Annotated in this window: 46 protein-coding genes and 1 pseudogene (1 of these 47 running past the window's edge); 34 read left to right on the plus strand and 13 right to left on the minus strand. The window is 53.2% G+C overall.

Annotated elements, in window-relative coordinates; genetic code table 11:
- Positions 1–248: 248 nt before the first annotated feature.
- The 5 genes from purL (at position 249) to glnB (ending at position 8,722) form a co-directional block, all read left to right on the plus strand.
- Complete coding sequence (gene purL, locus E0D98_RS01220) at positions 249–4,136, plus strand: phosphoribosylformylglycinamidine synthase (RefSeq protein WP_000970130.1); 3,888 nt, start codon at positions 249–251, stop codon at positions 4,134–4,136.
- A 557-nt stretch (positions 4,137–4,693) separates the two neighbouring features.
- Positions 4,694–6,121 (plus strand): two component system sensor histidine kinase QseE/GlrK, encoded by a 1,428-nt coding sequence (gene qseE / locus E0D98_RS01225; protein ID WP_001297612.1) that lies wholly within the window; start codon positions 4,694–4,696, stop codon positions 6,119–6,121.
- Between the two features lie 164 nt (positions 6,122–6,285).
- Complete coding sequence (gene qseG, locus E0D98_RS01230; RefSeq protein WP_001345753.1) at positions 6,286–6,999, plus strand: two-component system QseEF-associated lipoprotein QseG; 714 nt, start codon at positions 6,286–6,288, stop codon at positions 6,997–6,999.
- Complete coding sequence (gene glrR / locus E0D98_RS01235) at positions 6,989–8,323, plus strand: two-component system response regulator GlrR (protein ID WP_001298983.1); 1,335 nt, start codon at positions 6,989–6,991, stop codon at positions 8,321–8,323. Before qseG ends, glrR begins: the two co-directional genes overlap by 11 nt.
- Positions 8,324–8,383: 60 nt before the next feature.
- Complete coding sequence (glnB, locus tag E0D98_RS01240) at positions 8,384–8,722, plus strand: nitrogen regulatory protein P-II (RefSeq protein WP_000717694.1); 339 nt, start codon at positions 8,384–8,386, stop codon at positions 8,720–8,722.
- Positions 8,723–8,766: 44 nt separating this feature from the next.
- Here glnB and hmpA read toward each other — a convergent pair whose 3' ends face one another.
- On the minus strand, positions 8,767–9,957 hold the full coding sequence (gene hmpA / locus E0D98_RS01245) for an NO-inducible flavohemoprotein (protein ID WP_000883122.1): 1,191 nt from the start codon (positions 9,955–9,957) through the stop codon (positions 8,767–8,769).
- Positions 9,958–10,284: 327 nt separating this feature from the next.
- On the opposite strand from hmpA, the gene glyA reads away from it, so the two are divergent.
- Positions 10,285–11,538 (plus strand): serine hydroxymethyltransferase, encoded by a 1,254-nt coding sequence (glyA, locus tag E0D98_RS01250; protein WP_000919159.1) that lies wholly within the window; start codon positions 10,285–10,287, stop codon positions 11,536–11,538.
- 63 nt (positions 11,539–11,601) lie between these two features.
- Here glyA and E0D98_RS01255 read toward each other — a convergent pair whose 3' ends face one another.
- A complete protein-coding gene (locus tag E0D98_RS01255; RefSeq protein ID WP_001298982.1) occupies positions 11,602–12,795 on the minus strand; it encodes an ROK family protein in 1,194 nt (397 codons plus the stop codon).
- 117 nt (positions 12,796–12,912) lie between these two features.
- On the opposite strand from E0D98_RS01255, the gene E0D98_RS01260 reads away from it, so the two are divergent.
- The 6 genes from E0D98_RS01260 (at position 12,913) to E0D98_RS01285 (ending at position 21,842) form a co-directional block, all read left to right on the plus strand.
- Positions 12,913–16,194: a DUF5107 domain-containing protein gene (locus E0D98_RS01260; RefSeq protein ID WP_001351417.1), complete on the plus strand. Its 3,282-nt coding sequence runs from the start codon at positions 12,913–12,915 to the stop codon at positions 16,192–16,194.
- Positions 16,195–16,290: 96 nt separating this feature from the next.
- The gene (locus E0D98_RS01265; protein WP_001142420.1) at positions 16,291–17,274 is read left to right on the plus strand and encodes a substrate-binding domain-containing protein; all 984 of its coding nucleotides are present in this window, start codon (positions 16,291–16,293) and stop codon (positions 17,272–17,274) included.
- 22 nt (positions 17,275–17,296) lie between these two features.
- The gene (locus E0D98_RS01270; protein WP_000493471.1) at positions 17,297–18,808 is read left to right on the plus strand and encodes a sugar ABC transporter ATP-binding protein; all 1,512 of its coding nucleotides are present in this window, start codon (positions 17,297–17,299) and stop codon (positions 18,806–18,808) included.
- 24 nt (positions 18,809–18,832) lie between these two features.
- Positions 18,833–19,831: an ABC transporter permease gene (locus E0D98_RS01275; RefSeq protein WP_001276691.1), complete on the plus strand. Its 999-nt coding sequence runs from the start codon at positions 18,833–18,835 to the stop codon at positions 19,829–19,831.
- 32 nt (positions 19,832–19,863) lie between these two features.
- On the plus strand, positions 19,864–20,958 hold the full coding sequence (locus E0D98_RS01280) for a zinc-binding dehydrogenase (protein ID WP_000700809.1): 1,095 nt from the start codon (positions 19,864–19,866) through the stop codon (positions 20,956–20,958).
- A gap of 11 nt (positions 20,959–20,969) precedes the next feature.
- Entirely contained in the window at positions 20,970–21,842 is an 873-nt protein-coding gene (locus tag E0D98_RS01285; RefSeq protein ID WP_000158495.1) for an aldose 1-epimerase, read from the plus strand.
- A 47-nt stretch (positions 21,843–21,889) separates the two neighbouring features.
- Here the strand turns inward: E0D98_RS01285 and E0D98_RS01290 are convergent, their stop codons facing one another.
- From E0D98_RS01290 to hcaE, 6 genes are all read right to left on the minus strand, one after another.
- Positions 21,890–22,312: a DoxX family protein gene (locus E0D98_RS01290; RefSeq protein ID WP_001087249.1), complete on the minus strand. Its 423-nt coding sequence runs from the start codon at positions 22,310–22,312 to the stop codon at positions 21,890–21,892.
- 96 nt (positions 22,313–22,408) lie between these two features.
- Positions 22,409–23,611: a phenylpropionate dioxygenase ferredoxin reductase subunit gene (hcaD, locus tag E0D98_RS01295; RefSeq protein ID WP_000660754.1), complete on the minus strand. Its 1,203-nt coding sequence runs from the start codon at positions 23,609–23,611 to the stop codon at positions 22,409–22,411.
- Positions 23,612–23,620: 9 nt separating this feature from the next.
- Positions 23,621–24,433, minus strand: a complete 813-nt coding sequence (gene hcaB / locus E0D98_RS01300; RefSeq protein WP_050877160.1) for a 3-phenylpropionate-dihydrodiol/cinnamic acid-dihydrodiol dehydrogenase — start codon at positions 24,431–24,433, stop codon at positions 23,621–23,623.
- Complete coding sequence (locus E0D98_RS01305) at positions 24,430–24,750, minus strand: bifunctional 3-phenylpropionate/cinnamic acid dioxygenase ferredoxin subunit (protein WP_001080102.1); 321 nt, start codon at positions 24,748–24,750, stop codon at positions 24,430–24,432. Before E0D98_RS01305 ends, hcaB begins: the two co-directional genes overlap by 4 nt.
- Entirely contained in the window at positions 24,750–25,268 is a 519-nt protein-coding gene (hcaF, locus tag E0D98_RS01310; protein ID WP_001276088.1) for a 3-phenylpropionate/cinnamic acid dioxygenase subunit beta, read from the minus strand. Before hcaF ends, E0D98_RS01305 begins: the two co-directional genes overlap by 1 nt.
- The gene (hcaE, locus tag E0D98_RS01315; protein WP_000211165.1) at positions 25,265–26,626 is read right to left on the minus strand and encodes a 3-phenylpropionate/cinnamic acid dioxygenase subunit alpha; all 1,362 of its coding nucleotides are present in this window, start codon (positions 26,624–26,626) and stop codon (positions 25,265–25,267) included. The genes hcaF and hcaE overlap by 4 nt, the downstream gene beginning before the upstream one ends.
- A gap of 135 nt (positions 26,627–26,761) precedes the next feature.
- Here hcaE and hcaR point away from each other — a divergent pair, with 135 nt between their 5' ends.
- Together hcaR and E0D98_RS01325 are read left to right on the plus strand one after the other, a co-directional pair.
- The gene (gene hcaR / locus E0D98_RS01320; RefSeq protein WP_000423257.1) at positions 26,762–27,652 is read left to right on the plus strand and encodes a DNA-binding transcriptional regulator HcaR; all 891 of its coding nucleotides are present in this window, start codon (positions 26,762–26,764) and stop codon (positions 27,650–27,652) included.
- A 159-nt stretch (positions 27,653–27,811) separates the two neighbouring features.
- Positions 27,812–28,951: a 3-phenylpropionate MFS transporter gene (locus tag E0D98_RS01325; RefSeq protein WP_000244193.1), complete on the plus strand. Its 1,140-nt coding sequence runs from the start codon at positions 27,812–27,814 to the stop codon at positions 28,949–28,951.
- Here E0D98_RS01325 and csiE read toward each other — a convergent pair.
- From csiE to suhB, 3 genes are all read right to left on the minus strand, one after another.
- Positions 28,943–30,223 (minus strand): stationary phase inducible protein CsiE, encoded by a 1,281-nt coding sequence (gene csiE / locus E0D98_RS01330; RefSeq protein ID WP_000983004.1) that lies wholly within the window; start codon positions 30,221–30,223, stop codon positions 28,943–28,945. The genes E0D98_RS01325 and csiE overlap by 9 nt on opposite strands.
- A 190-nt stretch (positions 30,224–30,413) precedes the next feature.
- On the minus strand, positions 30,414–31,268 hold the full coding sequence (locus tag E0D98_RS01335; RefSeq protein WP_001299515.1) for an alpha/beta hydrolase: 855 nt from the start codon (positions 31,266–31,268) through the stop codon (positions 30,414–30,416).
- Between the two features lie 144 nt (positions 31,269–31,412).
- Positions 31,413–32,216, minus strand: coding sequence for an inositol-1-monophosphatase (gene suhB, locus E0D98_RS01340; protein ID WP_000553451.1), 804 nt, complete (start codon positions 32,214–32,216; stop codon positions 31,413–31,415).
- Positions 32,217–32,334: 118 nt separating this feature from the next.
- Between suhB and trmJ the strand changes: the two genes are divergently transcribed.
- From trmJ to sseB, 11 genes are all read left to right on the plus strand, one after another.
- Positions 32,335–33,072, plus strand: coding sequence for a tRNA (cytosine(32)/uridine(32)-2'-O)-methyltransferase TrmJ (gene trmJ, locus E0D98_RS01345; RefSeq protein WP_000940018.1), 738 nt, complete (start codon positions 32,335–32,337; stop codon positions 33,070–33,072).
- Between the two features lie 300 nt (positions 33,073–33,372).
- Positions 33,373–33,861: a Fe-S cluster assembly transcriptional regulator IscR gene (gene iscR, locus E0D98_RS01350; protein WP_001241356.1), complete on the plus strand. Its 489-nt coding sequence runs from the start codon at positions 33,373–33,375 to the stop codon at positions 33,859–33,861.
- Between the two features lie 111 nt (positions 33,862–33,972).
- A complete protein-coding gene (gene iscS / locus E0D98_RS01355) occupies positions 33,973–35,187 on the plus strand; it encodes a cysteine desulfurase (protein WP_001295373.1) in 1,215 nt (404 codons plus the stop codon).
- A gap of 27 nt (positions 35,188–35,214) precedes the next feature.
- Complete coding sequence (gene iscU / locus E0D98_RS01360) at positions 35,215–35,601, plus strand: Fe-S cluster assembly scaffold IscU (protein WP_000331707.1); 387 nt, start codon at positions 35,215–35,217, stop codon at positions 35,599–35,601.
- 16 nt (positions 35,602–35,617) lie between these two features.
- Positions 35,618–35,941, plus strand: a complete 324-nt coding sequence (gene iscA / locus E0D98_RS01365; RefSeq protein ID WP_000028953.1) for an iron-sulfur cluster assembly protein IscA — start codon at positions 35,618–35,620, stop codon at positions 35,939–35,941.
- Positions 35,942–36,036: 95 nt separating this feature from the next.
- The gene (hscB, locus tag E0D98_RS01370; protein WP_000384411.1) at positions 36,037–36,552 is read left to right on the plus strand and encodes a co-chaperone HscB; all 516 of its coding nucleotides are present in this window, start codon (positions 36,037–36,039) and stop codon (positions 36,550–36,552) included.
- A gap of 16 nt (positions 36,553–36,568) precedes the next feature.
- Positions 36,569–38,419: a Fe-S protein assembly chaperone HscA gene (hscA, locus tag E0D98_RS01375; protein ID WP_001196613.1), complete on the plus strand. Its 1,851-nt coding sequence runs from the start codon at positions 36,569–36,571 to the stop codon at positions 38,417–38,419.
- Position 38,420: 1 nt separating this feature from the next.
- Positions 38,421–38,756: an ISC system 2Fe-2S type ferredoxin gene (fdx, locus tag E0D98_RS01380; RefSeq protein ID WP_001124469.1), complete on the plus strand. Its 336-nt coding sequence runs from the start codon at positions 38,421–38,423 to the stop codon at positions 38,754–38,756.
- An 11-nt stretch (positions 38,757–38,767) separates the two neighbouring features.
- Complete coding sequence (gene iscX, locus E0D98_RS01385) at positions 38,768–38,968, plus strand: Fe-S cluster assembly protein IscX (RefSeq protein ID WP_000523616.1); 201 nt, start codon at positions 38,768–38,770, stop codon at positions 38,966–38,968.
- 177 nt (positions 38,969–39,145) lie between these two features.
- Positions 39,146–40,429, plus strand: coding sequence for an aminopeptidase PepB (pepB, locus tag E0D98_RS01390; protein WP_047086726.1), 1,284 nt, complete (start codon positions 39,146–39,148; stop codon positions 40,427–40,429).
- 141 nt (positions 40,430–40,570) lie between these two features.
- Positions 40,571–41,347, plus strand: coding sequence for an enhanced serine sensitivity protein SseB (gene sseB / locus E0D98_RS01395; RefSeq protein ID WP_050877159.1), 777 nt, complete (start codon positions 40,571–40,573; stop codon positions 41,345–41,347).
- 31 nt (positions 41,348–41,378) lie between these two features.
- On the opposite strand, the gene timP is transcribed toward sseB, so the two are convergent.
- Both timP and sseA read right to left on the minus strand, forming a co-directional pair.
- A complete protein-coding gene (timP, locus tag E0D98_RS28390; protein WP_001385884.1) occupies positions 41,379–41,504 on the minus strand; it encodes a small toxic inner membrane protein TimP in 126 nt (41 codons plus the stop codon).
- 335 nt (positions 41,505–41,839) lie between these two features.
- A complete protein-coding gene (gene sseA, locus E0D98_RS01400; protein ID WP_000108620.1) occupies positions 41,840–42,685 on the minus strand; it encodes a 3-mercaptopyruvate sulfurtransferase in 846 nt (281 codons plus the stop codon).
- A gap of 206 nt (positions 42,686–42,891) precedes the next feature.
- On the opposite strand from sseA, the pseudogene yfhM reads away from it, so the two are divergent.
- The 9 genes and pseudogenes from yfhM to bamB form a co-directional block, all read left to right on the plus strand.
- Positions 42,892–47,849, plus strand: a pseudogene (gene yfhM, locus E0D98_RS01405) (alpha2-macroglobulin).
- Positions 47,850–50,162 (plus strand): peptidoglycan glycosyltransferase PbpC, encoded by a 2,313-nt coding sequence (gene pbpC / locus E0D98_RS01410; protein WP_001137677.1) that lies wholly within the window; start codon positions 47,850–47,852, stop codon positions 50,160–50,162.
- 148 nt (positions 50,163–50,310) lie between these two features.
- A complete protein-coding gene (gene ndk / locus E0D98_RS01415; protein WP_000963837.1) occupies positions 50,311–50,742 on the plus strand; it encodes a nucleoside-diphosphate kinase in 432 nt (143 codons plus the stop codon).
- 149 nt (positions 50,743–50,891) lie between these two features.
- Positions 50,892–52,046, plus strand: a complete 1,155-nt coding sequence (locus tag E0D98_RS01420; RefSeq protein WP_000003317.1) for a bifunctional tRNA (adenosine(37)-C2)-methyltransferase TrmG/ribosomal RNA large subunit methyltransferase RlmN — start codon at positions 50,892–50,894, stop codon at positions 52,044–52,046.
- 284 nt (positions 52,047–52,330) lie between these two features.
- Positions 52,331–53,344, plus strand: coding sequence for a cytoskeleton protein RodZ (gene rodZ / locus E0D98_RS01425; RefSeq protein WP_001090850.1), 1,014 nt, complete (start codon positions 52,331–52,333; stop codon positions 53,342–53,344).
- 26 nt (positions 53,345–53,370) lie between these two features.
- Entirely contained in the window at positions 53,371–54,489 is a 1,119-nt protein-coding gene (gene ispG, locus E0D98_RS01430) for a flavodoxin-dependent (E)-4-hydroxy-3-methylbut-2-enyl-diphosphate synthase (protein WP_050877158.1), read from the plus strand.
- A 110-nt stretch (positions 54,490–54,599) separates the two neighbouring features.
- Positions 54,600–55,874 (plus strand): histidine--tRNA ligase, encoded by a 1,275-nt coding sequence (gene hisS, locus E0D98_RS01435; protein WP_001107167.1) that lies wholly within the window; start codon positions 54,600–54,602, stop codon positions 55,872–55,874.
- Between the two features lie 17 nt (positions 55,875–55,891).
- Positions 55,892–56,512 carry an ancillary SecYEG translocon subunit YfgM gene (yfgM, locus tag E0D98_RS01440; protein WP_000409204.1) on the plus strand — a complete coding sequence of 207 codons (621 nt, stop codon included), beginning with the start codon at positions 55,892–55,894 and terminating at the stop codon, positions 56,510–56,512.
- A 10-nt stretch (positions 56,513–56,522) separates the two neighbouring features.
- A protein-coding gene (bamB, locus tag E0D98_RS01445) for an outer membrane protein assembly factor BamB (RefSeq protein WP_001177043.1) crosses the window boundary here: on the plus strand, positions 56,523–57,671 show its 5' portion. The gene runs 30 nt beyond the window's last position; only the first 1,149 of its 1,179 coding nucleotides appear in the window; it begins with the start codon at positions 56,523–56,525; its stop codon lies off the right edge, out of view.

The following is a 57,671-nucleotide window of genomic DNA, read 5'->3' on the forward strand; positions in this document are numbered from 1 at the left end:
TCTCTGTGTCGTGCGCGTCCCAGCTTGAAAAAACGTAATAATAGTGAAAGGTTTACTCATAAATGAGCGGCATTTTGCGTAAACCTGCGCCAGATGGCAACTTATTACAGCCATTGGCGGCACGCGTTGCTAATTCACGATGGTGATTTTATTTCCACGCAAACGGTTTCGTCAGCGCATCAGATTCTTTATAATGACGCCCGTTTCCCCCCCTTGGGTACACCGAAAGCTTAGAAGACGAGAGACTTATGATGGAAATTCTGCGTGGTTCGCCTGCACTGTCGGCATTCCGAATCAACAAACTGCTGGCACGTTTTCAGGCTGCCAGGCTCCCGGTTCACAATATTTACGCCGAGTATGTCCATTTTGCTGACCTCAATGCGCCGTTAAACGATGATGAGCACGCACAACTTGAACGCCTGCTGAAATATGGTCCGGCACTCGCCAGCCACGCCCCGCAAGGCAAACTCCTGCTGGTGACCCCGCGTCCTGGCACCATCTCTCCCTGGTCTTCGAAAGCGACCGATATTGCCCATAACTGCGGGCTACAACAGGTAAACCGCCTTGAGCGCGGCGTTGCTTACTATATAGAAGCCGGTACGCTGACCAATGAACAATGGCAGCAGGTTACCGCTGAACTGCACGACCGCATGATGGAAACGGTCTTTTTTGATTTAGATGATGCAGAGCAGTTGTTTGCCCACCATCAACCGACTCCGGTCACAAGCGTTGATTTGCTGGGGCAGGGCCGTCAGGCGCTGATCGACGCTAACCTGCGTCTTGGCCTGGCTCTGGCGGAAGATGAAATTGACTATCTGCAGGATGCTTTCACAAAGCTTGGTCGTAACCCGAACGACATCGAGCTGTATATGTTCGCTCAGGCGAACTCTGAGCACTGCCGCCACAAAATTTTTAACGCCGACTGGATTATCGACGGTGAACAACAGCCGAAATCGCTGTTCAGGATGATCAAAAATACTTTCGAAACCACGCCAGATCACGTTCTCTCTGCTTATAAAGATAACGCCGCCGTAATGGAAGGTTCTGAAGTGGGCCGCTACTTTGCTGACCACGAAACGGGCCGCTACGATTTCCATCAGGAACCGGCGCATATTCTGATGAAAGTCGAAACTCACAACCACCCGACGGCGATTTCTCCGTGGCCGGGCGCGGCGACCGGTTCCGGCGGTGAAATCCGCGATGAAGGTGCCACCGGGCGCGGCGCGAAGCCGAAAGCGGGTTTGGTTGGTTTCTCCGTTTCCAACCTGCGAATTCCTGGCTTCGAACAGCCGTGGGAAGAAGATTTCGGTAAGCCTGAGCGCATTGTCACCGCGCTGGACATCATGACCGAAGGCCCGCTGGGCGGTGCGGCGTTTAACAACGAATTTGGTCGTCCGGCACTGAACGGCTACTTCCGTACTTATGAAGAAAAAGTGAACAGCCACAACGGCGAAGAGCTGCGCGGTTATCACAAACCGATCATGCTGGCGGGCGGGATCGGCAACATTCGTGCCGATCACGTACAAAAAGGCGAGATCAACGTTGGTGCGAAACTGGTCGTTCTCGGCGGCCCGGCGATGAACATCGGTCTTGGCGGCGGCGCGGCGTCTTCTATGGCGTCTGGTCAGTCTGATGCCGACCTCGACTTTGCTTCTGTTCAGCGCGACAACCCGGAGATGGAGCGTCGCTGCCAGGAAGTGATCGACCGTTGCTGGCAGCTTGGTGATGCTAACCCAATTCTGTTTATCCACGACGTCGGCGCAGGCGGTCTTTCTAACGCGATGCCGGAACTGGTGAGCGACGGCGGACGCGGCGGTAAATTCGAACTGCGCGATATTCTGAACGACGAACCGGGCATGAGCCCGCTGGAAATCTGGTGTAACGAATCCCAGGAACGCTACGTGCTGGCGGTTGCTGCCGATCAGTTACCGCTGTTTGACGAACTGTGTAAGCGTGAACGCGCGCCCTACGCGGTGATTGGTGAAGCGACCGAAGAACTGCATCTTTCTCTGCACGATCGTCATTTTGATAATCAGCCGATCGATCTGCCGCTGGACGTCCTGCTTGGTAAAACGCCGAAGATGACCCGCGATGTACAAACGCTGAAAGCGAAGGGCGATGCGCTGGTCCGTGAAGGGATCACCATTGCAGACGCGGTGAAACGCGTACTGCATCTGCCGACCGTGGCGGAGAAAACTTTCCTGGTGACCATCGGTGACCGCAGCGTAACCGGCATGGTGGCGCGCGATCAGATGGTGGGGCCGTGGCAGGTGCCGGTCGCTAACTGCGCGGTCACTACCGCCAGCCTCGACAGCTACTACGGTGAAGCGATGGCGATTGGCGAGCGTGCGCCGGTTGCGCTGCTGGATTTCGCCGCCTCTGCCCGTCTGGCGGTCGGTGAAGCGTTAACCAATATTGCCGCAACACAGATTGGTGATATCAAACGCATTAAACTTTCCGCCAACTGGATGGCGGCGGCAGGCCACCCTGGTGAAGATGCGGGCCTGTATGAAGCCGTTAAAGCCGTGGGTGAAGAGCTTTGTCCGGCGCTGGGTCTTACGATCCCGGTGGGTAAAGACTCTATGTCGATGAAAACCCGCTGGCAGGAAGGTAACGAAGAGCGCGAAATGACGTCGCCGCTGTCGCTGGTGATTTCCGCATTTGCCCGCGTGGAAGATGTACGTCACACCATCACGCCGCAGCTTTCTACCGAAGATAACGCACTGCTGCTGATTGATTTGGGCAAAGGCAATAACGCGCTGGGCGCAACGGCGCTGGCGCAGGTTTATCGTCAGCTTGGCGACAAACCGGCAGATGTACGCGACGTCGCGCAACTGAAAGGCTTCTATGACGCGATTCAGGCGCTGGTTGCACAGCGTAAGCTGCTGGCGTATCACGACCGCTCTGATGGCGGTCTGCTGGTAACGCTGGCGGAAATGGCCTTTGCTGGTCATTGTGGCATTGACGCGGATATCGCCACTCTGGGTGACGATCGCCTGGCGGCGTTGTTTAACGAAGAACTGGGTGCGGTGATTCAGGTTCGTGCCGCTGACCGTGAAGCGGTCGAGTCCGTACTGGCACAGCATGGGCTTGCTGATTGTGTCCATTATGTTGGGCAGGCGGTTTCCGGTGACCGTTTTGTGATTACCGCCAACGGGCAGACTGTATTCAGCGAAAGCCGCACTACGTTGCGTGTCTGGTGGGCAGAAACTACCTGGCAGATGCAGCGCCTGCGTGACAACCCGGAGTGTGCCGATCAGGAGCATCAGGCGAAATCTAACGATGCCGATCCTGGCCTGAATGTAAAACTGTCGTTCGATATCAACGAAGATGTGGCAGCACCGTATATTGCCACTGGCGCACGTCCGAAAGTTGCTGTGCTGCGTGAGCAGGGCGTGAACTCGCATGTTGAAATGGCGGCAGCTTTCCACCGTGCAGGCTTTGATGCTATCGACGTGCATATGAGTGACCTGCTGACCGGACGCACGGGCCTGGAAGATTTCCACGCCCTGGTCGCGTGCGGTGGTTTCTCCTACGGTGATGTGCTGGGTGCCGGTGAAGGTTGGGCGAAGTCAATCCTGTTCAATGACCGTGTACGCGATGAGTTTGCAACCTTCTTCCACCGTCCGCAAACGCTGGCGCTGGGGGTATGTAACGGTTGCCAGATGATGTCTAATCTGCGTGAACTGATCCCAGGTAGTGAGTTGTGGCCACGTTTTGTGCGCAATACCTCCGATCGCTTTGAAGCGCGTTTCAGCCTGGTTGAAGTAACCCAAAGCCCGTCTCTGCTGTTGCAGGGGATGGTGGGCTCGCAAATGCCGATTGCTGTCTCTCATGGTGAAGGGCGCGTGGAAGTGCGTGATGCGGCGCATCTGGCGGCACTGGAAAGCAAAGTGCTGGTGGCACTGCGCTATGTCGATAACTTCGGCAAAGTCACTGAAACCTACCCGGCTAACCCGAACGGTTCACCGAACGGTATTACGGCAGTCACGACTGAAAGTGGTCGAGTCACCATTATGATGCCGCACCCGGAACGTGTTTTCCGTACTGTCAGCAACTCCTGGCATCCGGAAAACTGGGGCGAGGATGGCCCATGGATGCGCATTTTCCGCAATGCGCGTAAGCAGTTGGGGTAATTCATCAGTTCATTGGTTTTGCAGCCCGGATGCGGCATTAAGCACCAACCACTATCATAAGCTCCCAACTCCGGGAGCTTTTTTGTGTCTGTAAATCACGACAATGGGTGGTTTACCGTGTCGCTTTCTGGCGACACTTAAATGATTGATTTTATTGTAATCTAATAAGTTTATCTTAAGTTGTCTCTTTTTAGCGACACAGTGGCTGATTTACATTCAAATAGCGAAGAAGCCATAAATCCCTCAAAGCAACGTATAATCAGTACGTTACCAAACTATTTTCTTTATTGGCACAGTTACTGCATAATAGTAAGCAGTGGCTCATTCACCGACTTATGTCAGCCCCTTCGGGACGTGCTACATAAAATTCGAATGACGCACAACAAGGTGCCTGCCGTCCAACTTCTGATATCAGCGTAGCTATATCAACCATCGGGCGAAACGTCGAGTTAGGCACCGCCTTATTCCATAACAAAGCCGGGTAATTCCCGGCTTTGTTGTATCTGAACTTCCCCTCGGTTAGCATCAGGCTATTCGCGTCTGACGAGAGTAACACCTTGAAACGCTGGCCCGTTTTTCCCCGCTCATTACGACAACTGGTAATGCTGGCATTTTTGCTAATTCTGCTGCCCTTGTTGGTGCTGGCATGGCAAGCCTGGCAAAGCCTGAATGCGCTTAGCGATCAGGCGGCGCTGGTTAACCGCACCACGCTTATTGACGCCCGGCGCAGTGAAGCGATGACCAACGCGGCGCTGGAGATGGAGCGTAGCTACCGTCAGTATTGCGTGCTGGACGACCCTACGCTTGCGAAGGTTTATCAAAGCCAGCGCAAGCGTTACAGCGAAATGCTCGATGCCCACGCAGGCGTACTGCCAGACGATAAACTTTACCAGGCATTGCGTCAGGATTTGAACAATCTGGCCCAACTTCAGTGTAACAACAGTGGTCCCGATGCTGCCGCCGCCGCGCGTCTTGAAGCCTTTGCCAGTGCCAATACCGAAATGGTGCAGGCCACGCGCACAGTGGTGTTCTCTCGTGGGCAGCAACTTCAGCGTGAAATCGCCGAACGTGGGCAATATTTTGGTTGGCAATCGCTGGTGCTATTTCTGGTGAGTCTGGTGATGGTGCTACTTTTCACGCGGATGATTATCGGGCCGGTGAAAAATATCGAGCGCATGATCAACCGTCTGGGGGAAGGGCGTTCTCTGGGCAATAGCGTTTCGTTCAGTGGACCGAGCGAGTTACGCTCGGTTGGGCAACGTATTCTTTGGTTAAGTGAGCGCCTGTCATGGCTGGAATCCCAACGCCATCAATTTTTAAGACATTTATCTCATGAATTAAAAACGCCACTGGCGAGTATGCGCGAGGGCACTGAATTACTGGCTGACCAGGTTGTCGGGCCGCTTACGCCAGAGCAAAAAGAGGTGGTGAGCATTCTTGATAGCAGCAGCCGCAATTTGCAAAAACTGATCGAACAACTGCTTGATTACAACCGTAAACAGGCGGACAGTGCGGTGGAACTGGAGAATGTTGAGTTAGCACCGCTGGTGGAGACAGTAGTTTCTGCTCATAGCCTGCCCGCACGGGCTAAAATGATGCATACCGACGTCGATCTCAAAGCAACAGCTTGCCTGGCGGAGCCAATGCTGCTGATGAGCGTACTGGATAATCTTTACTCCAATGCGGTGCACTACGGGGCTGAATCCGGTAACATTTGCCTTCGCAGCAGCTTACATGGTGCACGGGTTTATATTGATGTCATCAATACAGGCACACCCATTCCGCAAGAGGAACGCGCCATGATCTTCGAACCCTTTTTTCAAGGAAGCCACCAGCGAAAAGGGGCGGTGAAGGGCAGCGGTCTGGGATTAAGCATTGCCAGGGATTGTATTCGCCGTATGCAAGGGGAACTGTATCTGGTCGACGAGAGCGGGCAAGACGTTTGTTTCCGCATTGAATTGCCGTCGTCGAAAAACACGAAATAATGCTAACAGCCTATCCCATCAGGCTATTTTATTTGCCAGTTCGGCCCCGGGCAGTGCTCGAAATCCTCACGTACGACGTGTACGCTCCGGTTTCTCCGCGCTGTCCATGTCCAAACTGCCTGCAATAATTACGCCCACTGGGATAGGCATTAAGTCTGGTGAATATGCGACACATTTTTCAACGATTAATGCCCCGACGGCTGTGGCTGGCAGGGCTGCCATGTCTGGCATTGCTGGGTTGCGTGCAGAGTCACAATAAGCCAGCCATTGATACGCCAGCAGAAGAAAAAATTCCGGTTTATCAACTGGCTGACTATCTTTCTACTGAATGTAGCGACATCTGGGCGCTGCAAGGTAAATCAACCGAAACCAATCCGCTTTACTGGCTGCGGGCGATGGATTGTGCTGATCGTTTAATGCCTGCGCAGTCACGTCAGCAAGCTCGCCAATATGACGACGGCAGCTGGCAAAATACCTTTAAACAAGGGATTTTGCTCGCCGACGCCAAAATTACGCCGTATGAGCGCCGCCAGCTGGTCGCGCGCATTGATGCGCTAAGTACCGAGATCCCGGCACAGGTTCGCCCTCTGTATCAACTCTGGCGCGACGGTCAGGCGCTGCAACTGCAACTGGCGGAAGAGCGCCAACGCTACGGCAAGCTCCAGCAGGCCAGCGACAGCGAGCTGGATACATTGCGCCAGCAACATCACGTTCTACAGCAGCAACTGGAACTCACCACCCGCAAGCTGGAAAACCTGACTGATATTGAACGCCAGCTCTCGACCCGCAAACCGGCTGGAAATTTCTCGCCGGATACGCCGCACGAGGGTGAAAAGCCCGCGCCATCCACCCATGAGGTCACTCCTGATGAGCCATAAACCTGCGCATTTATTATTGGTCGATGACGATCCGGGATTGCTGAAACTGCTTGGCCTGCGCCTGACCAGCGAAGGCTACAGCGTGGTCACGGCGGAAAGTGGCGCTGAAGGATTACGGGTACTGAATCGCGAAAAAGTAGATTTAGTCATCAGCGACCTGCGGATGGATGAAATGGACGGTATGCAGCTGTTTGCTGAAATTCAGAAAGTGCAGCCGGGAATGCCAGTAATTATTCTTACCGCGCATGGTTCTATTCCCGATGCCGTTGCTGCAACACAGCAGGGCGTGTTCAGTTTCCTCACCAAGCCTGTCGATAAAGATGCGCTATATCAGGCAATTGACGATGCGCTGGAACAATCCGCGCCAGCCACCGATGAACGCTGGCGCGAGGCGATTGTCACCCGCAGCCCGCTGATGCTGCGTTTGCTGGAACAGGCGCGGCTGGTGGCGCAATCAGACGTTAGCGTTTTGATTAACGGCCAGAGCGGCACCGGGAAAGAGATTTTCGCCCAGGCTATCCACAACGCCAGCCCGCGCAATAGCAAACCATTTATTGCTATTAACTGTGGCGCATTGCCCGAGCAATTGCTGGAGTCGGAGCTGTTTGGTCATGCGCGTGGCGCGTTTACTGGCGCTGTCAGCAATCGCGAAGGTTTATTCCAGGCGGCGGAAGGCGGTACGCTATTTCTCGATGAGATTGGCGATATGCCCGCACCGTTGCAGGTCAAACTGCTGCGCGTGTTGCAGGAGCGTAAAGTGCGCCCGCTGGGCAGTAACCGCGATATTGATATCGACGTGCGGATTATTTCCGCCACTCACCGCGACCTGCCAAAAGCGATGGCGCGCGGGGAATTCCGTGAAGACCTCTATTACCGCCTCAACGTTGTCAGCCTGAAAATTCCGGCTCTGGCAGAGCGCACAGAAGACATTCCGCTTCTGGCAAATCACCTGTTGCGCCAGGCGGCAGAGCGACATAAACCGTTTGTCCGCGCGTTCTCCACTGATGCGATGAAACGCCTGATGACCGCTAGCTGGCCGGGTAATGTGCGCCAGTTGGTCAACGTGATTGAACAGTGCGTGGCGCTGACCTCATCTCCGGTTATTAGCGATGCATTAGTAGAGCAGGCGCTGGAGGGTGAAAATACGGCGCTGCCAACCTTTGTTGAGGCACGTAATCAGTTTGAACTCAACTATTTGCGTAAGCTGCTGCAAATCACCAAAGGCAACGTCACACACGCGGCGAGAATGGCGGGGCGCAACCGGACAGAATTTTATAAACTGCTTTCCCGACACGAGCTGGATGCAAACGATTTCAAGGAATGAATTGGCGTTATGTGTTACGTTTAGCAGATCAAAAGACAGGCGACCTTTTCAAGGAATAGCATGAAAAAGATTGATGCGATTATTAAACCCTTCAAGCTGGACGATGTTCGCGAAGCACTGGCTGAAGTCGGCATTACCGGCATGACGGTCACTGAGGTGAAAGGTTTTGGCCGCCAGAAAGGCCATACCGAGCTGTACCGCGGCGCGGAGTATATGGTGGATTTTCTGCCGAAAGTGAAAATTGAGATTGTCGTACCGGACGACATTGTCGATACCTGTGTTGATACCATTATTCGCACGGCGCAAACCGGCAAAATCGGTGACGGTAAAATCTTCGTCTTCGACGTGGCACGGGTCATTCGCATCCGTACCGGTGAAGAGGACGACGCGGCAATTTAAACCGCGTCAAGGGTTGCCGGATGTTTCCATCCGGCAACATCAAATTACAGCACCTTATGCGGGCCAAAGCATTCGTAATGAATGTTTTCCTGCTTCACGCCCAGATCCACTAACTGTTTCGCGGTAAACTGCATGAAGCCAACCGGGCCGCAGAGATAGAACTGCATTGTCGGATCGCTGAACGCACCTTCCAGTTTGCTCAAATCCATCAGACCTTCGCTATCAAACTGACCTTTAGCGCGATCGGCTTCGCTCGGCTGACGATACCAGGTGTGCGCGGTAAAGCGCGGCAGTGACTGCCCCAGTTCCTTAACTTCATCAGCAAAGGCGTGAACATCGCCATTTTCTGCCGCATGGAACCAGTTCACTTGTGCTGTGTGGCCTGCTTTTGCCAGCGTGTCGAGCATTGCCAGCATTGGCGTTTGACCAACACCGGCAGAGATTAACGTCACTGGTGTGTCATCTGCGACAGCCATAAAGAAATCACCTGCCGGAGCGACCAGTTTCACGACATCGCCAACATTGGCGTGATTGTGCAACCAGTTGGATACCTGCCCACCCTCTTCGCGTTTCACCGCAATACGATAGCCTTTGCCATCCGGTTTGCGAGTCAAAGAGTACTGACGAATTTCCTGATGCGGGAAACCTTCCGGCTTCAGCCAGACGCCGAGATATTGCCCCGGACGGTATTCTGCCACTGCGCCACCGTCGACCGGCTCCAGTTCGAAGCTGGTGATAAGCGCGCTGCGCGGTGTTTTAGCCACAATGCGGAAATCGCGAGTACCTTCCCAACCACCGGCTTTGCTGGCGTTTTCGTTATAGATTTCCGCCTCGCGATTGATAAATACATTAGCCAGTACACCATAGGCTTTACCCCACGCGTCCAGCACTTCCTGGCCCGGGCTGAACATTTCGTCCAGCGTCGCCAACAGGTGTTCGCCGACGATGTTGTACTGTTCCGGTTTGATCTGGAAACTGGTGTGCTTCTGCGCGATTTTTTCTACCGCTGGCAGCAGCGCAGGCAGGTTTTCAATATTACTGGCGTAGGCGGCAATAGCGTTAAACAGGGCTTCACGTTGATCGCCATTACGCTGGTTACTCATGTTAAAAATTTCTTTGAGTTCTGGGTTATGAGTAAACATACGGTCGTAGAAATGGGCGGTTAACTTTGGCCCCGTTTCCACCAGTAAAGGGATGGTGGCTTTTACTGTAGCGATGGTTTGAGCGTCAAGCATATGGTCTTCCTTTTTTTGCATCTTAATTGATGTATCTCAAATGCATCTTATAAAAAATAGCCCTGCAATGTAAATGGTTCTTTGGTGTTTTTCAGAAAGAATGTGATGAAGTGAAAAATTTGCATCACAAACCTGAAAAGAAATCCGTTTCCGGTTGCAAGCTCTTTATTCTCCAAAGCCTTGTGTAGCCTGAAGGTAATCGTTTGCGTAAATTCCTTTGTCAAGACCTGTTATCGCACAATGATTCGGTTATACTGTTCGCCGTTGTCCAACAGGACCGCCTATAAAGGCCAAAAATTTTATTGTTAGCTGAGTCAGGAGATGCGGATGTTAAAGCGTGAAATGAACATTGCCGATTATGATGCCGAACTGTGGCAGGCTATGGAGCAGGAAAAAGTACGTCAGGAAGAGCACATCGAACTGATCGCCTCCGAAAACTACACCAGCCCGCGCGTAATGCAGGCGCAGGGTTCTCAGCTGACCAACAAATATGCTGAAGGTTATCCGGGCAAACGCTACTACGGCGGTTGCGAGTATGTTGATATCGTTGAACAACTGGCGATCGATCGTGCGAAAGAACTGTTCGGCGCTGACTACGCTAACGTCCAGCCGCACTCCGGCTCCCAGGCTAACTTTGCGGTCTACACCGCGCTGCTGGAACCAGGTGATACCGTTCTGGGTATGAACCTGGCGCATGGCGGTCACCTGACTCACGGTTCTCCGGTTAACTTCTCCGGTAAACTGTACAACATCGTTCCTTACGGTATCGATGCTACCGGTCATATCGACTACGCCGATCTGGAAAAACAAGCCAAAGAACACAAGCCGAAAATGATTATCGGTGGTTTCTCTGCATATTCCGGCGTGGTGGACTGGGCGAAAATGCGTGAAATCGCTGACAGCATCGGTGCTTACCTGTTCGTTGATATGGCGCACGTTGCGGGCCTGGTTGCTGCTGGCGTCTACCCGAACCCGGTTCCTCATGCTCACGTTGTTACTACCACCACTCACAAAACCCTGGCGGGTCCGCGCGGCGGCCTGATCCTGGCGAAAGGTGGTAGCGAAGAGCTGTACAAAAAACTGAACTCTGCCGTTTTCCCTGGTGGTCAGGGCGGTCCGTTGATGCACGTAATCGCCGGTAAAGCGGTTGCTCTGAAAGAAGCGATGGAGCCTGAGTTCAAAACTTACCAGCAGCAGGTCGCTAAAAACGCTAAAGCGATGGTAGAAGTGTTCCTGGAACGCGGCTACAAAGTGGTTTCCGGCGGTACTGATAACCATCTGTTCCTGGTTGATCTGGTCGATAAAAACCTGACCGGTAAAGAAGCAGACGCCGCTCTGGGCCGTGCTAACATCACCGTCAACAAAAACAGCGTACCGAACGATCCGAAGAGCCCGTTTGTGACCTCCGGTATTCGCGTGGGTACTCCGGCAATTACGCGTCGCGGCTTCAAAGAAGCAGAAGCGAAAGAACTGGCTGGCTGGATGTGTGACGTGCTGGACAGCATCAATGATGAAGCCGTTATCGAGCGCATCAAAGGTAAAGTTCTCGACATCTGCGCACGTTACCCGGTTTACGCATAAGCGAAACGGTTAATCTGTTGAAAAAAGGCTTCCTTCGGGAAGCCTTTCTACGTTATCGCGCCATCAAATCTGTCGTAACTGCGCCTCAACATACAAATAGCCAATTCCCAGCACCTGTTGTGCGCGGCTTAATTGCCCAAAGCCAATTTGCGTCGCTTTCACGCTCGGTCCTTCGTCGCGGTCGAACGGGTTAAATCCTGTCTGGCGAATAATAGTATTAAGCCAGTTCTCACCAAAGGCACAACTGCGACCGTACAACCAAATCTGATTAATATTGAGGATGTTGAGGAAGTTATACAGACTCAAACCAATGGCATTGGCAGAGCGATCAACCCAGCTGGTGATCCACGGTTCTCCACTCTGCCAGGCAGCGATTAACTGCGCGGTTGTCAGTTTTTCAGGATCAAGCTGAGTATTAACCGGTTGTGATTTTAGCCATACCCGCGCCTGTTTTTTTAATGCACTTAACGAGGCGACGGTTTCCAGGCAGCCGTAACGTCCACAGTCGCAGACGACGCCATCCGGATTAACGATGGTGTGACCAATCTGTCCGCTACCATACAAACTGCCGCGATAAATTTGCTCGTTAATCACGAACGACGAGCCAATGCCGTAATCAACGTTGATCACGCAGAAATCCCGTTCCTGCGAATTATTTTGCCATTTCTCCGCCAGCGCCAGCATCACGCAGTCATTATCGACCATCACCCGAATGCCCAGCTTCTCTTCCAGCAGATACTTCACCTCAACCGGCGTTGTCCACGGCGCTTGCGGCATGGTTTGCGATACGCCGGTCACCGGATCAACCTGCCCGTGGATTGCCAGCGCCAGATTGATGGTGCGGCCCGGCCACAGTTTGCGATGACGATGCCAGCATTTTTCGATTTCGGACAGCAGCGCCTGCGGCGTCGGTGCATCAATCTGTAAATACTCAAATTCACCTTTCGGACTTAAACAAGCATTAGCAACCTGACACTCAATACTGGTGGGCGTTACGTTCAGGCACAGCGTCCAGTCACCTTCCGGCGCAATCAGCCATGTACCGCTACTATGCCCGCGCGTCTGGCTTTCATCGTCAATATTCACCACCCGTTTTTCGCTTTCCAGTTCCTGCAAAATATTACTGACTGCCGGAATCGAAATTTGCGCCAGCCGGGCCAGCGTTGATTTATTGGCGCGCTTTTGCCGGTACAGCAGTTCCAGAATCACGCATTTGTTATGGTGGCGAATCTGTTGATTGTTAATGCAGGCTCTCATCTTCACTAAACCTTGTTTAGTTAATTGCGTGATTATTCCGCGAAAACATTGCCAGATTGTTCAATACACTGCCACAAATCTTTTAATTCAGTATGTCTTGTTAATATTGAGGGCACCATGACTCCAGTAAAAGTGTGGCAAGAGCGCGTTGAGATCCCGACCTATGAAACCGGGCCGCAGGATATACATCCCATGTTCCTGGAAAATCGCGTTTATCAGGGATCGTCCGGCGCGGTTTATCCCTACGGCGTGACCGATACGCTGAGCGAGCAGAAAACTCTGAAATCCTGGCAGGCGGTGTGGCTGGAAAACGACTACATCAAAGTGATGATCCTGCCGGAACTGGGCGGTCGTGTGCATCGCGCGTGGGATAAAGTGAAACAGCGCGATTTTGTTTATCACAATGAAGTCATTAAACCTGCGCTGGTGGGGCTGCTGGGGCCGTGGATTTCCGGTGGGATTGAGTTTAACTGGCCGCAACATCATCGCCCGACCACCTTTATGCCCGTTGATTTCACCCTCGAAGCCCATGAAGACGGTGCACAGACGGTGTGGGTAGGCGAAACGGAGCCGATGCATGGTTTACAGGTGATGACAGGTTTCACCCTGCGCCCTGACCGGGCGGCGCTGGAAATCGCCAGCCGCGTCTATAACGGTAACGCCACGCCGCGTCATTTCTTGTGGTGGGCCAACCCGGCAGTGAAAGGGGGGGAAGGGCATCAGAGCGTCTTCCCACCGGATGTGACTGCGGTGTTTGATCACGGCAAACGGGCCGTCTCCGCTTTCCCCATCGCCACCGGCACTTACTACAAAGTGGACTACTCCGCCGGAGTGGACATTTCTCGCTATAAAAATGTGCCCGTTCCAACCTCATATATGGCTGAAAAATCACAGTACGATTTTGTTGGCGCGTGGTGTCACGATGAAGATGGCGGTTTGCTACACGTTGCCAACCACCATATCGCGCCAGGTAAAAAACAGTGGAGCTGGGGACACAGTGAATTCGGCCAGGCGTGGGACAAGAGTCTGACCGACAATAACGGCCCGTATATCGAACTGATGACCGGTATTTTTGCCGATAACCAGCCTGATTTTACCTGGCTTGATGCTTACGAAGAGAAGCGTTTTGAGCAGTATTTCCTGCCTTATCATTCTTTGGGCATGGTGCAAAATGCCTCCCGCGATGCGGTGATAAAACTCCAGCGTAGTGAGCGGGGGATTGAGTGGGGGCTGTATGCCATCTCTCCGTTGAACGGATACCGCCTGGCGATCCGCGAAATCGGCAAATGCAACGCGTTACTTGATGATGCCGTGGCACTGATGCCTGCGACCGCCATCCAGGGCGTGTTGCACGGTATCAATCCTGAAAGGTTGACCATTGAGCTCTCCGATGCCGACGGCAATATTGTCCTGAGTTATCAGGAACATCAGCCGCAAGAGTTGCCGTTGCCGGACGTCGCCAAAGCGCCACTCGCAGCACAAGACATTACCAGTACAGATGAAGCCTGGTTTATCGGTCAGCATCTGGAGCAATATCATCACGCCAGCCGTTCACCGTTCGATTACTACCTGCGCGGCGTGGTGCTGGATCCGCTGGATTACCGCTGTAACCTGGCGCTGGCGATGCTGGAATATAACCGCGCAGATTTCCCGCAAGCGGTGGCGTATGCCACTCAGGCGCTGAAACGCGCACATGCGCTGAACAAAAATCCGCAGTGCGGACAGGCCAGTTTGATTCGCGCCAGTGCTTACGAACGTCAGGGACAATATCAACAAGCCGAAGAGGATTTCTGGCGTGCGGTCTGGAGCGGCAACAGCAAAGCCGGTGGCTATTATGGCCTGGCACGACTGGCGGCGCGTAATGGTAACTTCGACGCTGGTCTGGATTTTTGCCAACAAAGTCTTCGTGCCTGCCCAACCAATCAGGAAGTGCTTTGCCTGCATAATCTGCTGCTGGTGTTAAGTGGTCGTCAGGACAACGCGCGTTTGCAGCGCGCGAAACTGCTGCGTGATTATCCGCTGAACGCCACTCTGTGGTGGCTGAACTGGTTCGATGGTCGTAGCGAATCAGCCCTCGCGCAGTGGCGCGGTCTGTGTCAGGGACGCGACGTTAACGCTCTGATGACCGCCGGGCAACTGATTAACTGGGGAATGCCCACCCTGGCGGCAGAGATGCTGAACGCACTGGACTACCAGCGCACGCTGCCGCTTTACCTGCAGGCGAGTTTATTGCCGAAAGCCGAACGCGGCGAACTGGTCGCAAAAGCCATTGATGTCTTCCCGCAGTTTGTCCGTTTCCCGAATACGCTGGAAGAAGTGGCGGCGCTGGAGAGTATTGAAGAGTGCTGGTTTGCCCGTCATTTACTGGCCTGCTTCTACTACAACAAGCGTAGCTACAACAAAGCCATTACCTTATGGCAACGTTGCGTAGAGATGTCGCCGGAGTTTGCCGACGGCTGGCGCGGGTTAGCGATCCATGCGTGGAATAAGCAACACGATTATGAGCTGGCCGCGCGTTATCTTGATAATGCTTATCAGCTTGCGCCGCAGGATGCACGTCTGCTTTTCGAACGGGATTTGCTTGATAAGTTAAGCGGAGCCACACCGGAGAAACGACTGGCGCGTCTGGAAAATAATCTGGAAATTGCGCTGAAACGCGACGACATGACAGCAGAGTTGCTCAATTTGTGGCATCTCACGGGTCAGGCAGACAAAGCGGCGGACATTCTCGCCACGCGCAAATTCCACCCGTGGGAAGGCGGGGAAGGGAAGGTCACCAGTCAGTTTATCCTCAACCAGTTATTACGCGCCTGGCAGCACCTTGATGCCAGACAGCCGCAGCAGGCCAGCGAACTGCTTCATGCCGCGCTGCATTATCCGGAGAATTTAAGCGAAGGCCGTTTACCGGGGCAAACTGATAACGACATCTGGTTCTGGCAGGCGATATGCGCCAACGCGCAGGGCGATGAAACTGAAGCGATGCGTTGTTTACGTCTGGCGGCGACCGGCGATCGCACCATTAACATCCACAGTTATTACAACGATCAGCCGGTTGATTATCTCTTCTGGCAAGGAATGGCGCTGCGACTGCTGGGCGAACAACACACCGCACAGCAACTGTTTAGTGAAATGAAACAGTGGGCGCAAGAGATGGCGAAAACCAGTATTGAGGCGGATTTCTTTGCTGTTTCACAACCTGACCTGTTATCGCTGTATGGCGATTTACAACAGCAGCATAAAGAAAAATGCCTGATGGTGGCGATGCTGGCGTCCGCGGGACTCGGGGAGGTTGCGCAATATGAGTCTGCTCGCGCTGAATTGACGGCGATTAATCCGGCCTGGCCGAAAGCGGCATTATTCACCACCGTGATGCCTTTTATTTTTAACTACGTTCACTAAACCCTATTAACTGTAATATTTGAGCGGCACGCGCTGCCGCTCATCACAAAATAATTAGAATAAGCCGTTGTTAATAAAAACCCTACAGGAGGCTCTATGCCTACAAAAATCAGAACAACCCGTAATCTATTATTAATGGCTACGCTATTAGGTAGCGCACTATTTGCCAGGGCTGCGGAAAAAGAAATGACCATTGGCGCAATATACCTTGATACTCAGGGATATTACGCTGGAGTGCGTCAGGGCGTTCAGGATGCGGCAAAAGATTCTTCAGTACAGGTACAGTTAATTGAAACTAACGCCCAGGGTGATATTTCGAAAGAAAGTACCTTTGTTGATACCCTCGTGGCGCGTAATGTCGATGCCATTATTTTATCGGCAGTGTCTGAAAATGGCAGTAGCCGTACCGTTCGTCGCGCCAGTGAAGCGGGTATTCCGGTGATTTGCTACAACACCTGTATTAATCAAAAGGGGGTCGATAAATATGTCTCGGCGTATCTGGTCGGCGATCCGCTGGAATTTGGTAAAAAACTGGGTAACGCTGCCGCCGATTATTTTATTGCCAATAAAATTGACCAGCCGAAAATTGCCGTCATCAATTGCGAAGCCTTTGAAGTTTGTGTGCAGCGACGTAAAGGATTTGAAGAAGTATTAAAATCCCGCGTTCCCGGCGCGCAAATTGTCGCTAATCAGGAAGGGACTGTTTTAGATAAAGCGATTTCCGTTGGTGAAAAACTGATTATCTCCACGCCGGATCTCAACGCCATTATGGGGGAGTCGGGCGGTGCGACACTCGGCGCGGTAAAAGCGGTACGTAATCAAAATCAGGCCGGAAAAATTGCTGTTTTCGGTTCGGATATGACCACTGAAATTGCTCAGGAGCTGGAAAACAATCAGGTGCTGAAAGCGGTAGTGGATATTTCCGGTAAGAAAATGGGCAATGCTGTTCTCGCGCAAACATTGAAGGTTATCAATAAACAAGCCGACGGTGAAAAAGTGATTCAGGTGCCAATCGATCTCTATACCAAAACGGAAGATGGTAAACAGTGGCTGGCAACGCACGTTGATGGTCTGCCCTAATCGCTGATTCGCAGAGGTCCCTATGTTCACGGCAACAGAGGCAGTCCCGGTAGCAAAAGTGGTGGCAGGAAATAAGCGTTACCCCGGCGTCGTTGCGCTGGATAACGTTAACTTCACGCTCAATAAAGGCGAAGTTCGTGCGCTGTTAGGTAAAAACGGCGCGGGCAAATCGACTCTCATTCGAATGCTTACCGGCAGTGAACGCCCGGATAGCGGTGATATCTGGATTGGCGAGACGCGACTGGAAGGTGACGAAGCTACGTTGACTCGCCGTGCCGCTGAACTGGGGGTTCGTGCGGTTTATCAGGAGTTAAGTCTGGTGGAAGGGCTGACGGTGGCGGAAAACCTCTGCCTCGGTCAGTGGCCCCGCCGCAACGGCATGATCGATTACCTGCAAATGGCGCAGGATGCCCAACGTTGCTTACAGGCGCTGGGCGTTGACGTTAGTCCTGAACAACTTGTTTCAACGCTAAGCCCGGCGCAAAAGCAACTGGTGGAAATTGCACGGGTGATGAAGGGCGAGCCGCGCGTGGTCATTCTTGATGAACCTACGAGTTCGCTTGCCAGTGCGGAAGTTGAACTGGTGATCAGCGCGGTGAAAAAGATGTCGGCACTGGGCGTGGCGGTGATTTATGTCAGCCACCGGATGGAAGAAATTCGCCGCATTGCCTCCTGTGCCACCGTTATGCGCGATGGTCAGGTGGCGGGCGATGTGATGCTCGAAAACACCTCCACGCATCATATTGTGTCGCTAATGCTAGGGCGCGATCACGTTGATATTGCGCCGGTAGCCCCTCAGGAAATTGTCGATCAGGCCGTGCTGGAAGTCCGTGCATTACGCCATAAGCCCAAGCTGGAGGATATCAGCTTTACGTTACGTCGCGGCGAAGTGCTTGGCATTGCTGGCCTGCTGGGGGCAGGGCGCAGTGAATTGCTGAAGGCGATTGTTGGGCTGGAGGAGTATGAACAGGGCGAAATTGTTATCAACGGCGAGAAAATCACGCGCCCCGATTACGGCGACATGCTGAAACGCGGCATTGGCTATACGCCAGAAAACCGCAAAGAAGCGGGGATCATTCCCTGGTTGGGCGTTGACGAAAATACAGTGCTGACCAATCGGCAAAAAATCAGCGCCAACGGCGTACTGCAATGGTCCACCATCCGCCGCCTGACCGAAGAGGTGATGCAGCGGATGACGGTCAAGGCCGCCAGTAGCGAAACGCCCATCGGCACGCTTTCTGGCGGCAATCAGCAAAAAGTGGTGATCGGTCGTTGGGTCTATGCCGCCAGCCAGATTTTGTTGCTCGACGAGCCAACGCGCGGCGTCGATATCGAAGCCAAACAGCAGATTTACCGTATTGTCCGTGAGCTGGCTGCCGAAGGAAAAAGCGTGGTGTTTATCTCCAGTGAAGTGGAGGAGTTGCCGCTGGTGTGCGACCGCATCCTGTTGTTACAGCACGGTACGTTCTCGCAGGAGTTTCACTCGCCGGTCAATGTGGATGAGCTGATGTCCGCCATTCTGTCTGTGCACTGATGAATTTTACCGAGGAACCTGAAGATGTCTGCTTCGTCATTATCATTGCCGCAGGGCAAGAGCGTCTCGCTCAAACAATTTGTCAGTCGCCATATTAATGAGATCGGTTTGCTGGTGGTAATCGCCATTCTTTATCTGGTCTTCTCCCTGAATGCGCCTGGCTTTATCTCATTGAATAACCAGATGAACGTGCTGCGCGATGCCGCCACCATTGGGATTGCCGCCTGGGCGATGACGCTGATTATTATCTCCGGTGAAATTGATGTCAGCGTTGGGCCGATGGTGGCTTTTGTCTCGGTGTGCCTGGCATTTTTGCTGCAATTTGAAGTTCCGCTGGCGGTGGCGTGTCTGCTGGTGTTGCTGTTAGGCGCGCTGATGGGAACGCTGGCCGGGGTGCTGCGCGGCGTGTTTAACGTACCAAGTTTCGTTGCCACACTGGGGCTGTGGAGCGCCCTGCGCGGAATGGGGCTGTTTATGACGAACGCACTGCCAGTGCCGATTGACGAAAACGAGGTGCTGGACTGGCTGGGCGGACAATTTCTCGGTGTGCCGGTATCCGCGCTGATCATGATTGTGTTGTTTGCGCTGTTTGTGTTCATCAGCCGCAAAACCGCCTTCGGGCGCTCGGTTTTTGCCGTTGGCGGTAATGCTACGGCGGCGCAGTTGTGCGGCATCAACGTTCGTCGGGTGCGCATTCTTATCTTTACCCTTTCGGGATTATTAGCGGCGGTGACCGGCATTTTGTTGGCGGCGCGCCTCGGTTCTGGTAACGCAGGTGCCGCAAACGGTCTGGAGTTTGACGTCATCGCCGCGGTCGTGGTCGGCGGTACGGCACTTTCCGGCGGTCGCGGTTCCCTGTTCGGTACATTGCTTGGTGTGCTGGTGATTACGCTAATCGGTAACGGTCTGGTGCTGCTCGGTATTAACTCCTTTTTCCAGCAGGTGGTACGCGGCGTCATCATCGTGGTGGCGGTGCTGGCGAATATCTTGCTGACCCAGCGAAGCAGTAAAGCGAAACGCTAAACCTTAACGCCCCTGGCGCGGGTGCGGCAGAGATGAAAATTAATCGTATTGTTAATGAGGGATTTATGAAAACGATGCTGGCAGCTTATTTACCAGGAAATTCAACCGTCGATCTGCGGGAAGTTGCGGTGCCGACGCCGGGGATTAACCAGGTACTGATCAAAATGAAATCCTCCGGGATTTGCGGAAGCGATGTCCACTATATCTATCATCAACACCGTGCCACGGCGGCGGCACCCGATAAACCGTTATACCAGGGATTTATCAACGGTCATGAACCGTGCGGGCAGATTGTGGCGATGGGGCAAGGCTGCCGCCATTTTAAAGAGGGCGACCGCGTGCTGGTGTATCACATTTCTGGCTGTGGTTTTTGCCCGAACTGCCGCCGCGGCTTTCCTATCTCTTGTACTGGCAAAGGAAAAGCGGCTTACGGCTGGCAGCGTGACGGCGGTCATGCCGAATATCTGCTGGCGGAAGAAAAAGATCTGATCCTCCTGCCGGATGCGCTGAGCTACGAAGATGGTGCGTTTATCAGTTGCGGCGTTGGCACGGCCTATGAAGGGATTTTGCGCGGCGAAGTTTCCGGCAGCGATAACGTGCTGGTGGTCGGTCTGGGGCCGGTCGGTATGATGGCGATGATGCTGGCGAAAGGTCGCGGTGCAAAACGGATCATCGGCGTTGATATGCTGCCGGAACGTCTGGCGATGGCAAAACAGTTAGGGGTGATGGATCACGGCTATTTAGCAACCACCGAAGGTCTGCCGCAGATTATCGCCGAACTCACCCACGGTGGCGCGGATGTTGCGCTCGATTGTTCTGGTAATGCCGCAGGTCGCTTGCTGGCACTGCAATCCACCGCTGACTGGGGACGGGTGGTTTACATTGGTGAAACCGGAAAAGTGGAATTCGAGGTCAGCGCCGATCTGATGCACCATCAACGGCGGATTATCGGCTCCTGGGTGACCAGTCTGTTCCATATGGAAAAATGCGCCCACGATTTGACTGACTGGAAGCTGTGGCCGCGTAACGCCATTACCCATCGCTTCTCGCTGGAACAGGCAGGTGATGCCTATGCGCTGATGGCGAGCGGCAAATGCGGGAAAGTTGTGATTAACTTCCCGGATTAAGGAGTTAGCGGATGACCATCTATACCTTATCCCACGGGGCGCTAAAGCTGGACGTTTCTGACCAGGGCGGCGTAATCGAAGGCTTCTGGCGCGATACGACGCCGCTCTTACGTCCTGGTAAAAAAAGCGGTGTGGCAACCGATGCCTCATGTTTTCCGCTGGTGCCATTTGCAAACCGGGTGAGCGGCAATCGTTTTGTCTGGCAGGGGCGTGAGTATCAACTGCAACCGAATGTTGAGTGGGATGCGCACTATCTACACGGCGATGGCTGGCTGGGCGAGTGGCAATGTGTCTCGCACAGCGATGATAGTTTGTGTCTGGTGTATGAACATCGCAGCGGTGTCTATCACTATCGGGTAAGTCAGGCGTTTCATTTAACGGCGGATACGCTGACGGTGACGCTCTCTGTCACCAATCAAGGGGCAGAGACGCTGCCATTTGGTACCGGCTGGCATCCTTATTTTCCGTTGTCGCCGCAAACGCGGATTCAGGCACAGGCGAGCGGTTACTGGCTGGAGCGGGAGCAGTGGCTGGCGGGTGAGTTTTGCGAGCAGCTACCGCAGGAACTGGATTTTAACCAGCCCGCGCCGTTGCCGCGCCAGTGGGTGAATAATGGTTTTGCCGGATGGAATGGTCAGGCCCGCATCGAGCAGCCGCAGGAGGGTTATGCCATCATCATGGAAACGACGCCACCTGCACCGTGTTATTTCATCTTTGTTTCCGACCCGGCGTTTGATAAAGGATATGCGTTTGATTTCTTCTGTCTGGAACCGATGAGCCATGCGCCGGATGACCATCATCGCCCGGAAGGTGGTGATCTCATTGCGCTAGCACCAGGGGAATCAACAACCTCAGAGATGTCGTTGCGGGTTGCGTTACTGTAATTTATAAAATGCCGGATAAGGCGTTCACGCCGCATCCGGCATCTTTCCTAACGGCGATCGAGAGAAATTGCCCCCGGCCCGGTAATTGCCAATAGCAAGAACGCGCCAGCGATGCTGATATTCTTCCAAAAATTAATCATATTTGGCCCAACCGCATCGCCGGTCATATCCCAGTAATGGTGACCAATCACCGCCGTACCCAGCGTGTAGAAAATAAACAGCACCGCCAGCGGACGGGTGAAAAAGCCAAGCACAATTAATATCGCGGCGGGCACTTCCATAACTACCGCAATAATCGCTGCCAGCATCGGCATTGGCGCGCCCAACGAGGCCATATATTGGACCGTACCGTCAAAGCCCATCATTTTGGGAAAACCAAAAATAATGAAAATTAAGACCACGGCGATACGGGCAATTAATAACAAAACAGGGCGGGCAGCACCAAAATCAAAATAACGTAGTGAGTTCATAACCAATCCCTTTGCAAGATAATGTGATTTAAACGTAATACACACTCTTGCACCTCGCCACGCCCCAGGCATTGAGATATTCGCTAATTATCCTGGTTACAGTGATTTAAGCGCGATGTTCTCATCTATCAGCAGTTTCGCATCAAACGTTTTGCCGCTCTGGATCCATTTGCGGATTGGGCGAATCTCACGCCCCTGATTCAGCGTGACCGCACCGATAAGCACGCCGTTTTGCAGATTAAACCAAATCGCCTTCTGAGTTTCCGGGTTGCCACGACAAAGCCAGTCATCACCACGCATATCGCCAATAAACTGTAAGTTATCACTGTACTGATCGCTCCAGAACCACGGCGGCGGCAGTAGCGGAAGCGGTAGCCCTAATATTGCGGCAGCGGCAATTTGCGCCTGGTTATTGGCGTTTTCCCAGCTTTCGCAGCGGTGTAGTGCGCCATTATCAAGACGGGTGATTGCCACATCGCCACCGGCAAAGATCGCGGGATCGCAGGTGCGGCAAGCCTCATCAATGACAATGCCATTGGCAGTATCAAGGTTGGCTTCGCGAGCCAGTTGGTCGTTGGCGCTGATACCAATACCGTAAATCACCACATCGGCCTGAAGCGTTTCGCCACTTTGCAGCGTCAGTTCTACTTTTTCACCATCGACCACATGTTCAATGGCATTATTGAGCAGAATGCGCACACCAGCCTGCTGATGGCGCTGTAAAAGATAGCGTTGCACGGGCGGTGGTGCATTACGGCCCATGACGGTTGCCGCCAGTTCAATCACTGTCACCTTACATCTGCGCTGCGTGGCGCTGGCAGCCAGTTCCAGACCAATAGTTCCGGCACCGACAATCACGACTGACCGTTCGGGCTGCAGAACTTCTCGCAGTCTGGCGGCATCACCGGCATGGCGCAGGGTAAAGCAGCGTTCTCCCAGTGCATCAAGCAACGGCAGCGGTCGGGCTGCCGCGCCGGTTGCCATAAACAGCTGATCCCAGTGCCAACTTTCGCCGTTGGTTAACACTAACTCTCTTGTGTCGCGGCCCAGCGATTTGATGGTTACACCGGAATGCAGATGAACATTGTTTTCCTGCCACCAGTTAGCGGGTAACACCTGCTGTAACTGCGGGGAATCCTCCAGCAACATGGATTTCGAGAGCGGGGGGCGTTCATAAGGAAGATGTTGCTCATCGGAAAACAGATGCAGCTCACCGGTGAACCCTTGCTGGCGTAGCGAGGCCGCAGCCATTGCCGCCGCTTGCCCGCCACCGACAATAATGATCGTTTTTTCTTTCATCGTGCTTCCTTAAAGAGCCAGCCCAGCCGCTACGTGGCGAATGCCGCGAATCGCTAAACCCGCATCAGCGTTGATCATCACACCGCTTAATGCGCGATTATTGCGCCGCGATGCCAACATCACATACGGACCCGTAAAATCCGCCGGTTGCGGGAAAAATTGCAGCGGTAATATGGCGGCAATTTTCTCCGGCGTCAGAGACTGCATTATCGAGGTTTCACTTTGCCCGAGCGCCTGTGGGCCGCGCAGGTCGCTGGCCATACCACACGGGCCGACGCCATTCACCCGCACTTTCGGTGCCAATTCATAAGCCAGTTGGCGAATAAGTCCGGTTGCGGCATGTTTACTGGCGGTGTACAGCGGGCCACCGCCGCCGGGATACCAGGCGGCGTTTGACAGTGTGAAAATCATGCTGCCTTCACTGGCGATTAACGCCGGAGCGCAGGCTTTTGCGCCAAGCAGGTAACCGAGTACGTTGACGTTAAACAGCTCGTGGAAGCCAGTTTCGAGCGTCTCTGCGGGAGTATTAACCAGTGAGGCATTGTGATCCCAGATGCCCGCATTGCCGATAAAACAATCCAGCTTGCCAGAACGAGTCAGGATCTGATTAACCGCGCGTTGATAATCGGCATAACAGGTCACGTTACCTTCCACCACCAGAATATGTTCGCCAAATCGCTGACGCAGACTGGCGACTTTTGCCGCCGACAGTTCCAGCGTGGCAACCTGCGCGCCTTCTTCGATAAATCGCTCGACCAGCGCCAGGCCTAATCCCGATCCGCCGCCGGTAATAAAGATGGACTCGTTATGTAGATCGCTCATGGCTGCGCCTCCGGTAAGTCGATGAAAATGTCACCACCTTCAACGTGTACTGGATAAGTGGTGAGCGGATCGGTGGCGGGCAGGCATAACGCTTTCCCCGTTTTCAGGCAAAAACTGGCGGCGTGTAGCGGGCACTCCACCGTGGCGTCATCTTCCAGATACCCTTCTGACATCGACGCATTACCATGGCTGCAACGATCGTTAATGGCATAAAACTCGCCGCCCACGTTGAACAAGGCGATGACGGGCGAGGTATCTATCCGGAGAGCCTCACCCTCCGGCACATCCGCAACGGGACACGCATAAATTCGATTCATCAGAACAGTACACTCAGGTTATGGGAAGTGATCACCGCTTGATCCAGGACGATATCCCGTTCCAGCAAGCGCCAGTTGTCATCTTCCAGACGGCGAACTTTGTCGAAACGCGTTCCAACATAGAATGTTTCATCGCGCTCTTTTTGTGCCCGATAAAGTAGATAATTCACCCTCACGGCAAATACGTTTGGGATGTCGGTTTCGCTTACCTGGCAGTTGCTGATTAAGTGACGAGTGCGTGACGGCGGCTCTTCTGCCCAGGCCATGCCCGTTTCCAGACGGGCGATTCGCCGCTCCAGCTGGTCTTTGGTGTCATTAAAAATCCAGGTTGTCGGCGGCTGAACGCCTTTGCGGCGGTCGCGCGTTTGCGCGTTAACCGTGGTGCGCATGGTGTAACGAATCTCTTCGTCGAGCTGTGCCAGCCAGTCACGAAATTTCCAGTCGTCCAGTAAGCTGGCTTCGTGAAAGAGAAACTGGCTAATGCGGTGATGTAACTCCTGTGAAACTTGCGCACTCATTTCATCACCTCCTGCTGGTAAGCGGCGGTTTTATCGAGCACTTCCTGCCAGCTTTCGCTACTCAGAAGATCGGCCCAGCGTTGGTACATTCCACGAGCGGCAGTTTCTGAAAAGATATAGTTAGTAATGCCAGGAATGCCGTCGTCGCGGCGCTTTTCCTGACCAAGCCCCATTTCCAGACACAGTTTGCTGTTGCGGGCGCGGTGACCTTTCAGCAATTTCTGGATTTCACACCAGTTCTCCGAGTCATCCTGCTCGAGAAAACCAGCAGGACCAAAAGCACGAGTGGCGCTGTTTTCAAAAGCGGCTTTAACTTCATCGGAGGCGGCTTTGTCAGTAATACAGAACGCCCACACTTCAACTTGATCAGGGCCGCGCGGATGCCAGACGCGGAGTGTGGCAGTGCCGTTTAGCCATGAAAGCGTGGGGAAAATATTGTTATGACCCGCCAGGCGCAGGGCGCGAACTTCACCTAAACGTTGTTCTGCTTCGGCATAGGTTTCGCGGTAATAGCTTGAAACTGCGCCATCGACCCAGACATTAGCATCCGGTTTTTCAGTAAAGAAGAAACCGCTACCGTGACCGTCCTGACCAAATTGCAGCGCATCTTTGGCGGTTTCCCACACCGGGCGGGCGGTTTGTCCATCACCGAGGCGCTTATCGCTGCCATCATCTTTCGCCCCTAATACCTGAACGGCAGAAGCATGGCTGAACAGAGCATGATACTGGTCACTGGCGAACTGCTCTGCCGGGAATTTCCAGTTACAGTTGATCACCCACTTTTGTACGCCGCCGACAATTTCGGTGCCGCCTTCGCGACGATCCAGCATGCCATCCAGATACCAGGCAATGTCACCCAGGTAATCATGCAGGCCCGGTGCGCTGGTATCCCAGTTGCCAAAAATCAGTCCTTTATAACTCTCCACACAAGGAACTTCGTTTAGCCCCCAGTGGGATTTACACAACCCTTGTGGGTAGGCGCGAGGTTCCAGCGGTACATCGATCAACTCGCCGTTAATGCCATAAGACCAGCCGTGATACGGGCAGGTAAAGGCGCGAGTGTTGCCGCAATCTGCATAACTCACACGCATGGCCCGGTGGCGGCATTGGTTGAGAAACGCCTTGATGCTGCCGTCTTTCTGGCGCACCACGACAACTGCATCTTCTCCCATGTAGGTGTTAAAGAAATCACCGGGTTTTGGGATCTGGCTTTCGTGGGCGAGAAATAACCAGCAACGGCCGAAAATACGTTCAAGCTCCAGTTGGTAAATATCTGGGTCGGTATAAATACGCGGAGTGACCCGACCGTTTTGGGTGTCAATCAGTTGGTAAATGTTCAAATCTGAGGGTGTGGTCATATTTTTTAATCCTGAAAGATAAGATGTATTGACCTTCTATTTTTGTGCCATAAGGATGTTGCTGGTTGGTTGCTAATATGTGAAATAGTTAATTTCTACCAGCTGAGACGTTTTTTCGATAACAAGGGGAAGGTGATGGAACTACGGCATTTACGCTATTTCGTCGCAGTGGCGCAGGCACTGAACTTTACCCGTGCGGCGGAAAAACTGCATACCTCACAGCCTTCGTTAAGCAGCCAGATCCGCGATCTTGAAAACTGTGTCGGTGTTCCGTTACTGGTGAGGGATAAGCGCAAAGTCGCGTTGACGGCGGCGGGAGAATGTTTTCTCCAGGACGCGCTGGCAATCCTCGAACAAGCGGAAAATGCCAAATTACGGGCGCGGAAAATTGTTCAGGAAGACAGACAATTAACCATTGGCTTTGTGCCATCGGCGGAAGTGAATTTACTGCCAAAAGTATTACCGATGTTTCGTCTCAGACAGCCAGACACCTTGATTGAGCTGGTGAGTTTAATCACCACGCAACAGGAGGAAAAAATTCGCCGTGGTGAACTCGACGTCGGCTTAATGCGCCATCCTGTTTATAGCCCGGAGATTGATTATCTGGAGCTTTTTGACGAACCATTAGTGGTTGTGTTACCGGTTGATCACCCTTTAGCACATGAAAAAGAGATCACCGCCGCGCAACTGGATGGCGTGAATTTCGTCAGTACCGATCCGGCGTATTCCGGTTCGCTTGCGCCGATCGTTAAAGCGTGGTTTGCGCAAGAAAACAGCCAGCCAAATATCGTCCAGGTGGCAACGAATATTCTGGTGACCATGAATCTGGTGGGCATGGGGCTGGGCGTCACTTTGATACCCGGTTATATGAATAATTTTAATACCGGACAGGTTGTTTTTCGTCCCATTGCCGGAAATGTGCCTTCCATTGCTTTACTGATGGCGTGGAAGAAAGGGGAGATGAAGCCGGCATTACGCGATTTCATCGCCATTGTGCAGGAACGTTTGGCAAGCGTAACGGCATAATTACGCATTATTTTTGCAACATGCGTCGCGGATCGCAGTTTTTTAGTGCTTGTGAACTGGCGTTACAGACATCGGGAAGCAGGCTCGAATATTCTTATTTTTCAACTTGCACCAACATTCGATTAACCCCAGACTAACGCCTCCTGACGGGAGGGACTCATGGTTTTGCAATCCACGCGCTGGTTGGCGCTCGGCTATTTCACATACTTTTTTAGTTACGGCATTTTTCTACCTTTCTGGAGCGTCTGGCTTAAAGGGATTGGTTTAACGCCAGAAACCATCGGCCTGTTATTGGGGGCAGGTCTGGTTGCCCGTTTTCTCGGGAGTTTGCTCATCGCGCCCCGCGTCAGCGATCCTTCCCGCCTGATTTCCGCCTTGCGCGTGCTGGCACTGCTGACACTTCTCTTTGCTGTTGCCTTCTGGGCGGGGGCGCACGTAGCGTGGCTGATGCTGGTGATGATTGGCTTTAACCTCTTTTTCTCACCGCTGGTACCGTTGACCGATGCACTGGCGAATACGTGGCAAAAGCAGTTCCCGCTTGATTACGGCAAAGTGCGACTGTGGGGCTCGGTGGCGTTTGTCATTGGCTCGGCGCTGACGGGCAAACTGGTCACTATGTTTGATTATCGGGTGATCCTCGCGCTGTTGACGTTGGGCGTGGCATCCATGCTGCTCGGCTTTCTCATCCGTCCGACGATTCAGCCACAAGGGGCAAGCCGCCAGCAGGAGAGCACCGGTTGGTCAGCGTGGTTGGCGCTGGTTCGCCAGAACTGGCGCTTTCTGGCCTGCGTTTGTTTATTGCAGGGGGCACATGCGGCCTATTACGGTTTTAGCGCCATTTACTGGCAGGCAGCTGGCTACTCGGCCTCGGCGGTGGGGTATTTGTGGTCGCTGGGCGTGGTGGCGGAAGTCATTATCTTTGCGCTGAGTAATAAACTTTTCCGCCGTTGTAGTGCACGCGATATGCTGTTGATCTCGGCGATTTGCGGCGTAGTGCGCTGGGGCATTATGGGAGCAACTACGGCGTTGCCGTGGTTGATAGTGGTGCAAATTCTGCATTGCGGCACCTTCACGGTCTGCCACCTGGCCGCCATGCGTTATATTGCTGCTCGCCAGGGTAGCGAAGTCATCCGTTTACAGGCGGTTTACTCTGCCGTCGCGATGGGCGGCAGTATCGCTATCATGACCGTTTTCGCCGGTTTCCTGTATCAATATCTGGGCCACGGCGTGTTCTGGGTAATGGCGCTGGTGGCGCTGCCGGCAATGTTTTTGCGCCCGAAAGTTGTTCCCTCATGCTGATTCGAGCATTTTGCGGATCTGCTCCTGTTGATGTGTTGTCAGCGTCAGGTCCGTATAGATCAGCGGTGGTGAAAAGAGCGGTAATGGCATGGTATAAGGCGCAATAATCAGTGCCGCGCCACGCGGAGCGCCTGTCTGCAAAAATGCCTTTACCGACATATGCTTAATGTTGAGCGGCAGTAACGTTAGTTCGCGTAACTGCTGCTCAATCTGCGCTTCTCGCTCGCTATCATTCCCGGTCAGTAGAATAATCTGTTTTTCATGCAGATCGTTTTCCTGCATTAGCCAGGCACCGAAAATCACCGCGACCAGACCACTTTCCTCATCAGAAAGATGGACGCCGTATTCACTTTCAAATCCGGCCAGCGCCGCGCGGGTGGTGCGCACCAGGCGTGGGTACAGTCTGGCGAACTCTTCCGGCAGGGTATTATCAATACCGATGGCAAAAAAACTGCGATTTAACGCCTGGGCGAGGTGGGTATAAAGCTGATCGCATAACCCCTGTTCATCATAAAAACGAACATTTCCCAGCTCACGAAAATGGTTTACCAGACGTTTGATAGACTGACGCAATTGTCTGTCTCGCTGATGCGCATCACGCAATGGATCGGGAACCCGCAACATGGAAAAAAGTAATGCCATAAACAGTGGCTCATCAGGCGGTACAGGCTGGAGCGCCCGACGCTGCCAGTGGCGTCCAATTTCCTGCGCTACCTGAAATTCAAGGCAGGATTCCGCCCAGCGACGTTGGAGCGGATTAAACTGAGGCGTAATTCCAGCGTGGTGTTGCAGCAAACAATATTGCAGATACAGACACAGGAAATGAATATCGCGCGTTTCAAAGCGTTTTTGCAGTCGTCGGGAGCAGAGATTCACTAACGCTTGTAGATTGGTATCGTCGTAAAAGTTACGCGCAATTCCGCGCCGCTTCAGTTCACTCTTCAGGGCGGGGGTGAAATGGCTGGTAATAAATGATGGACACAGACGGAAACCACGTCGTAGCCAGTGAAATAAACACAAACGTTGGTTAAGCACTGTACCTTCAACCCGGTAGCTACCGTCATAACCAGCCGTCAGTGTGAGTTGATGATAGCGCAGGATCTCCTGTCCTGTTGCGCTGATATCAAGACTGGCAATATCATCATCCACACCATTAAGCTCGCTGAAAGTTGCCGTGGTGGCGGTCAACCCCGGCTGAAAGAGCGTCAGCAAGATCTGGCAGCGGCGCTGGGGAGCCGAAAGGACAGATGGTGGAGCAAGCGTAGGCATCATCTGTAGATCTCCCATAAGCATAATTGATAAGAATAGCTAAAGTTTGCTCAGGGAAATGGCGAAGGGAATGCTAATCATCAGAAATGTTGGCAAGCGTCACAGAATTTTTCTCATCTTAAACTGTTCTGACCAGTGGATTAGCATGTCTTAAGGTGGTTTTGTGAATGATTATCGTGCTAGCGATCATGGGTTAGTTCTGTGGATTCAACGCGCTAAGGATAAAGTCCACCATCTGTTCGCGATAAACATCGCCGTGACGATCGGAAAAAGCATCAATGTGTTCGCCATCCGGGATTAGGATCAACCGTTTTGGCTCTTTTGCCAGGCTATACAACTTTTCGCTGTGCTGCCATGGGATAACGTGATCAGCTTTACCGTGAATGAGTAAAAGCGGGATCGGGCTGACGCTGGCGATATAATTTTCGCCGCTGTAACTCTCATCAAGTAAGTAGCCACTGCCGGGGATCATCTGGTTGGCGATGGTTGCATAAGAGGCAAATGTGGAGTCGAGGATCACCGCACGTATGCCTTCACGATCACCCTGACCAATAACAGCAAGAATATTCGCCCCGCCAATACTCTGCCCGAACAGCACCAGCCGTTGTGGGTTTACATCACTGCGATGGCGCACCACATTGATGGCGCTTTGCGTATCGTCCAGCAATCCGGCCTGGGACGGCGTGCCTTTTGATTTACCAAACCCGCGATAATCAAACATAAAAACGTTGAAATTACGCTCGGGTAACCAACTGACCAGCGGCCAGTGGGCGGACATATTTCCGGCATTGCCGTGAGCATGAATGATGGTTGCGATGGCGTTGTCAGCAGGGCCCGTCGAAGAAGGAATAAACCAGCCTTGCAGACGAGTACCGTCCTTAGCCGTAAATTCGACGGATTCCGCCGACCAGGGGTCGGGACCGTAAATTTTATCGTCAGGATAATAGAAGAAGTTGATGGCAACGCGCGGCACTAAATAAACGCAGAAGGCAACAACAAAGAGAATAAATAGAATTTTGGGAACGCGTTTGTTCACTGGCAGTGCCATAACCTTTCCTTGCGACTTCTTTATCATCCATTAATCGGGGAAAGATGGTGGGAGAGTGACGAAAGAAAGTAAAGCGGTGAGGAAGTATTTCAGAATAGCGCCTGAAAGGCGAGGGCGGGTGAGTGACATCACCCGCCTGAGTCATTAACGCTTCAGAGCGTCGCTTAACTCGTCACGCATGTTCGCCAGCATGGCTTTCACAACACGTGGGTTACCAGCAACGATGTTACCGGTCAGCATATAGTTATGACCACCGGTGAAGTCGCTGACGATGCCGCCCGCTTCACGAACCAGCAGCTCGCCTGCCGCGAAATCCCACGGACGCAGACCGATTTCAAAGAAACCGTCAACACGACCCGCAGCGACGTAAGCCAGATCCAGCGCCGCAGAACCGGTACGACGGAAGTCTGCACATTCGTTGAACAGTTTGCCGACGATGTTGATGTAGGTAGTGGCGTACTGTTTTGCTTTGAACGGGAAGCCGGTCGCCAGAATGGTACCGTCGAGATCGCGAGCGGTGCTACCGCGCAGACGGTAGCCGTTCAGCTGTGCGCCCTGACCGCGAGTGGCGGTGAACAGTTCGTTACGCATAGGATCGTATACCACAGCAACTTCGGTGCGGCCTTTGATACGAACGGCGATAGATACCGCGAAGTGCGGCAGACGTTTGATAAAGTTGGTAGTACCATCCAGTGGATCGATAACCCATTGAACATCCTGATCAGTACCTTCAAGTTCACCGCTTTCTTCGGTGATGATGGTGTGCTGTGGGTAAGATTTACGAATCGTGTCGATAATCACCGCTTCGGCAGCTTTATCTACGTTGGTCACGAAATCGTTACTGCCTTTCTGGCTCGCTTCTACAGCGTCCGGGGTTTCATAGTTTTTGGCAATTAAATTACCCGCCTTGCGCGCTGCGCGCACGGCGATGTTCAGCATCGGATGCATCGGTCTCTCTCACTGGATGTTAAAGAACGGGAAAACGGCGCAGAGTATAGCAGCGAGATCGGCATCTGTCTTCGTTTTATGATAAGATGCGTGAATAATCTTTAGATGAAGAAAGACAATGCTGCAAAATATTCGAATTGTGCTGGTGGAGACGTCACACACCGGCAATATGGGTTCTGTTGCCCGTGCCATGAAAACAATGGGATTAACCAATCTGTGGCTGGTTAATCCACTGGTGAAACCCGACTCCCAGGCGATTGCCCTGGCAGCAGGGGCCAGCGATGTGATTGGTAATGCTCACATCGTCGATACGCTCGACGAAGCGTTAGCCGGTTGTAGCCTGGTGGTGGGCACCAGCGCACGCTCCCGCACGCTGCCATGGCCGATGCTCGACCCGCGCGAATGCGGCCTGAAAAGCGTCGCTGAAGCGGCAAATACCCCGGTGGCGCTGGTGTTTGGTCGCGAGCGCGTCGGCTTGACCAATGAAGAGTTGCAGAAATGCCATTATCATGTCGCGATTGCGGCTAACCCGGAATACAGCTCGCTGAACCTGGCGATGGCGGTTCAGGTTATTGCCTATGAAGTGCGCATGGCCTGGCTGGCAACTCAGGAAAACGGCGAGCAGGTCGAGCATGAAGAGACGCCGTATCCGCTGGTCGATGATCTGGAGCGTTTTTATGGTCATCTGGAACAAACGCTGCTGGCAACCGGTTTTATCCGTGAAAACCATCCGGGGCAGGTGATGAATAAATTGCGCCGTCTGTTTACCCGTGCGCGCCCGGAAAGCCAGGAATTGAATATCCTGCGCGGGATTCTGGCTTCTATTGAGCAGCAGAATAAAGGTAATAAGGCCTGAGGGCTAAGCCAGATAAATGCACGGACGGTCCCCTCGCCCCTTCGGGGAGAGGGTTAGGGTGAGGGGAAGAGGCCAGCGCTAATGCGAATAATTGCCCTCAACCCGCCCATGGTCTGGAAGGACAACAGGTACAAACGCCACGATAAAAAAATGGCACTGAAGGTTAAATACCCGACTAAATCAGTCAAGTAAATAGTTGACCAATTTACTCGGGAATGTCAGACTTGACCCTGCTATGCAATACCCCCACTTTTACAATAAAAAACCCCGGGCAGGGGCGAGTTTGAGGTGAAGTAAGACATGAGACTGACATCTAAAGGGCGCTATGCCGTGACCGCAATGCTTGACGTTGCGCTCAACTCTGAAGCGGGCCCGGTACCGTTGGCTGATATTTCCGAACGTCAGGGAATTTCCCTTTCTTATCTGGAACAACTGTTTTCCCGTCTGCGTAAAAATGGTCTGGTTTCCAGCGTACGTGGACCAGGCGGTGGTTATCTGTTAGGCAAAGATGCCAGCAGCATCGCCGTTGGCGAAGTGATTAGCGCCGTTGACGAATCTGTAGATGCCACCCGTTGTCAGGGTAAAGGCGGCTGCCAGGGCGGCGATAAATGCCTGACCCACGCGCTGTGGCGTGATTTGAGCGACCGTCTCACCGGTTTTCTCAACAACATTACTTTAGGCGAACTGGTTAATAACCAGGAAGTGCTGGATGTGTCTGGTCGTCAGCATACTCACGACGCGCCACGCACCCGCATACAAGACGCGATCGACGTTAAGTTACGCGCTTAATAAAAAGAATTCAGAATCAGGCCGGGGCGTATCGCGCTCCGTAAACACGGTCGTACATCCAGCCGGTAGCCTGGTTCCTTGCATTGAGTGATGTACGGAGTTTATAGAGCAATGAAATTACCGATTTATCTCGACTACTCCGCAACCACGCCGGTGGACCCGCGTGTTGCCGAGAAAATGATGCAGTTCATGACGATGGACGGAACCTTTGGTAACCCGGCCTCTCGTTCTCACCGTTTCGGCTGGCAGGCTGAAGAAGCGGTAGATATCGCCCGTAATCAGATTGCCGATCTGGTCGGCGCTGATCCGCGTGAAATCGTCTTTACCTCTGGTGCAACCGAATCTGACAACCTGGCGATCAAAGGTGCAGCCAACTTTTATCAGAAAAAAGGCAAGCACATCATCACCAGCAAAACCGAACACAAAGCGGTACTGGATACCTGCCGTCAGCTGGAGCGCGAAGGTTTTGAAGTCACCTACCTGGCACCGCAGCGTAACGGCATTATCGACCTGAAAGAACTTGAAGCAGCGATGCGTGACGACACCATCCTTGTTTCCATCATGCACGTAAATAACGAAATCGGCGTGGTGCAGGATATCGCGGCTATCGGCGAAATGTGCCGTGCTCGTGGCATTATCTATCACGTTGATGCAACCCAGAGCGTGGGCAAACTGCCTATCGACCTGAGCCAGTTGAAAGTTGACCTGATGTCTTTCTCCGGTCACAAAATCTATGGCCCGAAAGGTATCGGTGCGCTGTATGTACGTCGTAAACCGCGCGTACGCATCGAAGCGCAAATGCACGGCGGCGGTCACGAGCGCGGTATGCGTTCCGGCACTCTGCCTGTTCACCAGATCGTCGGAATGGGCGAGGCCTATCGCATCGCAAAAGAAGAGATGGCGACCGAGATGGAACGTCTGCGCGGCCTGCGTAACCGTCTGTGGAACGGCATCAAAGATATCGAAGAAGTTTACCTGAACGGTGACCTGGAACACGGTGCGCCGAACATTCTCAACGTCAGCTTCAACTACGTTGAAGGTGAGTCGCTGATTATGGCGCTGAAAGACCTCGCAGTTTCTTCAGGTTCCGCCTGTACGTCAGCAAGCCTCGAACCGTCCTACGTGCTGCGCGCGCTGGGGCTGAACGACGAGCTGGCACATAGCTCTATCCGTTTCTCTTTAGGTCGTTTTACTACTGAAGAAGAGATCGACTACACCATCGAGTTAGTTCGTAAATCCATCGGTCGTCTGCGTGACCTTTCTCCGCTGTGGGAAATGTACAAGCAGGGCGTGGATCTGAACAGCATCGAATGGGCTCATCATTAATCGGTATCGGAATCAGGAGAATTTATAATGGCTTACAGCGAAAAAGTTATCGACCATTACGAGAATCCGCGTAACGTGGGTTCCTTTGACAACAACGACGAGAACGTCGGCAGCGGCATGGTGGGTGCACCGGCCTGTGGCGACGTGATGAAGTTGCAGATTAAAGTCAACGATGAAGGTATCATTGAAGACGCGCGTTTTAAAACTTACGGCTGCGGTTCTGCTATCGCTTCCAGCTCCCTGGTCACCGAATGGGTGAAAGGGAAGTCTCTCGACGAAGCGCAGGCGATCAAAAATACCGATATTGCTGAAGAACTTGAACTGCCGCCGGTGAAAATTCACTGTTCTATTCTGGCAGAAGACGCGATCAAAGCCGCCATTGCGGACTATAAAAGCAAACGTGAAGCAAAATAAGAGTTGAGGTTTGGTTATGTCGATTACACTGAGCGACAGTGCAGCAGCGCGAGTAAATACCTTTCTGGCTAACCGCGGCAAAGGGTTTGGCCTGCGTCTGGGCGTGAGAACCTCCGGATGTTCAGGTATGGCTTATGTACTGGAATTTGTTGACGAACCGACGCCGGAAGACATCGTGTTTGAAGACAAAGGCGTGAAAGTCGTGGTCGATGGCAAAAGCCTGCAATTTCTGGACGGTACGCAGCTGGACTTCGTAAAAGAAGGCCTGAATGAAGGGTTTAAATTCACCAACCCGAACGTTAAAGATGAGTGTGGTTGCGGCGAAAGCTTCCACGTTTGATGCGCATACCGATAACCCCACCGTGGTCGCCTGCGCGTGGGGTTTGTTTTACCTGATTCGCCGTTATCGCGGCGGATCGCAGCCCTGAGAATGTTATGGATTACTTCACCCTCTTTGGCTTGCCTGCCCGTTATCAACTCGATACCCAGGCGCTGAGCCTGCGTTTTCAGGATCTACAACGTCAGTATCATCCTGATAAATTCGCCAGCGGAAGCCAGGCGGAACAACTCGCCGCCGTACAGCAATCTGCAACCATTAACCAGGCCTGGCAAACGCTGCGTCATCCGTTAATGCGCGCGGAATATTTGCTTTCTTTACACGGTTTTGATCTCGCCAGCGAGCAGCATACTGTGCGCGACACCGCGTTCCTGATGGAACAGTTGGAGCTGCGCGAAGAGCTGGACGAGATCGAACAGGCGAAAGATGAAGCGCGGCTGGAAAGCTTTATCAAACGTGTGAAAAAGATGTTTGATACCCGCCATCAGTTGATGGTTGAACAGTTAGACAACGAGGCGTGGGACGCGGCGGCGGATACCGTGCGTAAGCTGCGTTTTCTCGATAAACTGCGGAGCAGTGCCGAACAACTCGAAGAAAAACTGCTCGATTTTTAATTTCTGGAAGCTAAACATGGCCTTATTACAAATTAGTGAACCTGGTTTGAGTGCTGCGCCGCATCAGCGTCGTCTGGCGGCTGGTATTGACCTGGGCACAACCAACTCGCTGGTGGCGACAGTGCGCAGCGGTCAGGCCGAAACGTTAGCCGACCATGAAGGCCGTCACCTGCTGCCATCTGTTGTTCACTATCAACAGCAAGGGCATTCGGTGGGTTATGACGCGCGTACTAACGCAGCGCTTGATACCGCCAACACCATTAGTTCTGTTAAACGCCTGATGGGGCGCTCGCTGGCTGATATCCAGCAACGCTATCCGCATCTGCCTTATCAATTCCAGGCCAGCGAAAACGGCCTGCCGATGATTGAAACGGCGGCGGGGCTGCTGAACCCGGTGCGCGTTTCTGCGGACATCCTCAAAGCACTGGCGGCGCGGGCAACTGAAGCCCTGGCAGGCGAGCTGGATGGTGTAGTTATCACCGTTCCGGCGTACTTTGACGATGCCCAGCGTCAGGGCACCAAAGACGCGGCGCGTCTGGCGGGGTTGCATGTTCTGCGCTTACTTAACGAACCGACCGCTGCGGCTATCGCCTACGGGCTGGATTCCGGTCAGGAAGGCGTGATCGCTGTTTATGACCTCGGTGGCGGGACGTTTGATATTTCCATTCTGCGCTTAAGTCGCGGCGTGTTTGAAGTGCTGGCAACCGGCGGTGATTCCGCGCTCGGCGGCGATGATTTCGACCATCTGCTGGCGGATTACATTCGCGAGCAGGCGGGCATTCCTGATCGTAGCGATAACCGCGTTCAGCGTGAACTGCTGGATGCCGCCATTGCAGCCAAAATCGCGCTGAGCGATGCGGACTCCGTGACCGTTAACGTTGCGGGCTGGCAGGGCGAAATCAGCCGTGAACAATTCAATGAACTGATCGCGCCACTGGTAAAACGAACCTTACTGGCTTGTCGTCGCGCGCTGAAAGACGCGGGTGTAGAAGCTGATGAAGTGCTGGAAGTGGTGATGGTGGGCGGTTCTACTCGCGTGCCGCTGGTGCGTGAACGGGTAGGCGAATTTTTCGGTCGTCCACCGCTGACTTCCATCGACCCGGATAAAGTCGTCGCTATTGGCGCGGCGATTCAGGCGGATATTCTGGTGGGTAACAAGCCAGACAGCGAAATGCTGCTGCTTGATGTGATCCCACTGTCGCTGGGCCTCGAAACGATGGGCGGCCTGGTGGAGAAAGTGATTCCGCGTAATACCACTATTCCGGTGGCCCGCGCTCAGGATTTCACCACCTTTAAAGATGGTCAGACGGCGATGTCTATCCATGTAATGCAGGGTGAGCGCGAACTGGTGCAGGACTGCCGCTCACTGGCGCGTTTTGCGCTGCGTGGTATTCCGGCGCTACCGGCTGGTGGTGCGCATATTCGCGTGACGTTCCAGGTCGATGCCGACGGTCTTTTGAGCGTGACGGCGATGGAGAAATCCACCGGCGTTGAGGCGTCTATTCAGGTCAAACCGTCTTACGGTCTGACCGATAGCGAAATCGCTTCGATGATCAAAGACTCAATGAGCTATGCCGAGCAGGACGTAAAAGCCCGAATGCTGGCAGAACAAAAAGTAGAAGCGGCGCGTGTGCTGGAAAGTCTGCACGGCGCGCTGGCTGCTGATGCCGCGCTGTTAAGCGCCGCAGAACGTCAGGTCATTGACGATGCTGCCGCTCACCTGAGTGAAGTGGCGCAGGGCGATGACGTTGACGCCATCGAACAAGCGATTAAAAACGTAGACAAACAAACCCAGGATTTCGCCGCTCGCCGCATGGACCAGTCGGTTCGTCGTGCGCTGAAAGGCCATTCCGTGGACGAGGTTTAATATGCCAAAGATTGTTATTTTGCCTCATCAGGATCTCTGCCCTGATGGCGCTGTTCTGGAAGCTAATAGCGGTGAAACCATTCTCGACGCAGCTCTGCGTAACGGTATCGAGATTGAACACGCCTGTGAAAAATCCTGTGCTTGCACCACCTGCCACTGCATCGTTCGTGAAGGTTTTGACTCGCTGCCGGAAAGCTCAGAGCAGGAAGACGACATGCTGGACAAAGCCTGGGGACTGGAGCCGGAAAGCCGTTTAAGCTGCCAGGCGCGCGTCACCGACGAAGATTTAGTGGTCGAAATCCCGCGTTACACTATCAACCATGCGCGTGAGCATTAACAGAGGTTAGTATGGGACTTAAATGGACCGATAGCCGCGAAATTGGCGAAGCACTGTACGATGCGTATCCCGATCTTGATCCGAAAACGGTTCGATTCACCGATATGCATCAGTGGATTTGCGATCTGGAAGATTTCGACGACGACCCGCAGGCATCCAACGAGAAAATCCTCGAAGCGATTTTGTTAGTCTGGCTGGACGAGGCCGAATAATTTCCGCGTCATGCTTCACGCCGCAGATGCGTTGGCTGCGCTCGTTCACCCCAGTCACATAGTTATCTATGCTCCTGGGGCTTCACTCACTTGCCGCCTTCCTGCAACGCGAATCATTTAGCGGAAAAATCCTGGGGCTGCCAACTGGCGGCCCTTTTACAAAGAAGGATAACTAAAATGACAGAAGCGATGAAGATTACCCTCTCTACCCAACCTGCCGACGCGCGCTGGGGAGAAAAAGCAATTTACAGCATTAATAATGACGGCATTACCCTGCATTTGAACGGGGCAGACGATCTGGGGCTGATCCAGCGTGCGGCGCGCAAGATTGACGGTCTGGGCATCAAGCATGTTCAGTTAAGCGGTGAAGGCTGGGATGCGGATCGCTGCTGGGCATTCTGGCAAGGTTACAAAGCCCCGAAAGGCACGCGTAAAGTGGAGTGGCCGGATCTGGACGATGCCCAGCGCCAGGAACTGGATAACCGCCTGATGATCATCGACTGGGTGCGTGACACCATCAACGCACCGGCAGAAGAATTGGGACCATCGCAACTGGCACAGCGTGCTGTTGATCTGATCAGCAACGTCGCGGGCGATCGTGTGACTTATCGGATCACCAAAGGCGAAGATCTGCGTGAGCAAGGTTATATGGGGCTGCACACCGTCGGGCGCGGTTCAGAACGTTCTCCGGTATTGCTGGCGCTGGATTACAACCCAACTGGCGATAAAGAAGCACCGGTGTACGCGTGCCTGGTAGGTAAAGGTATCACTTTTGACTCCGGCGGCTACAGCATCAAACAGACTGCGTTTATGGACTCGATGAAGTCGGACATGGGCGGCGCGGCAACGGTTACCGGGGCGCTGGCATTTGCCATTACGCGCGGACTGAACAAGCGCGTGAAGCTGTTCCTCTGCTGTGCGGATAACCTGATTAGCGGCAATGCGTTCAAGCTGGGCGATATCATCACCTATCGCAACGGTAAAAAAGTTGAAGTGATGAACACTGATGCCGAAGGGCGTCTGGTGCTTGCCGATGGTCTGATTGATGCCAGTGCGCAGAAACCGGAAATGATCATTGATGCGGCGACCCTCACCGGGGCGGCGAAAACTGCGCTGGGTAATGATTATCACGCGCTGTTCAGTTTTGACGATGCGCTTGCCGGTCGTTTGCTGGCGAGTGCCTCACAAGAGAACGAACCATTCTGGCGTCTGCCGCTGGCGGAATTCCACCGCAGCCAGCTGCCGTCTAACTTTGCCGAACTGAACAATACCGGAAGCGCGGCGTATCCGGCAGGCGCGAGCACGGCGGCGGGCTTCCTGTCGCACTTTGTTGAGAACTATCAGCAAGGCTGGCTGCATATCGACTGCTCGGCGACTTACCGTAAAGCGCCGGTTGAACAGTGGTCTGCGGGCGCTACGGGACTTGGTGTGCGCACGATAGCTAATCTGTTAACGGCGTAAACTAATATGCCGGATGCGGCGTAAACGCCTTATCCGGCCTACAAATTCTGCAAATTCAACAAATTGCGAATCCCTTGTAGGCCTGATAAGCGTAGCGCATCAGGCATTTGCGCCCCGAACGTTGAATGAATTGTGGTTCATATGTCCGAAACAAAAAACGAACTTGAAGACCTGCTGGAAAAAGCAGCAACCGAACCGGCGCACCGCCCGGCCTTTTTCCGTACTCTACTGGAATCCACCGTCTGGGTGCCTGGTACGGCGGCGCAGGGCGAGGCTGTGGTTGAAGATAGTGCGCTTGATTTACAGCACTGGGAAAAAGAAGACGGCACCAGCGTCATTTCTTTTTTCACCTCGTTAGAAGCGCTTCAACAGGCGGTTGAAGACGAACAGGCATTTGTCGTAATGCCCGTTCGCACATTGTTTGAGATGACCCTTGGCGAAACGCTCTTCCTTAATGCCAAACTGCCGACCGGTAAAGAATTTATGCCGCGTGAAATCAGTTTGTTGATTGGTGAAGAGGGAAATCCGCTGAGCAGCCAGGAAATCCTGGAAGGCGGTGAATCGCTGATATTATCGGAAGTCGCAGAGCCGCCAGCACAAATGATTGATTCACTCACCACCTTATTTAAAACCATTAAGCCGGTGAAGCGTGCTTTTATTTGTTCAATTAAAGAGAACGAAGAGGCACAGCCTAATTTACTTATTGGCATTGAAGCCGATGGTGATATCGAAGAAATTATTCAGGCGACGGGAAGTGTAGCGACCGATACATTACCTGGCGATGAACCAATCGATATTTGTCAGGTGAAAAAAGGGGAAAAAGGAATTAGCCACTTTATTACCGAACATATTGTGCCATTCTATGAACGTCGCTGGGGTGGTTTTTTGCGTGACTTTAAACAAAACCGGATAATCTAAAATATGCCGCCCTAAAGGGCGGCATTCGGGCTTACTTGCTGCTCTGAAGGTTGTTAACCACCAGTAAATTGTCGCCGGAGAGACTCCGGTTATTATTTACTTGGGAAAACAGCGCACCAGAAACAATAAGTACGATACAGAAGCACCGTATCTTCATTGTGCGGTCCATGCGAAGACCGCATCACGACAGCACCACTGGCGATATTGCCGCGATAGCAAGCGCTGAGACGCGCTTGCTCTAACGGTCGCGGAACATCCTTTCCTTAAGCCAGCGCCCGCTTGCGAGACGGCGGAAAGGGCCGCAGTGGATAATACACTAACAGAACAATAATAACTCTCTTTTGCTTGACAAAAAGAGAGTTACTGGCGAGTATTGTCTCCGCTGAGACGCGCTTGCATTACTACGGTAATACAACCTGCTGGAAAGGCCGCGAACCAGACCAGCAATAAAAAACCGCCAAATTCGGCGGTTTTTTATTGCCTGTATAAAGCTTATTTCACTGGCTCAACCGGTAAATCTGCCCGCGCGCCCCATTCACTCCATGCGCCGTCGTACAGTTTCACGTTTGGCACATCCAGCGTCGCGAGTGCTAACAAAACCATGGCTGCCGTTACACCAGAGCCGCAGCTGACGATAATTGGTTTGTCGTAGCTGACGCCGCGACCAAAAAATATCGCATCCAGTTCATCGGTCGTTTTTAGTTCGCCTTCGCGCACCAGTTCCGTCCACGGAACATTCAGTGCTCCGGGAATATGTCCGCGACGTAAACCTGGGCGAGGTTCATCAACTTCTGCGTTAAAACGTGCAGCCGGGCGGGCATCAATAATTTGCGCCGTATTTTCATGGCTTGCCAATAATACATCGGTTACTTTCACCACGGCTTCAGGATTAAACGCGGCGTTAAACTCTCCTTCCGGCAGCTCTACTGCACCTTCTTCTAACAGCAGATCATCGCGCTGCCAGCCTGCAAGTCCACCCCCCAGAATCGACACTTTCTCTACACCAAAGGTGCGCAGCATCCACCATGCTCGTGGGGCTGAGAAAAGATTACCTTCGTCATAGACAATCAGGTGCTTATCCTGGTTAACGCCTAATTCACGCATCGCCACGGCGAACGTTTCCGGGCGCGGCAGCATGTGCGGAAGCGGGGAAGTGTGATCAGAAAGCGCTTCGATATCAAAAAACACTGCGCCGGGAATATGTCCATTCAGATACTCCTGAGCAACGTTACGATCTTCCTGTCCAGGCGACGCCATGCGGGCATCAATAATCTGAATTTCCGGGTCATCAATATGTTCGGCGAGCCAGTCGGCTCCTACAAACCATGTCGTGGACATAGGCATCTCCATTTTTGCCGGGGTTAGGCTAAATTGTCGGATGTTTAGTGAAAAGCGACAAGCGAAAGAGGCTGATTTGGCTGTCTGAGCCACAATTCTCACTAAAATTCGGATTGTATGGGCGTGATACTGAATTACATAACGTAAATTCTCACGCATAATAATTATTCGACGTTGCTAACGGGCCATTGTGGCAGGGATGAAAAATGAAAAAGTTACGCGTAGCCGCCTGCATGCTAATGCTGGCGCTGGCAGGGTGCGACAACAACGATAACGCGCCAACAGCGGTGAAAAAAGATGCGCCTTCTGAAGTTACTAAAGCGGCCTCTTCAGAAAACGCGAGTTCAGCAAAACTCTCCGTGCCGGAGAGACAAAAACTGGCCCAACAGAGTGCCGGTAAGGTGCTGACATTGCTGGATCTCTCTGAAGTCCAACTTGATGGTGCAGCCACGCTGGTGCTGACGTTCTCCATCCCTCTCGACCCGGATCAGGATTTCTCACGCGTTATTCATGTCGTCGATAAAAAAAGCGGCAAAGTGGATGGTGCCTGGGAGCTGTCAGATAATCTTAAAGAGTTACGTTTACGCCACCTCGAACCGAAACGTGATTTGATCGTTACTATTGGCAAGGAGGTCAAAGCACTCAACAACGCAACCTTCAGTAAAGATTACGAAAAAACTATAACTACCCGCGACATCCAACCCAGCGTCGGTTTTGCCAGCCGTGGTTCGCTGCTGCCTGGTAAAGTCGTTGAAGGGCTGCCGGTAATGGCGCTCAACGTTAATAATGTCGATGTTAACTTCTTCCGCGTTAAGCCAGAATCTCTGCCAGCATTCATTAGCCAATGGGAATACCGCAATTCGCTGGCGAACTGGCAGTCAGACAAACTGCTGCAGATGGCGGATCTGGTCTACACCGGACGGTTTGATCTCAATCCTGCGCGTAACACCCGTGAAAAATTATTGCTGCCGCTGGGCGATATCAAACCGCTTCAGCAGGCGGGCGTGTATCTGGCTGTGATGAATCAGGCTGGACGTTACGATTACAGTAATCCCGCGACGCTGTTTACGTTAAGTGATATCGGCGTTTCAGCTCACCGTTATCACAATCGTCTGGATATCTTTACCCAAAGTCTGGAAAACGGCGCGGCCCAGCAAGGAATTGAAGTCTCTTTATTAAATGAGAAAGGGCAGACTCTGACTCAGGCAACCAGTGACGCTCAGGGGCATGTGCAGCTGGAAAATGATAAAACGCGGCATTACTGTTGGCGCGTAAAGACGGTCAGACAACGCTACTCGATTTAAAACTTCCGGCGCTGGACTTAGCAGAATTTAACATTGCTGGCGCGCCAGGCTATAGCAAACAGTTTTTCATGTTTGGCCCACGCGATCTTTATCGCCCGGGTGAAACGGTAATCCTCAATGGTTTGCTGCGTGATGCAGACGGTAAAGCGTTGCCCAATCAACCCATCAAGTTAGACGTGATTAAACCCGATGGGCAGGTACTCAGGAGCGTCGTTAGTCAGCCGGAAAATGGCCTCTACCACTTTACCTGGCCACTCGATAGCAATGCGGCAACCGGTATGTGGCATATTCGCGCTAACACGGGCGATAACCAGTATCGGATGTGGGATTTCCACGTCGAAGATTTTATGCCAGAGCGCATGGCGCTGAATCTGACCGGTGAGAAAACCCCGCTAACGCCGAAAGATGAAGTGAAATTCTCCGTGGTGGGGTACTACCTGTATGGTGCACCTGCTAATGGTAATACTTTGCAAGGGCAACTTTTCCTGCGCCCACTGCGTGAAGCTGTGTCAGCCTTACCTGGTTTTGAATTCGGCGATATAGCTGCCGAAAATCTTTCCCGCACGCTGGATGAAGTTCAGTTGACGCTGGATGATAAAGGGCGCGGCGAAGTTTCTACAGAAAGCCAGTGGAAGGAAACGCATTCCCCATTACAGGTTATTTTCCAGGGTAGTTTGCTGGAATCGGGCGGTCGCCCGGTGACGCGCCGCGCTGAGCAGGCTATCTGGCCTGCCGATGCATTGCCGGGGATCCGTCCGCAGTTCGCCTCGAAATCGGTTTACGATTATCGTACTGACAGCACGGTGAAACAGCCCATTGTTGATGAAGGCAGTAACGCCGCTTTTGACATCGTTTATAGCGATGCGCAAGGCGTGAAAAAAGCCGTGTCGGGCTTGCAGGTGCGCCTGATTCGCGAACGCCGCGATTACTACTGGAACTGGTCAGAAGATGAAGGCTGGCAGTCACAGTTTGATCAAAAAGATCTGATCGAAAATGAACAAACTCTGGATCTGAAAGCGGACGAAACCGGCAAGGTCAGTTTTCCGGTAGAGTGGGGCGCTTATCGTCTGGAAGTCAAAGCGCCGAATGAAGCGGTCAGTAGCGTGCGTTTCTGGGCTGGCTATAGCTGGCAGGACAACAGCGACGGGAGCGGTGCCGTGCGACCCGACCGTGTCACGCTGAAACTGGATAAAGCCAGTTATCGCCCTGGCGATACCATTAAGTTGCATATTGCCGCGCCAACGGCGGGTAAAGGTTATGCGATGGTCGAGTCCAGTGAAGGGCCGTTGTGGTGGCAAGAGATTGATGTTCCGGCTCAAGGGCTGGATCTGACGATTCCGGTCGATAAAACCTGGAATCGTCATGATCTGTATTTAAGTACGCTGGTAGTACGTCCTGGCGATAAATCTCGCTCCGCGACGCCAAAACGCGCAGTTGGGGTGTTGCATCTGCCGCTTGGCGATGAAAACCGTCGCCTCGATCTGGCGCTGGAAACACCAGCAAAAATGCGGCCGAATCAACCATTAACCGTGAAAATTAAAGCCAGCACTAAAAATGGCGAGAAGCCTAAACAGGTGAATGTGCTGGTGTCTGCCGTTGATAGTGGTGTGCTGAATATTACTGACTACGTCACGCCAGATCCGTGGCAGGCGTTCTTTGGTCAGAAACGCTATGGCGCAGACATTTACGATATTTACGGTCAGGTTATTGAAGGTCAGGGGCGTCTGGCAGCTCTGCGTTTCGGTGGCGATGGTGATGAGCTGAAACGTGGTGGTAAACCGCCGGTCAATCACGTCAATATTGTCGCGCAGCAGGCGCTGCCGGTAACGCTCAACGAACAGGGCGAAGGCTCGGTTACACTGCCGATTGGCGATTTTAACGGTGAATTACGCGTCATGGCGCAAGCCTGGACGGCAGATGACTTCGGTAGCAACGAAAGCAAAGTGATAGTTGCCGCACCGGTGATTGCTGAACTGAACATGCCGCGCTTTATGGCGAGTGGCGATACCTCGCGTCTGACGCTGGATATCACTAATCTTACCGATAAACCGCAAAAACTGAACGTTGCCCTGACCGCCAGTGGTTTGCTTGAACTGGTCAGCGATTCACCCGCAGCCGTTGAATTAGCGCCAGGTGTGCGTACTACGCTGTTTATCCCGGTGCGAGCATTGCCGGGTTATGGCGATGGAGAAATTCAGGCCACCATTAGCGGGTTAGCGTTACCGGGTGAAACCGTTGCCGATCAGCATAAGCAGTGGAAAATCGGCGTCCGTCCGGCGTTCCCGGCACAAACGGTTAATTACGGTACGGCGTTACAGCCTGGTGAGACATGGGCGATTCCGGCGGATGGATTGCAAAACTTCTCGCCTGTTACGCTGGAAGGGCAATTGTTGTTGAGCGGCAAACCACCGCTGAACATTGCACGTTATATCAAAGAGTTAAAAGCGTATCCGTACGGCTGTCTTGAGCAAACCGCCAGCGGCCTGTTCCCGTCACTTTATACCAACGCAGCCCAACTGCAGGCGTTGGGCATCAAAGGCGACAGTGATGAGAAACGCCGTGCATCGGTCGATATCGGCATTTCCCGTTTGCTGCAAATGCAACGTGATAACGGCGGCTTTGCGCTGTGGGATAAAAACGGTGACGAAGAGTACTGGCTGACGGCTTACGTGATGGATTTCCTGGTCCGCGCAGGCGAACAGGGTTACAGCGTGCCGACAGACGCCATTAACCGGGGTAATGAGCGTCTGCTGCGCTATTTACAAGATCCGGGCATGATGTCGATCCCGTACGCGGATAATCTCAAAGCCAGTAAATTCGCCGTTCAGTCTTACGCTGCGCTGGTGCTGGCCCGTCAGCAAAAAGCACCACTGGGTGCGCTGCGTGAAATCTGGGAGCATCGTGCAGATGCCGCTTCTGGTTTACCGCTGCTGCAACTTGGCGTTGCGCTGAAAACCATGGGTGATGCGACGCGTGGTGAAGAATCGATTGCGCTGGCGCTGAAAACGCCGCGTAATGATGAGCTGAAATGGCTGGGTGATTACGGTAGCCCACTGCGCGACAACGCGTTAATGCTCTCCTTGCTGGAAGAAAATAAACTGCTACCCGATGAGCAGAACACTTTGCTGAACACGCTTTCGCAGCAGGCATTTGGTGAACGCTGGCTATCGACGCAGGAAAGTAACGCGTTGTTCCTGGCTGCCCGTACGATTCAGGATTTACCGGGTAAATGGCAGGCGCAAACCTCTTTCTCAGCTGAGCCGCTGACAGGCGAGAAAACGCTAAACAGCAATCTGAATAGCGATCAACTTGCCACCTTGCAGGTGAGAAACAGTGGCGATCAGCCGTTATGGCTGCGTGTGGATGCCAGCGGTTATCCGCAATCCGCACCTTTACCGGCGAACAATGTGCTGCAAATCGAGCGTCATATTCTTGGTACTGATGGTAAGAGCAAATCGCTGGACTCGTTACGTAGCGGCGATCTGGTGCTGGTCTGGTTGCAGGTAAAAGCCAGTAACAGCGTGCCGGATGCGTTAGTCGTGGATCTGCTGCCTGCGGGTCTGGAACTGGAAAATCAGAATCTGGCGAACGGTAGCGCCAGCCTGGAGCAAAGTGGTGGCGAAGTGCAAAACTTACTGAACCAGATGCAGCAGGCGAGTATTAAGCACATTGAGTTCCGTGACGATCGCTTTGTGGCGGCGGTTGCCGTTGATGAATACCAACCGGTAACGCTGGTGTATCTGGCGCGGGCGGTGACGCCGGGAACGTATCAGGTACCGCAACCGATGGTGGAATCAATGTATGTTCCCCAATGGCGGGCGACCGGCGCGGCTGAAGATCTGCTGATTGTCCGACCGTAAATGCCTCGCTTGTTAACCAAACGCGGCTGCTGGATAACGCTGGCAGCTGCGCCATTTCTCCTTTTTCTTGCAGCGTGGGGAGCAGATAAACTCTGGCCTCTACCGCTGCATGAAGTCAATCCCGCACGAGTGGTCGTGGCGCAGGATGGTACGCCGCTATGGCGCTTCGCCGATGCTGACGGCATCTGGCGTTATCCGGTAACAATCGAAGATGTTTCTCCACGTTACCTTGAAGCGCTGATCAATTATGAAGATCGCTGGTTCTGGAAGCATCCGGGGGTGAATCCATTCTCGGTGGCGCGCGCAGCATGGCAAGATCTCACTTCGGGACGGGTTATTTCCGGTGGCAGCACGCTCACTATGCAGGTTGCTCGTCTGCTTGATCCTCACCCCAAAACATTTGGCGGCAAAATTCGCCAGCTCTGGCGCGCGTTGCAACTGGAATGGCATCTGTCTAAGCGTGAAATTCTGACCTTGTATCTTAACCGCGCTCCGTTTGGCGGTACGTTGCAGGGGATCGGTGCGGCAAGTTGGGCTTATCTCGGAAAGTCGCCTGCGAATTTAAGCTATTCCGAGGCGGCAATGCTGGCGGTTTTGCCGCAAGCGCCCAGCCGTCTTCGCCCGGATCGTTGGCCGGAGCGTGCCGAAGCCGCGCGTAATAAAGTGCTCGAACGGATGGCCGTGCAAGGTGTGTGGTCCCGTGAGCAGGTAAAAGAGTCAAGGGAAGAACCCATCTGGCTGGCACCCCGACAAATGCCGCAACTGGCACCGCTGTTTTCGCGCATGATGCTCGGTAAAAGCAAAAGCGACAAAATCGTTACTACGCTGGATGCCGGTCTTCAACGACGTCTGGAAGAACTGGCGCAAAACTGGAAAGGGCGGTTGCCACCGCGCAGCTCACTGGCGATGATCGTGGTTGATCATATCGATATGCGTGTTCGCGGCTGGGTGGGATCGGTTGATCTCAACGATGATTCACGCTTTGGTCATGTTGATATGGTCAATGCGATCCGATCGCCAGGATCGGTGCTCAAACCGTTTGTTTATGGTCTGGCGCTGGATGAAGGCTTGATCCACCCGGCATCACTGCTGCAAGACGTCCCCCGGCGCACCGGTGATTATCGACCAGGTAACTTTGATAGCGGTTTTCATGGCCCGATCAGCATGAGCGAGGCGCTGGTGCGCTCGCTGAACTTACCTGCTGTGCAGGTGCTGGAAGCCTATGGACCGAAACGGTTTGCGGCAAAGTTACGCAATGTTGGATTGCCGTTATATTTGCCCAACGGTGCTGCGCCGAATCTTTCACTCATTCTCGGCGGCGCTGGTGCAAAACTGGAAGATATGGCGGCAGCGTATACCGCGTTTGCTCGCCACGGCAAGGCAGGCAAATTGCGCTTACAGCCTGACGATCCGCTGCTTGAACGGCCTTTAATGTCGTCGGGGGCGGCGTGGATCATTCGCCGGATTATGGCTGATGAAGCGAAACCCTTGCCGGATAGTGCCTTGCCGCGCGTCGCCCCACTGGCATGGAAAACGGGCACCAGCTATGGCTATCGTGACGCCTGGGCGATTGGGGTTAACGCTCGCTATGTCATTGGGATCTGGACTGGCAGACCGGACGGCACGCCCGTTGTTGGTCAGTTTGGCTTTGCCAGTGCCGTACCATTGTTGAATCAGGTCAATAATATCTTACTGTCGCGCAGTGCGAATCTGCCGGAAGACCCGCGCCCGAACTCAGTCACTCGTGGCGTTATCTGCTGGCCGGGCGGACAGTCTTTGCCGGAAGGTGACGGTAACTGTCGCCGCCGCCTGGCAACCTGGCTGCTGGACGGGAGTCAGCCGCCAACTCTATTACTGCCGGAGCAGGAAGGCATTAATGGCATTCGTTTCCCCATCTGGCTGGATGAAAATGGCAAACGTGTTGCCGCTGATTGCCCGCAAGCGCGACAAGAAATGATAAATGTCTGGCCGCTACCGCTGGAACCCTGGCTGCCCGCATCAGAACGTCGCGCTGTGCGCTTACCACCGGCCTCGACAATTTGCCCGCCATACGGTCACGATGCCAAGCTCCCTCTGCAGCTGACAGGCGTTCGCGATGGCGCGATTATTAAACGTTTACCGGGCGCAGCGGAAGCGACTTTGCCGTTGCAATCAAGTGGAGGGGCAGGTGAACGCTGGTGGTTTCTGAATGGCGAACCGTTAACTGAACGCGGGCGCAACGTGACCCTGCATTTGACGGATAAAGGTGATTATCAATTGCTGGTGATGGATGATGTGGGGCAAATCGCGACAGTGAAATTTGTCATGCAATAGTCTGTTTTGCCCCTGATTGTTGCTAAAACTCATTTTATTTTAAAAAAATGTTACCTTCATCAATAGTCAACGGCCCTGTTGCTCATTATAATCCGCGCCATCTCGTACGCTGGTACAGACAACAACAGAACAATTTACAGAGGTAAAAATGGCTATTGAACGTACTTTTTCCATCATCAAACCGAACGCGGTAGCAAAAAACGTCATTGGTAATATCTTTGCGCGCTTTGAAGCTGCAGGGTTCAAAATTGTCGGCACCAAAATGCTGCACCTGACCGTTGAACAGGCACGTGGCTTTTATGCTGAACACGATGGAAAACCGTTCTTTGATGGTCTGGTTGAATTCATGACCTCTGGCCCGATCGTGGTTTCCGTGCTGGAAGGTGAAAACGCCGTTCAGCGTCACCGCGATCTGCTGGGCGCGACCAATCCGGCAAACGCACTGGCTGGTACTCTGCGCGCTGATTACGCTGACAGCCTGACCGAAAACGGTACCCACGGTTCTGATTCCGTCGAATCTGCCGCTCGCGAAATCGCTTATTTCTTTGGCGAAGGCGAAGTGTGCCCGCGCACCCGTTAATAATTTCGTAAATGCCGCGTGCAAACGTGGCATCCGTGCGCCAGAATTTGTACAATGCAGCGCCCCCGGACGAGCAGCCGCTCACCGGGGCGTTTCTTTTTTCAACCCTCCAGGGGCCATAACGTGTAATAACGAGGCCGGAATAGCATATGTCTGAACAATTAGTCACACCTGAAAACGTCACCACGAAAGATGGAAAAATCAACCTGCTGGATCTCAACCGTCAGCAGATGCGGGAGTTTTTTAAAGATTTAGGTGAAAAACCCTTCCGCGCCGATCAGGTGATGAAGTGGATGTATCACTATTGCTGCGACAACTTTGATGAGATGACCGACATCAACAAAGTGTTGCGCGGCAAACTGAAAGAGGTGGCGGAGATCCGCGCACCGGAAGTGGTTGAAGAACAGCGTTCATCCGACGGCACCATTAAATGGGCGATCGCCGTTGGCGATCAGCGCGTCGAAACGGTGTATATCCCGGAAGACGACCGTGCCACGCTCTGCGTCTCTTCGCAGGTGGGGTGTGCGCTGGAGTGTAAATTCTGTTCCACCGCCCAGCAGGGCTTTAACCGCAACCTGCGGGTATCGGAAATTATTGGCCAGGTGTGGCGTGCGGCGAAAATCGTCGGCGCAGCAAAAGTCACCGGTCAGCGCCCAATCACTAACGTAGTGATGATGGGCATGGGCGAGCCGCTGCTCAACCTGAACAACGTCGTTCCGGCGATGGAAATCATGCTTGATGATTTCGGTTTTGGCCTGTCTAAACGTCGCGTCACGCTTTCTACTTCCGGTGTAGTTCCGGCGCTGGATAAACTGGGCGATATGATCGACGTTGCACTGGCAATTTCCCTGCACGCGCCGAACGACGAAATTCGTGACGAAATTGTGCCGATCAACAAAAAGTACAATATCGAAACGTTCCTTGCTGCGGTGCGCCGTTATCTGGAGAAATCCAACGCCAATCAGGGCCGTGTCACTATTGAGTATGTGATGCTTGACCACGTTAACGACGGCACTGAACACGCGCACCAACTGGCGGAACTGCTGAAAGATACGCCGTGTAAGATCAACCTGATCCCGTGGAACCCCTTCCCGGGCGCGCCGTATGGACGCAGCTCGAACAGCCGTATCGACCGTTTCTCAAAAGTGCTGATGAGCTACGGTTTCACCACTATTGTGCGTAAAACCCGTGGTGATGATATCGATGCTGCCTGTGGTCAGTTGGCGGGCGATGTTATCGACCGTACGAAACGTACCCTGCGTAAACGGATGCAGGGTGAAGCCATCGACATTAAAGCGGTCTGATAGCCATTACGCCACGGTTACTTTATGTACCGTGGCGTAATCTTTTATGAATGAAGTATTAAGTTGCAATTGTCTGGTCAATATTAACGGTGCGTTTTTGCTGACTTTAAGGCAGTATGTAACGATGCAACAGTAAGTTAGCCTTAGTGAATGTGGGCTTTGTCACGAGCACACAGACGGTCTTATACTGTATGATAACGGTTAACTTAACGGATGTTTCGCGGTGTGGGTGAGCATGATGGTTCACCGGCATCTCAATTCTCATTTAAACGTACCTGCAGCGAATGAATACTGAAGCCACGCACGACCAAAATGAAGCACTTACTACCGGCGCTCGCCTGCGTAATGCTCGCGAACAACTAGGACTTAGTCAGCAGGCCGTTGCCGAGCGACTTTGCCTGAAGGTTTCCACGGTACGCGACATTGAAGAAGATAAGGCACCCGCCGATCTTGCTTCAACATTCCTGCGCGGATATATCCGCTCTTATGCGCGTCTGGTACATATTCCAGAAGAAGAACTGCTGCCAGGGCTGGAAAAGCAGGCTCCACTACGGGCTGCAAAAGTTGCGCCTATGCAGAGTTTTTCCCTCGGTAAACGCCGCAAAAAACGTGACGGCTGGCTGATGACCTTCACCTGGCTGGTGTTGTTTGTGGTTATCGGCCTGAGCGGTGCCTGGTGGTGGCAAGACCACAAAGCTCAGCAGGAAGAGATCACCACTATGGCCGATCAATCTTCGGCGGAACTGAGCAGTAATAGCGAGCAGGGGCAGAGTGTTCCGTTAAATACGTCGACAACTACAGACCCGGCTACAACGTCCACGCCGCCAGCGTCTGTGGATACTACCGCAACCAACACGCAAACACCTGCCGTAACTGCGCCAGCACCAGCTGTTGATCCGCAACAGAATGCGGTTGTTTCGCCTTCGCAGGCAAATGTTGATACCGCCGCGACCCCGGCACCAACGGCAACAACAACGCCAGATGGCGCTGCGCCGTTGCCAACCGATCAGGCAGGCGTGACTACGCCGGCGGCTGATCCGAATGCGCTGGTGATGAACTTTACTGCCGATTGCTGGCTGGAGGTTACTGATGCTACCGGTAAAAAATTGTTTAGCGGTATGCAGCGTAAAGACGGTAATTTGAACTTAACCGGCCAGGCACCATACAAACTGAAAATTGGTGCGCCAGCCGCAGTACAGATCCAGTATCAAGGGAAACCTGTCGATCTGAGTCGTTTTATCAGAACTAACCAGGTTGCGCGTCTGACCCTCAATGCCGAACAATCACCGGCGCAGTAACAGACGGGTAACGCGGGAGATTTTTCATGCATAACCAGGCTCCAATTCAACGTAGAAAATCAACACGTATTTACGTTGGGAATGTGCCGATTGGCGATGGTGCTCCCATCGCCGTACAGTCCATGACCAATACGCGTACGACAGACGTCGAAGCAACGGTCAATCAAATCAAGGCGCTGGAACGCGTTGGCGCTGATATCGTCCGTGTCTCCGTACCGACGATGGACGCGGCAGAAGCGTTCAAACTCATCAAACAGCAGGTTAACGTGCCGCTGGTGGCTGACATCCACTTCGACTATCGCATTGCACTGAAAGTAGCGGAATACGGCGTCGATTGTCTGCGTATTAACCCTGGCAATATCGGTAATGAAGAGCGTATTCGCATGGTGGTTGACTGTGCGCGCGATAAAAACATTCCGATCCGTATTGGCGTTAACGCCGGATCGCTGGAAAAATATCTGCAAGAAAAGTATGGCGAACCGACGCCGCAGGCGTTGCTGGAATCCGCCATGCGCCATGTTGATCATCTCGATCGCCTGAACTTCGATCAGTTCAAAGTCAGCGTGAAAGCGTCTGACGTCTTCCTCGCTGTTGAGTCTTATCGTTTGCTGGCAAAACAGATCGATCAGCCGCTGCATCTGGGGATCACCGAAGCCGGTGGTGCACGCAGCGGGGCAGTAAAATCCGCCATTGGTTTAGGTCTGCTGCTGTCTGAAGGCATCGGCGACACGCTGCGCGTATCACTGGCGGCCGATCCGGTCGAAGAGATCAAAGTCGGTTTCGATATTTTGAAATCGCTGCGTATCCGTTCGCGCGGGATCAACTTCATCGCCTGCCCGACCTGTTCGCGTCAGGAATTTGATGTTATCGGTACGGTTAACGCGCTGGAGCAACGCCTGGAAGATATCATCACTCCGATGGACGTTTCGATTATCGGCTGCGTGGTGAATGGCCCAGGTGAGGCGCTGGTTTCTACACTCGGCGTCACCGGCGGCAACAAGAAAAGCGGCCTCTATGAAGATGGCGTGCGCAAAGACCGTCTGGACAACAACGATATGATCGACCAGCTGGAAGCACGCATTCGTGCGAAAGCCAGTCAGCTGGACGAAGCGCGTCGAATTGACGTTCAGCAGGTTGAAAAATAATAACGTGATGGGAAGCGCCTCGCTTCCCGTGTATGATTGAACCCGCATAGCTCCCGAAACATTGAGGGAAGCGTTGAGGGTTCATTTTTATATTCAGAAAGAGAATAAACGTGGCAAAAAACATTCAAGCCATTCGCGGCATGAACGATTACCTGCCTGGCGAAACGGCCATCTGGCAGCGCATTGAAGGCACACTGAAAAACGTGCTCGGCAGCTACGGTTACAGTGAAATCCGCTTGCCGATTGTAGAGCAGACCCCGCTATTCAAACGTGCGATTGGTGAAGTCACCGACGTGGTTGAAAAAGAGATGTACACCTTTGAGGATCGCAATGGCGACAGCCTGACTCTGCGCCCTGAAGGGACGGCGGGCTGTGTACGCGCCGGCATCGAGCATGGTCTTCTGTACAATCAGGAACAGCGTCTGTGGTATATCGGGCCGATGTTCCGTCACGAGCGTCCGCAGAAAGGGCGTTATCGTCAGTTCCATCAGTTGGGCTGCGAAGTTTTCGGTCTGCAAGGTCCGGATATCGACGCTGAACTGATTATGCTCACCGCCCGCTGGTGGCGCGCGCTGGGTATTTCCGAACACGTAACTCTTGAGCTGAATTCTATCGGTTCGCTGGAAGCACGCGCCAATTACCGCGATGCGCTGGTGGCATTCCTTGAGCAGCATAAAGAAAAGCTGGACGAAGACTGCAAACGCCGCATGTACACTAACCCGCTGCGCGTGCTGGATTCAAAAAATCCGGAAGTGCAGGCGCTTCTCAACGACGCTCCGGCATTAGGTGATTATCTGGACGAGGAATCTCGTGAGCATTTTGCCGGTCTGTGCAAACTGCTTGAGAGCGCGGGGATCGCTTACACCGTAAACCAGCGTCTGGTGCGTGGTCTGGATTACTATAACCGTACCGTTTTCGAGTGGGTGACTAACAGTCTCGGCTCCCAGGGCACCGTGTGTGCAGGCGGTCGTTATGACGGTCTTGTGGAACAACTGGGCGGTCGTGCAACACCGGCTGTCGGTTTTGCGATGGGCCTCGAACGTCTTGTATTGTTAGTACAGGCCGTTAATCCGGAATTTAAAGCCGATCCTGTTGTCGATATATACCTGGTGGCTTCAGGTGCTGATACACAATCTGCGGCTATGGCATTAGCTGAGCGTCTGCGTGATGAATTACCGGGCGTGAAATTGATGACCAACCACGGCGGCGGCAACTTTAAGAAACAGTTTGCCCGTGCTGATAAATGGGGTGCCCGCGTTGCTGTGGTGCTGGGTGAGTCTGAAGTGGCTAACGGCACAGCAGTAGTGAAGGATTTGCGCTCTGGTGAGCAAACGGCAGTTGCGCAGGATAGCGTAGCCGCGCATTTGCGCACGTTACTGGGTTAAGGAAGGAGAAGGACAGCGTGGAAATTTACGAGAACGAAAACGACCAGGTAGAAGCGGTTAAACGCTTTTTTGCTGAAAATGGCAAAGCACTGGCTGTTGGGGTGATTTTGGGCGTTGGCGCACTGATTGGCTGGCGCTACTGGAACAGCCATCAGGTTGATTCTGCACGCTCCGCTTCTCTTGCCTATCAAAATGCGGTTACCGCAGTGAGCGAAGGCAAACCGGATAGCATCCCGGCGGCGGAAAAATTTGCTGCTGAAAATAAAAATACTTATGGTGCGCTGGCTTCTTTGGAACTTGCGCAGCAATTTGTTGACAAAAATGAACTAGAGAAAGCTGCCGCCCAGTTACAACAGGGGCTGGCAGACACGAGCGATGAAAATCTCAAAGCCGTGATAAATCTGCGTCTTGCTCGCGTTCAGGTACAGCTCAAGCAGGCTGATGCCGCGCTGAAAACCCTTGATACCATCAAAGGTGAAGGGTGGGCTGCCATTGTTGCCGACCTGCGTGGTGAAGCATTGCTGAGCAAAGGTGATAAGCAAGCTGCGCGTAGTGCATGGGAAGCAGGCGTGAAAAGCGATGTTACTCCGGCACTGAGCGAAATGATGCAGATGAAAATTAATAATTTGTCCATCTGAGAGGGACCCGATGCAATTGCGTAAATTACTGCTGCCAGGACTGCTTTCCGTTACCCTTTTAAGCGGCTGTTCGCTGTTTAACAGCGAAGAAGATGTGGTAAAGATGTCCCCATTGCCAACCGTTGAAAACCAGTTTACGCCGACCACGGCGTGGAGTACTTCCGTTGGTAGCGGCATTGGCAACTTCTATTCCAATCTTCATCCGGCACTGGCGGACAACGTTGTCTATGCAGCGGACCGCGCTGGTTTGGTAAAAGCGCTGAATGCGGATGATGGCAAAGAAATCTGGTCTGTCAGCCTGGCCGAGAAAGATGGCTGGTTCTCTAAAGAGCCTGCATTACTTTCTGGCGGTGTGACCGTGTCTGGTGGGCATGTCTACATTGGCAGCGAAAAGGCGCAGGTTTACGCGCTGAATACCAGCGATGGTACTGTGGCATGGCAAACTAAAGTCGCGGGTGAAGCACTTTCGCGCCCGGTGGTCAGCGACGGTCTGGTGTTAATCCACACCAGTAACGGTCAGTTACAAGCGCTGAACGAAGCTGACGGCGCTGTCAAATGGACAGTTAACCTCGATATGCCTTCGCTCTCTTTGCGTGGCGAGTCTGCGCCGGCAACGGCTTTTGGTGCGGCCGTCGTGGGGGGCGATAATGGTCGCGTCAGCGCAGTGCTGATGGAACAGGGCCAGATGATTTGGCAGCAGCGTATTTCCCAGGCGACCGGTTCTACCGAAATTGACCGTCTGAGCGATGTTGACACGACTCCCGTCGTTGTTAACGGCGTTGTTTTCGCGCTGGCCTATAATGGTAACCTGACGGCGCTTGATCTGCGCAGTGGTCAGATTATGTGGAAACGCGAACTGGGTTCGGTGAATGATTTCATCGTCGACGGCAATCGCATCTATCTGGTCGATCAAAATGACCGGGTGATGGCGTTGACCATTGATGGCGGCGTTACGCTGTGGGCACAAAGCGATCTGCTGCATCGCCTGCTGACTTCTCCGGTGCTGTATAATGGCAACCTGGTGGTCGGTGACAGTGAAGGTTATCTGCACTGGATTAACGTCGAAGATGGTCGTTTCGTTGCCCAGCAAAAAGTTGATAGTTCCGGTTTCCAGACTGAACCGGTTGCCGCTGACGGCAAACTGCTGATCCAGGCAAAA

The sequence above is a fragment of the Escherichia sp. KCJ4928 genome (genome assembly GCF_004352695.1).
In the GTDB taxonomy this organism is placed as follows: Bacteria; Pseudomonadota; Gammaproteobacteria; order Enterobacterales; family Enterobacteriaceae; genus ECMA0423.

What these genes read in the sequence shown, in the direction of transcription:
- purL (WP_000970130.1), top strand. Translation starts at nt 249, where the DNA reads ATGATGGAAATTCTGCGTGGTTCGCCTGCACTGTCGGCATTCCGAATC.
- qseG (WP_001345753.1), top strand. Translation starts at nt 6,286, where the DNA reads ATGCGACACATTTTTCAACGATTAATGCCCCGACGGCTGTGGCTGGCA.
- glrR (WP_001298983.1), top strand. Translation starts at nt 6,989, where the DNA reads ATGAGCCATAAACCTGCGCATTTATTATTGGTCGATGACGATCCGGGA.
- glnB (WP_000717694.1), top strand. Translation starts at nt 8,384, where the DNA reads ATGAAAAAGATTGATGCGATTATTAAACCCTTCAAGCTGGACGATGTT.
- hmpA (WP_000883122.1), bottom strand. Translation starts at nt 9,957, where the DNA reads ATGCTTGACGCTCAAACCATCGCTACAGTAAAAGCCACCATCCCTTTA.
- glyA (WP_000919159.1), top strand. Translation starts at nt 10,285, where the DNA reads ATGTTAAAGCGTGAAATGAACATTGCCGATTATGATGCCGAACTGTGG.
- E0D98_RS01255 (WP_001298982.1), bottom strand. Translation starts at nt 12,795, where the DNA reads ATGAGAGCCTGCATTAACAATCAACAGATTCGCCACCATAACAAATGC.
- E0D98_RS01260 (WP_001351417.1), top strand. Translation starts at nt 12,913, where the DNA reads ATGACTCCAGTAAAAGTGTGGCAAGAGCGCGTTGAGATCCCGACCTAT.
- E0D98_RS01265 (WP_001142420.1), top strand. Translation starts at nt 16,291, where the DNA reads ATGCCTACAAAAATCAGAACAACCCGTAATCTATTATTAATGGCTACG.
- E0D98_RS01270 (WP_000493471.1), top strand. Translation starts at nt 17,297, where the DNA reads ATGTTCACGGCAACAGAGGCAGTCCCGGTAGCAAAAGTGGTGGCAGGA.
- E0D98_RS01275 (WP_001276691.1), top strand. Translation starts at nt 18,833, where the DNA reads ATGTCTGCTTCGTCATTATCATTGCCGCAGGGCAAGAGCGTCTCGCTC.
- E0D98_RS01280 (WP_000700809.1), top strand. Translation starts at nt 19,864, where the DNA reads ATGAAAATTAATCGTATTGTTAATGAGGGATTTATGAAAACGATGCTG.
- E0D98_RS01285 (WP_000158495.1), top strand. Translation starts at nt 20,970, where the DNA reads ATGACCATCTATACCTTATCCCACGGGGCGCTAAAGCTGGACGTTTCT.
- E0D98_RS01290 (WP_001087249.1), bottom strand. Translation starts at nt 22,312, where the DNA reads ATGAACTCACTACGTTATTTTGATTTTGGTGCTGCCCGCCCTGTTTTG.
- hcaD (WP_000660754.1), bottom strand. Translation starts at nt 23,611, where the DNA reads ATGAAAGAAAAAACGATCATTATTGTCGGTGGCGGGCAAGCGGCGGCA.
- hcaB (WP_050877160.1), bottom strand. Translation starts at nt 24,433, where the DNA reads ATGAGCGATCTACATAACGAGTCCATCTTTATTACCGGCGGCGGATCG.
- E0D98_RS01305 (WP_001080102.1), bottom strand. Translation starts at nt 24,750, where the DNA reads ATGAATCGAATTTATGCGTGTCCCGTTGCGGATGTGCCGGAGGGTGAG.
- hcaF (WP_001276088.1), bottom strand. Translation starts at nt 25,268, where the DNA reads ATGAGTGCGCAAGTTTCACAGGAGTTACATCACCGCATTAGCCAGTTT.
- hcaE (WP_000211165.1), bottom strand. Translation starts at nt 26,626, where the DNA reads ATGACCACACCCTCAGATTTGAACATTTACCAACTGATTGACACCCAA.
- hcaR (WP_000423257.1), top strand. Translation starts at nt 26,762, where the DNA reads ATGGAACTACGGCATTTACGCTATTTCGTCGCAGTGGCGCAGGCACTG.
- E0D98_RS01325 (WP_000244193.1), top strand. Translation starts at nt 27,812, where the DNA reads ATGGTTTTGCAATCCACGCGCTGGTTGGCGCTCGGCTATTTCACATAC.
- csiE (WP_000983004.1), bottom strand. Translation starts at nt 30,223, where the DNA reads ATGATGCCTACGCTTGCTCCACCATCTGTCCTTTCGGCTCCCCAGCGC.
- E0D98_RS01335 (WP_001299515.1), bottom strand. Translation starts at nt 31,268, where the DNA reads ATGGCACTGCCAGTGAACAAACGCGTTCCCAAAATTCTATTTATTCTC.
- suhB (WP_000553451.1), bottom strand. Translation starts at nt 32,216, where the DNA reads ATGCATCCGATGCTGAACATCGCCGTGCGCGCAGCGCGCAAGGCGGGT.
- trmJ (WP_000940018.1), top strand. Translation starts at nt 32,335, where the DNA reads ATGCTGCAAAATATTCGAATTGTGCTGGTGGAGACGTCACACACCGGC.
- iscR (WP_001241356.1), top strand. Translation starts at nt 33,373, where the DNA reads ATGAGACTGACATCTAAAGGGCGCTATGCCGTGACCGCAATGCTTGAC.
- iscS (WP_001295373.1), top strand. Translation starts at nt 33,973, where the DNA reads ATGAAATTACCGATTTATCTCGACTACTCCGCAACCACGCCGGTGGAC.
- iscU (WP_000331707.1), top strand. Translation starts at nt 35,215, where the DNA reads ATGGCTTACAGCGAAAAAGTTATCGACCATTACGAGAATCCGCGTAAC.
- iscA (WP_000028953.1), top strand. Translation starts at nt 35,618, where the DNA reads ATGTCGATTACACTGAGCGACAGTGCAGCAGCGCGAGTAAATACCTTT.
- hscB (WP_000384411.1), top strand. Translation starts at nt 36,037, where the DNA reads ATGGATTACTTCACCCTCTTTGGCTTGCCTGCCCGTTATCAACTCGAT.
- hscA (WP_001196613.1), top strand. Translation starts at nt 36,569, where the DNA reads ATGGCCTTATTACAAATTAGTGAACCTGGTTTGAGTGCTGCGCCGCAT.
- fdx (WP_001124469.1), top strand. Translation starts at nt 38,421, where the DNA reads ATGCCAAAGATTGTTATTTTGCCTCATCAGGATCTCTGCCCTGATGGC.
- iscX (WP_000523616.1), top strand. Translation starts at nt 38,768, where the DNA reads ATGGGACTTAAATGGACCGATAGCCGCGAAATTGGCGAAGCACTGTAC.
- pepB (WP_047086726.1), top strand. Translation starts at nt 39,146, where the DNA reads ATGACAGAAGCGATGAAGATTACCCTCTCTACCCAACCTGCCGACGCG.
- sseB (WP_050877159.1), top strand. Translation starts at nt 40,571, where the DNA reads ATGTCCGAAACAAAAAACGAACTTGAAGACCTGCTGGAAAAAGCAGCA.
- timP (WP_001385884.1), bottom strand. Translation starts at nt 41,504, where the DNA reads ATGAAGATACGGTGCTTCTGTATCGTACTTATTGTTTCTGGTGCGCTG.
- sseA (WP_000108620.1), bottom strand. Translation starts at nt 42,685, where the DNA reads ATGTCCACGACATGGTTTGTAGGAGCCGACTGGCTCGCCGAACATATT.
- pbpC (WP_001137677.1), top strand. Translation starts at nt 47,850, where the DNA reads ATGCCTCGCTTGTTAACCAAACGCGGCTGCTGGATAACGCTGGCAGCT.
- ndk (WP_000963837.1), top strand. Translation starts at nt 50,311, where the DNA reads ATGGCTATTGAACGTACTTTTTCCATCATCAAACCGAACGCGGTAGCA.
- E0D98_RS01420 (WP_000003317.1), top strand. Translation starts at nt 50,892, where the DNA reads ATGTCTGAACAATTAGTCACACCTGAAAACGTCACCACGAAAGATGGA.
- rodZ (WP_001090850.1), top strand. Translation starts at nt 52,331, where the DNA reads ATGAATACTGAAGCCACGCACGACCAAAATGAAGCACTTACTACCGGC.
- ispG (WP_050877158.1), top strand. Translation starts at nt 53,371, where the DNA reads ATGCATAACCAGGCTCCAATTCAACGTAGAAAATCAACACGTATTTAC.